Origin of the sequence: Serratia sp. 14-2641 (assembly GCF_001692375.1) — a bacterium.
Taxonomy (GTDB): Bacteria; Pseudomonadota; Gammaproteobacteria; order Enterobacterales; family Enterobacteriaceae; genus Chania; species Chania fonticola_C.
Genome location: NZ_LXKR01000055.1, coordinates 402,779 through 460,449 on the forward strand (window position 1 = coordinate 402,779; position 57,671 = coordinate 460,449).

The following is a 57,671-nucleotide window of genomic DNA, read 5'->3' on the forward strand; positions in this document are numbered from 1 at the left end:
ATGTTGTTCACTCCTTGCGTTTGATAAGGCGATTATTACATGAAAGAGCCGGATGTGATGGCGGATTTCGGACATGCTGATGGGGCGAGGCTATAGGAAAAAACGGGGTACACCCAAGTAGGTATACCCCGAAAGGTGAAACGCCGAAATGTTTATAAAATAACAAGGTCATTTTCGCTAGCTAATTGTATGACATAATTACGTCGATTAGGATTAATTGTAAATTAACGTAATTCGTTGTAGAGAAGGGTCATTAAACACCGATTCACGAATAGGTTTTCCCATTAATTCCGAACCCATATTATCCAATGGCATTTGGATAAATTCATTGGTGTTGAAGGCGGTTTCACGATAGCAACTGGATATATACTGACCATTGTTGCGCGAAATCTCGCAGGTTGGTGCGCTGATTTTGCCGGAAAACTGGATGCTCCCTGAGATGGCGTTGTGGCTAACATCTTGTTTTGAATGGGCCGAAAGTGGTAAGGCTGCCAGTATGGCCAAAGCAGTAATAATAGATTTCATAAGCTATTCCTATTAGCATAAAGTAAAACCATCCATTAACAAAAAAGTCGATTATTGTCTAAAAAATAAACTTACATTGCCTGGTGATTTAATTTCCAACGTTACTATAATGTATTGAGTAAATAATAATAACAGCAATCGTTCGTTAATTGAATTTAATAGTAGGGATGGGCAGGCAGTAAAACCATGATTTAGATCATAGTGGGGGGAATTTAGGGGCTAATGTGAGAATTATTACTTTTGATACTGCTTATAATAACGGGTGTGACTTTAAATAGCGATATTAATGTTAAGGCCGCATATTCATGGTTATTCTGCGGCCCTTGATCCTACTCTTTAGAGTTACAACATCCCTGCGCTGCCACAGATACGGATCTTTTCTGCTACCACTTCTTTCATCGCCAATTTACCCGGGACGATGTATTTACGCGGATCGTTGGCCTCCGGATGCTGCGAGAAATAGCTCTTCACCGCATCGGCAAAGGCGATTTTGAGTTCGGTCGCCACGTTCACCTTACACACCCCCAGCGAGATGGCTCGCTTGACCATCGCTTCCGGGATACCGGAGGCACCGTGCAGCACCAACGGGATCTCCAGCTGTTGGCGGATCAGCGCCAGACGGTCAAAATCCAGCTTGGGCTCCCCGTGGTACAGCCCATGAGCCGAGCCGATGGCGACGGCGAGGGAGTCGATCCCGGTCGCCGCGACAAACTCGCGGGCGGCTTTGGGGTCGGTATAAAAGCCGTCTGCGGCATCGACAATCAGATCGTCTTCCTGGCCACCCAGGCGGCCCAGCTCCGCCTCTACGCTGGCCCCATAGCGATGGCATAACGCGACGGCTTGCGCAACCAACGCGATGTTCTGCTCAAAAGGCAGGTGCGAGCCATCGATCATTACCGAACGGATCCCGGCTCTGACCTTGGTGGCGATATCCTCGAGTTCTTCGTGATGGTCCAGATGCAGTGCCAGCGGCAGGTCATGGCGCTGGGCTGCCGAACGGCAAATTCCCACCAGATAGTCGGTACCCGCATAGCTGAAGGTGCCTGGTGTCCCGGCCATGATCACCGGGGATTGCAGTTCGGCGGCGGTTTCTGCCACTACCTGCACCGTTTCAAGATTGTGGACGTTGAACGCCGGTACGGCATAGCCCTGCCTTTGTGCTTTCAACAGCATTTCACGGTTGGATATCAGATACATAACGGCTCCTTACAGCTCGGTAGCAGAGTAGGGATAAATGGTCACGCCTTTTACCACGCGGTTGACTTCTCCGGTTGGACAAGGGTTATCCGGAGTCAGGCCGCGCGCCAGCGAGGTTTCAAACGCCAGCATTTGGGCGAACAGCAGATAGGGGAATAACAGCCAGATATCGTCGTCGGCATGATGCAAATCGAACTGGCCCGTTTTCTCTGTTGGCGAGTTACCAAGGCCAACCATTTGTTTGGCCAAACCGTCGCGCTGGAGTTCGTCCCAAAGATCCTGCTCATAACGCTCGGTATAGCGGTTGCTGGAGAGCATCAGCAGCACCAACGTCTGTGGATCGACCATAAATTTAGGGCCGTGACGCAGGCCCAGTGGCGAGTCGTAGCGGGTGACGATCTGCCCGGCGGTCAGTTCCAGCATTTTCAGCGAGGCTTCCTCCGCCAGGCCGGTGAAACAGCTACTGCCGAGCACGATGTAACGGTTAAAGCCGCTGCTGGCCAGGTTTTTTACTTGGGATTGCAGCGTTTCACGCAGTTCTCTACAGCGCTCGATCATTTGCGCCAGTGGTTGCTTGGCGGCGTCCAGGGAATAGGGGCCTAACAGCAGCGCGGTGCTGAGCATCATGCAGCTGAAGCTGGAAGTCATGGCAAAGCTCTGGTCGTTTGAGCCCTGTGGCATCACCAGGGCACAGACGTTCTTACGGCCGTGCGCGTAGTTGGCCAACTGGCTGTCCGGGTTGCACACCAGCATCAGGTGATAGCACTGGGGGAGCAGTTGATCTGCCAGCGCCACCGAGGCGACGCTTTCCGGGCTGTTGCCGGAACGGGCGAAAGAGACCAGCAGCGTCGGGCGTGATGGATCGAGAAACTGCTGCGGATTGGCGACGATATCGGTGGTGCCATAGGCCGCAACATCTCGGCCGGTTTTTTCTCTCAGCCATGGGGCCAAGGCCCGACCAGCAAAGGCTGAACTGCCAGCACCGCACAGCACAATCTGCAGGCGCGGGTTTTGCAGCAGCGGCGTCAGGAAAGCGGAGCATTGCTCCTGTTGGGCGACCAACTGCTGGTGCAAGGCAGCCCAAAGATCCGGTTGCTGCCAAATCTCACGGGCGGTATGCAGCGCATGATGTTGCTCCAGCCAGTCCGCATCGTAAGAAAAATAACCTGTCATGATGGTAACTCCTTAAAAAATAAAACGGTTAATACGCTATAAATACCTGTGGATGCGGATGGTCCGGTGCTGTTGCTGCCCCTCACCCTAACCCTCTCCCACAGGGAGAGGGGATCGAACCGTGCCACCGGCCAACTCCTGCGCTCACCACACACTAGCTCCTGCATCTGACGGCTGCTCCGTATCAGCTCCCTCTCCCTTGAGGGAGAGGGTTGGGGTGAGGGGGCGAACACGGATGCCTAATACTCCTGAACCTGACCACCGTTCCGTTCATGCCGTATAACTGCCTGCTTTCGAAGTAGCCTCTGTACCTGACGGCTGCGCCGTACCAGCTCCCTCTCCCTGTGGGAGAGGGTTGGGGTGAGGGGCGATTCATTGGTCGGCGATAATCACCTGGACCCCCAGATTTTGCAGTGCATGCAGGTAGTTGGCCGGAATGCGGCTGTCGGTAACCAATCGGTGGATCTGGCCGATCTCGCGGATCATGCAGAAGCTGCTGCGGCCAAACTTGCTGGCGTCAACCACCGCAATCACTTCGCGAGCCACTTCACACATGGCGCGGTTGAGCTGCGCCTCACCGGGATCTGGCGTGGTGATGCCACCCACCAAATCAAAGCCGTCAACGCCGAGGAAGAACTTATCAAAGCGATATTGGCGAATATGCTGCTCGGCAGCGGGACCGTACAGCGACCAAGACTTGCGCCGTACGCTGCCGCCGACCACCATCAAATCCACCTGTTCGTTACTGGCCAATTCGAAGGCGATATTCAAGGCGTTGGTCATCACCACCAGGTCTTTCTTACCTGCCAACTGGATAGCCATCTGGCTAGTGGTGGAACCCGAGTCGAGAATGATCGCATCACCGTCGTTCACTAACGCGGCGGCGGCACAGGCAATGGCGAATTTCACATCGCGGTTGATGCGCCCCTTGTCCTGTAGCGGGCGATCGAAGGCGAACTGTTTATTGAGCATCGCGCCGCCGTAGGCCCGTACCGCACAGCCACTTTTTTCCAGATGGCGCAGATCGCTGCGAATGGTGACGGTAGAGACGGCAAACTGGCTGCTCAATTGCTCCACGCGCACCGTACCCTCACGGCAAAGCTGGTCGATAATTAATTCCCGCCGTTTTACGGTATTGATCATGAATAGCTGACTCCTGATTTACCCGTAGCAAACCCCGGCCGTGGCATAGGGGCCACAGCAACCGTTACAGGCGTATTTTCAGTCTTTCGTTGCAAATTACAGCAAACGAAACCGCGCAACGCAATGGAAAATTTAAATATAATCTTATATTTCAATTGGTTATTGTCATGATATCTTTCGGTTGGTCATCAACTGAAAGCAGCATGAAAATAAACTGAAAACCGGTAATGCCTTATTTATTCGGCTAATATCTCCGTGGAGGCGCCAATTAATTCCGTCGTGGATGAAAGCTACCCACGGTGAATAATGCGGGTGAGCTTTCCTTAAATTTTTTATTGCCAGCTTTGGCGCAACAGTGCCGCACCGCGTACGCCGCTGCTGTCGCCATACACTGGAGGATAAACTATCGCGGGTTCCGTCCCTGGCAGTAGCCAGCGGCACATCGCGGCGGGCAACTGTGCATAGAGTTCACTCACGTTAGAAAGCCCGCCCCCTAACACGAAAGCATCCACATCCAGCAGCAGTTGCAGGCTGGCCAACGCGCTGGCCAGGATATCGATGTAGATCCCCATCAGGTGTTGCGCTAATGGATCGCCCTGACGGTAACTGGCGATCAGTGCCGGGACGTTGGCCGCGCTATGGCCAAAGTGTTGGCTCAGGGCCAGCAGACCGCTGCCGGAGACGTAACGCTCAAAACAGCCGGTCAGACCGCAGTTGCAGACAAACAGCGGCAGATCGTAACGCTGCGCCAACTGGGCCGAGATAGGCGTATGCCCCCATTCGCCAGCCAGCCCATTGCGGCCCTTGTGTAGCCGTTTGTTCATCACCAGCCCACCGCCAGCACCGGTACCGATGATGGCACCAAATACCACTTCCAACCGTTCGGTCTGGGGCGTGCTGGCCTCCGAAAGTGCAAAACAGCGGCAATCGTTTTCAATCTCTACCGGTCGCGACAGCTCTTGGGTCAGATCGTCCGCCAGACAGTGGCCGGTCAGGCAGGGTACGTTTACCGCCAACTGCTTGCGGCTGCGTGGGTCGGTGATCCCCGGCAAGCCAATGCCTATGCTGCCTTGGGTGTGCAGGCTGCGATCGGCTTGGCTGACCAACTGCGCGATGCAGGCGAGAAACTCGCGGTAGTCACCGGTGGGCGTACTGACGCGCTGGCACAGCACCTGATTCAACTGGGCGTCATAGGCGGCCATTTCGATTTTGGTGCCGCCAATATCAAAACCGTAACGCATAGCATGAGTAGCCACGGCTTTACTCCTCGCCCAAGGTGATGACGGCGTTTTCCCGGCGGGCGCGTTCGGCGGCAAAGACCATCAGGTGGCTCTGCAAAGTTTCCTGCGGGCCAGACAACACTTGTGAAGGATCGTTGGCGCGCACGGCGGCGATAAAATGCTGCATCAGATAATAATCGCCGCCGCCGTGGCCAGACATGGTGTGCAAATCTTCGGCTTCATCCACGTCATAAAGCGTTTCGCGGTCGTCAAGGAAGGAGGTGATGCGGATGTTGCGGCCATCGCCCTCCAGGCATCCCTGGCTGCCAAAAATGCGCGTTTTGCGATCTTCCATTTTGGTGAAGGCGGTCATGGTGAAGGCGGCGGTGCGGCCACCGCTAAACTGCATATTCACCACCTGATGATCCACCACGTTGTTATCACAGCGGTAGACACAGCGGCCATACGGGCCGTTGCGCAGCGCGGCGACCAGATGCTCCTGATCGACTTCCGGCGTCAGCACCCGCAGGAAACCCGGTGTTGCCTTGTGATTATCGCCAAGGTAGATGCGTTTGGCGGAATAGGGGCATTCAGCCTCAACGTTGCAGTCCAGGCAGTTATCCGCTGCGTCTTGAGGCTGGTTTTCCTGGCGGAAGTGGCGTAACCCACCAAATGAGCTGACCTGTTCGCAAGGGGTATCCATCACGTAACGGATCCAGTCGATATCGTGACAGGATTTTTGCAACAGCATAAAGGCCGCTTGCTGGTCATTGCGCCAGTTACCGCGCACGAAAGAGTGGGCCTGATGCCAATAGCCCACCGGCTCCAGATGCTGCAGGCTAACGATGTCGCCGATGACCTTATCGCGCAGCAGTTGCTTGAGTTTCTGGGTATAGCGGGTATAGCGCAGCACGTGCCCAACGGAGAAGATGATCCCCTGGCGCTCGACTTCTTCAACGAGGGTGCGGCACTCACTCGCGTCCGGCGACAGCGGTTTTTCCAACAGCATGTGGTAACCCTGTTTGGCGAAGGCCAGGGCCGGAGCCAGATGCAGAGTGTCCTGGGTACAAATCATCACCGCATCGGCCAGTTTGCCCGCCGCTACGGCCTGCTGCCAGTCGGTAAACACGTTTTCGGGCGAGATACCATGCTGGGCTACAAACTGCTGGCGATAGGTATCGCGCGGCTCTGCGACCGCCACCACTTGCATCAATTCTGGATGGGCGAGCGCATAGCGGGAATAAATTTCCCCACGAGCACCGGCACCAATCACCAACACGCGTACCGGGCGTCCGGTATAGTCATTAGGTTGAGCTGACGACATTGCAAAGTACTCCCAAATTATCCCAGTGACTGGGTAGAGTTATTATTCAGGTTGTCACCGCTGGCCTGATCGAACAGGTGGGCGCGGGCCAAATCAAACGTCAAATGGATCTGTTCGCCGATGCTCGGTTCCCAGTCCGGCTGAGACGCAATCCGCAGCACGAAGCGTAATCCGGCCAGTTCACAGTGCAGCAACTCTTCGTTACCCATGCGTTCGATGGTGGCGATACGGGCCGGGAAACAGTTTTGGGTACCGGCAGCGCACAGGCGCAGGGCTTCAGGGCGAATACCCAGGCAAACGCGCTGGTGCGGATAGTTTTCCAACTGCTTTTCCAGCGCGGGCGGCAGGGTCAGCAGATAGCGATCGTCGATACGCAGCTGTGTTCCCTGAGCATTACGCAGCAAGTCCAGATCGTGCAGGTTCATCGACGGGCTGCCGATAAACTCGGCGACAAAGCGGTTGGCGGGGTGGTGATACAGGTTGATCGGCTTGTCTACCTGCATGATGGTGCCCCGGTTCATCACGCAGATGCGGTCGCCCATGGTCATCGCCTCGACCTGATCGTGCGTCACATACACCATGGTGGCGGCGGCGCCTTCTTGTTTCAGTCGGTTATGCAGTTCGATGAGCTGCACACGCATGGAGACGCGCAATTTGGCATCCAGGTTGGAGAGCGGCTCGTCGAACAAGAACACCTTGGGTTTACGCACGATGGCCCGCCCAACCGCCACACGCTGGCACTGGCCACCGGAGAGCTGGCCGGGTTTGCGGTGCAGCAGGTTGGTGATTTCCAGCTTCTCGGCGGCATCCTGCACCCGCCGGTCGATCTCAGCCTTGCTCTCTTTACCAATCAGACCAAAGGCCATGTTCTTGTAGACGGTCATATGCGGATAGAGCGCATAGTTCTGAAACACCATCGCGATGCCGCGATCTTTGGGCATGGTGTCGTTAACGCAGCGGTCGTGGATCATGATTTGGCCTTCACTGACGCTTTCCAGCCCGGCGATCATGCGCAACAGGGTGGATTTGGCGCAGCCGGAAGGCCCGACAAACACCATAAACTCACCGTCCTTGATATCCAGATCCACGCCATGCAACGCCCGGAAACCGTTGGGATAGACCTTTTTCACACTGTTTAATTGAATACCGGCCATGTCTGTTTACCTTATTGTTCGCGGTTAGCCTTTAACGCCAGCGCTGGCGATGCCCTGGATGAAATAACGTTGGAAAAGAATGAACAGCATCAGCATCGGGATCACCGCCATCAAGGCACCGGCCATCAGCAGCGGGTATTCCACTCCGGCACGGCTGGACAGCGAAGCCAGCCCCACCGGCAGCGTCAATTTCTCGGTGGTGGTGTTGACGATCAGCGGCCACATCAGGTTATTCCAGCTCCACAAACCGTTAATGATGATGCAGGCGATGATGCCGGGGCGGATCAGCGGCAGCATGATGCGCCAGAAGATGGCGAAGTAGCTGTAGCCGTCGATCAGCGCCGCTTCTTCCATCTCCTTAGGTACCGCCAGGAAGAACTGCCGCAGCAGGAAAGTGGCATAAATGCTGAAGATCCCCGGCAGCACCAGGCCGATAATGCTGTTAACCAGCCCCATTTTCTGCACTACCAGGAACTGCGGGATTAGAAATGCCTGGCCGGGCACCATCAGGATCGAGATGCACACCAGGAACACCGCGTCACGGCCACGAAAGTGCAGGCGGGAGAAGCCATACGCGGCCATGGTGGCAATCACCATTTGCAGCGTCACCGTGGAGAAGGTGGCCAGCAGCGAGTTGATATAAAAATCCGCAAAAGGGATCTCACGCATGATCTTGCCGTAGGCCTGCAAGCTGGGGTTTTCCGGCAGCAGAGTCAGCGGGATCTGAATGCTTTCGGCCTGGGTTTTCAGCGAGGTCACCAGCATCCAGATAAAGGGCACCACCGAGGCCAGCGCCGCTAGCGTCATAAACAGATAGACCAGGGCTTGTTTGCTTATCGTCATCAATGGCTCCTCAGCTCACTCTCAGGCGTTTGCCGATCGCCATCTGCACCAGCGTGATCACCAGCGTCACGGCGAACAGCACCACGGTAATGGCAGAGGCAAAACCTTTCTCTTGCAGATAGAAGGCGTATTTGTAGAACAGGTTGGTGATGGTCATCACGTCACCCTCCACCAGGGCGCGGTCGAACATCAGGAACACCACGTCAAAGATTTGCAGGATCTCGATAAAGCTCATCACCGACACAAAGAACAGCGTCGGTACCATCATCGGCAGCGTGATAAAGAAGAAGCGGCGCAGGGTGCTGATACCGTCGATATCGGCGGCTTCATACAGCTGGCGGGGGATGCTTTGCAAACCGGCCAGCAGGATGATGATTTTCAGCGCCAGCGACGACCAGATAATGATGATGGACACGCTGATGCGTACCACGTCCGGATCGGACAGCCAGGCGACCGGCGAAATGTGCAGCAGGTTTAGCCCTTGGTTAATCAGGCCAAAATCCTTGTTGAACAGCCACTGCCACACCATTGCCACGGCGGCGGGCATGGTCACCGCCGGTAAGAACAGCAGGGTGCGCAACAGCGCTTTGCCCCGAATGTTCTGGTTCAGCCCAATCGCCAGCAGCAACGACAGCAGCAAGATCACCGGCACGCACACCACCACATAAAACAGGGTGTTGAAGGCGGCGGTGTAGAAGTCATCGTCCTCAAACAGGTTGATGTAATTGTCAAAGCTGATGGTCGTCCAGCTCATAAACTGGTTGAGGTCGGTAAAGCTGTAAAAAATGTTCTGTAAAAACGGGATGAAGTAAAACACCGTCAGGCCGATCACCAGCGGCAGGATCATCACCCAGCCCCAGAAGCGTTCGGCTCGCTCCAGGCGGCTTAATGCGGCACGAGGTTTGCTCTTTGCCTGTTTTATATTGGCCGTAGCCGTTTCTGCCAGCGACATGTCGCCATTCCTCACCTTTGACTGCTCAGTGTTTCCGCTGCGACCTGTCTTCGGGCAGACAGGCCGCAACGGGGGGAATTACTGCTCCATGATGCGTTCGATCTTCTTGATCGATTTATCCATTTCCGTACGGGCATCCGCGCCCATAAAGATTTTCTTCAGGCTGCCGATCCACATGTTTTGCCACTTAGGCGTGTTGGTGCCTGCGGTTGGGTAGGCCTCGGTCACCTCCAGCGTTTGGATGTACGGAGTGACGTCAACCTTTTTGACTTCCTCCGCCCAGGCTTTAGCCGCGACCTTGTTGGCCGGGATCACCACCTTCGCCAGGGTGGCCTGCGAGGCTTCGCTGCTCATAAACTCGATGTACTTCCAGGCTTCCTGCTTGTGATCGCTCTTGGCTGACATGGCATAGGCCAGGCTGTGGGCCACGCCAGACTGGCGCTCGATTTTCGGCATCATCACCACGCCGATGTGCTCGTTGATCAGCGGATTGTTGGCGAACGGTGCGGCCAGCCAGGAACCGGCATACACCATGGCGGCGCGGTTGGACTGGAAGATGTTCTCGGTCTTCACTTCGCTCATCTGTTGGGCGGTCGGCATCAGGCCGTCTTTCATCATCCCTTGTAACTGCTGGTAGACCCAGATGGCGTTGTCGTTGGCGATATCGGTGGGTTGGCCATTTTTTGGCACGATATGATTGCCTTTCTGGAACAGCAGGTTCATATAGCTGTCCTGGCCGTCGATGCTGAGATCCATCACTAGCGGGAAGGCGCTGCCCTTCAGGCCGGTTTGCAATTCGGCGGCCTTTTTCTTCATGTCGTCCCAGGTCCAATCGCTGGTGGGATAGCTGACGCCAGCCTGATCGAACAGTTTTTTGTTGTACCACACGGCGATGGAGTCGACGTCGCGCGGGATGGCCATCTGCTGGCCGTCGTATTGATAAGCCTTAACGGAGCTGGCAACGATATTATCCAGATTGACCGTGCCGTCTTTTAAATAATCGCCCAGCGGCTGCATAATGCCGTTTTTGGCATATTGCACAAAATAGGGCATATTAATCCAGAATATATCTGGCGCGACACCACCGGCGGCGGCGGAGTCTAATTTAACAAAGTATTGTGCGGCGGGGGTTAATTCTATTTCCACTTTAATATTCGGGTTGGCCTGCTCAAATCGCTTGGCAATTTCCTGTTCGGCCGGTAATTGGTTTCGATCCCAAACCGCATAACGTAATGTTATCTGGTCGGCGGCATATAACATGGTCGGCAACAATAAAGCGGCTGCAACAGCGGAATGCAACAGAAAACGTCCGGCGTTTTTTCTAGGTGACATTGCTTTACCCTCGGTGTCGGCGAATACATTTTTTGGTGAACGTGATTTCTTTCTATCCCTTAACTTTCAATGTGTCAATGCAGCCATTTTGCCCAAAAATGGGGCGTGTATCTTTCACTGTTGTTAACAACGAAAGGTCAAAGCCAACAACCGAAAGCCTTTTTTGTTGATGAATTGTTAATGTCGAAGGGCGAAAATCCGTTGTCGGGCGGCAGTTATGGCTTGCTGGGGTCATAGGATTAACTGATAACCCTTGCACCATAATGGGGATTAAAAACGTTTTTATTGTGCAGGCCGCGGCATCTTTCATTTTTGTGATGCAAATAAACAAAAAAATTATTTTTTTGCCGGGCGAGAGGGCATTCGCTGGCTTTTTTTGTTGGCCTATATTGCGTGTGGCGAAAAAACGCGCTAGCCTGAAATTAATTCAATCTCACCATAAATAAAAACAGGGCAGCTATTATGCGTCTCACGCTACTATTTACCCATTGCCTGGAGAAGATATTCCATCGCCAAGCCGCACCGCAGGTAGAACAGCAAAAGCAATTCAGTTGCCTGAATAATGAAAGCCTCTCATGGCAAGGCGTGTATTGTCTGTACCGTGAGGATAATGAAACCCGTCGGGAATTACGTTATCAACTTGAGGGGGAATTGGCCGATGATATCAGCGTGCGCCATGTGCAGTCGGTGCCCAGCCATTTTCCCTGCTATGCCGAGGCTGATGAGAACTATCTGACGACCGAGCCTGGCCTATTTCCCGACCCGCTAATGCCCATTCAGGATCGGCGTTTTTTTGCCGCCTGCCGTTATTACGCCAGCCTGTGGCTGACCTTTACGCCGCCAGCGCAGGGTATTGCCGGTGGCGACTATCCGCTAACGCTGCGGCTGTTCGATCAAGAGACGGGGGAAGAGTTGGCCGCAGCCAGCATGACGCTGCATGTGGTACCTGCCGCGTTGCCAAAACAGAGGCTGCTCCATACCGAATGGTTACATACCGACTGTCTGGCGGACTATTATCAGATTGCGGTGTTCAGCCCGCAGTACTGGCAGGCGGTGCGCAACCTGGTGCGTAACGCGGTGACAAACGGCGTGAATATGCTGCTAACGCCGATCTTTACGCCGCCTTTGGATACCGCTATCGGCGGCGAACGCACCACCGTGCAGTTGGTTGGAGTAAAACGCACCGTTGCAGGTTACCAATTTGATTTTGAACGGTTGGCGCAGTGGGTAGCATTGGCGCAGGAGGAGGGGATCGAACACTTCGAAATTGCCCACCTGTTTACCCAATGGGGCGCAGCGCATGCGCCCAAAATTATGGTTGAGGTTGCGGGGGAAACCCAGCCGCTGTTTGGGTGGCATACCGATGCCCACGGCAGCGAATATCAGCAGTTTCTGCGGGCATTGATGCCAGCGTTAACCGGCTGGTTCCGGGCGCGGGATTTGCAACGACAGGTGTGGTTTCACATTTCGGATGAACCTAAACTGGAAAATATCGCCGCCTACCAACGTGCCAGCGATTCACTGCGGCCCTTGCTGGACGGGTTCCGCACTTTCGATGCGCTCTCCGACTTTGACTTCTATCAGCGTGGGTTGGTAGAAACTCCAGTAGTCGCCACCGATCATATCGAGCCGTTCCTCGAGCATCAAACCCCGCAGCTGTGGGCCTATTACTGCTGCGTGCAAAGAACCGAGGTGGCCAACCGCTTCTTTGCTCAGCCTTCGGCCCGCAACCGCATTCTGGGTATCCAGCTTTACCTCTATAACATCAGCGGTTTCCTCCACTGGGGCTACAACTTCTATAACAGCAGCCATTCCCGGGAGAAACTGAATCCCTATGCGGTAACCGACAGCGGCAACGCCTTCCCCTCTGGCGATCCTTTTGTGGTTTATCCAGGGCCGAATTTTATGCCGATAGAATCGCTGCGTTTGCGGGTGTTCCATCAGGGGCTACAGGATCTGCGGGCATTGCAGCTGCTGGAGAGCCTGACCAATCGTGCCACGGTGGAGCAGTTGATCGATCAGGAACTGGGGATGCGCATCACTTTCAAACGTTACCCTCACCAGGCTTCTGCCATACTGCGGCTGCGGGAACAGGTTAACGCCTGTATTGAAGCGGCTCTGTAAACTAGAGGGTAGAGGGGCGAGCATGTTCGCCCCTGGCTTTTGATTTCATCTTTTCGTCATCAAACGGTCATGTTCAGGTCATGGCGCTGGCTTAAGTTTGCAGCGACTAGGCCAGGAGATGACCCGATGTTTACTTTGGATAACCTGCTGCAAGATGTCTTCCCACAGCGTTCTCCCCCAGCCTGGCAGCGTAGTCTGCTAAGAACCTTACTGCGCGAAAAAGAATTCAAACAGTTTGCTGCCGACTATCCGCACCTGAAAGGATTGGATCTGATTGAGCAGGTGGTGGACTACTTTAATTTGAGCTGTGAACTGGTGGATGGGGATCTGGAAAACATCCCCAGCCAAGGCCCAGTGGTGTTGGTTGCCAACCATCCCATTGGTTCGCTGGACGGTTTGGTACTGCTGCGGACGGTGGCGGCGGTTCGGCCAGACGTCAAGGTAGTGGCTAACCAGTTGCTGAGCTGTATCGAACCCTTACGCAATCTGTTTGTGCCGGTTGATAACCTGGGTAACCGTACCAACCGCCAGCAGATTGCAGCCATGCAGGCTCAATTGGATAATCAGGGTGTGCTGATCCTGTTCCCAGCGGGGGAAGTATCCCGCATGAGTCCCAAAGGGATACGCGATGGTCACTGGCATACCGGATTCCTGCGGCTGGCCGCCAAGGCGCGTGTGCCGATCGTTCCCATCCATATCAGCGCCCGAAACAGCGGCCTGTTCTATTTGACCTCGCTGATTTATCGCCCGTTATCCACCTTGCTGTTAGTGCGTGAGATGTTCAAACAGCGGGGCGGACGGATCAAAATCCGCATCGGCGGACGCATTCCATTTGCCCATTGGCACGATGGCCATACTCAAGCACGCGATCTTGCCGAACGTTTCCGCCGCCATGTTTATCGGCTTGGTCAGGGGAAACCGGGGCTGTTTACCAGCGAATCGGCCATCGCTTTGGCGGAAGATCGCCTCGAGTTGAAAAAAGCGTTGGCTGCCTGCGAGCGTCTGGGGGTTACGCCGGATGGAAAAACCATTTTCCTTTATCGCCGCAAGGGGGAGGCCAGAGCACCGATCCTGCGGGAGCTTGGCCGTCTGCGTGAGATCGCTTTCCGTGCCGTGGGGGAAGGTTCGGGGCGGCGGCGTGATTTAGACAGCTATGATGACGATTATTATCACCTGGTACTGTGGGATGAGGAGGAACTGGAGATTATCGGAGCCTATCGCTTTATCCCCACTGCACCGCAGTTGGCCAGTAAAGGACTGGACGGCATCTATAGCAACAGCCTGTTCCATTACGATCGCGATATGACCCCAATCCTTGAACAAGGGATTGAGTTGGGCCGCAGCTTTATTCAACCGGCCTATTGGGGGAAGCGCGGTCTGGATTACCTGTGGCTCGGCATTGGTGCCTATCTGGCCAAATATCCGCAGTATCGTTACCTGTTTGGCCCGGTGTCGATTTCAGGTGGTATGCCGGTTGCCGCTCGCGATTTGCTGATTGCTTTCTATCGCCTCTATTTCTCTCCAGACCATGCTATGGCTCAGTCACGGCAGCCTTATCCGGCCTCTTTGCCGCAGGTATTGGCCCAGTTCGCCGGTGATGATTATCAGCAAGATTTGCTGCGCCTGAAAAGCCTGTTGAGTAACCTCGGCTGTTCGATCCCGACCTTGTACAAGCAATACACCGAGCTGTGTGAGCCCGGTGGTGTGCAGTTTATCGACTTCGGTACCGATCCGGCGTTTAACCACTGTATCGATGGTTTAGTGTTGGTCGATCTGACGCGGCTGAAGCCTGCCCGCTATCAGCGCTATATTGCCGTTCATCTTTAGATCGGCTCACAACGTGAGGGCGGCACATGTTGCGCCCATTCATAAAATCAATGGGTCATGACACACCGGCTCCATTTTGACCGAAAGTGCGGCTGCGCCAAATTCTCCCATGGGAAATTGGTAGCCGGCGAGAGGATCGCCTAGAATTAGCGCTTTCTCGCGCCGGAGTGCCCTATGTATCACCCCTATACCCCAACCTTATTGTCTACCGATGAGCCTGCGGCCGTGAGCGTTGAGCTGCCACAGGCGACTTCTCCTTTCTTACTGCTGTGCGATCACGCGGGGCAGGCCATCCCAAAACGTCTGGGCGATCTTGGTCTGGCCAGCGGCGATATCGATCGACATATCGGCTGGGATATTGGTGCGCTGGCAGTTTCCCGCCTGCTGGCCCAACAGTTGGATGCGACATTAATCCATCAGCATTACTCGCGTTTGGTGATCGACTGTAACCGAACGCCCGGTATTGCCAGTTCGATCCCAGCGCTATCGGAAGTCACGCCAATTCCCGGCAACCAAGGGATCAGCGCGGCCGACGCGGGCGCCCGTGAACAGGAAATTTTTCAGCCTTATCACCAGGCCATCAATCACACGTTGGCAGCTCGCCGCGCCAATAACCAACCCTGCGCGGTGATCGCTATGCACAGCTTTACGCCGGTGTTTAAAGGCGATGCGCGGCCGTGGCAGGTTGGGCTGCTGTTTAACCGCCAGCCACAATTTGCCCTGCTGTTGGCGGAGTTGCTGCGTGCAGAAGGGGATTTACAGGTCGGTATTAATGAGCCTTATGCGATGACCGATGCGACCGACTACACGCTGCCGGTGCATGCGGAACGCCATGAATTACCCTATGTTGGCATCGAGATCCGCCAGGATTTAATCGGGGATAGTGCAGGCCAGGCCGCATGGGCTGCTCGTTTTGCCCGGCTATTGCCATTATTATGGCAACGCTGGGAAATTTGACTTTAGTATTGATGGCGGTGATGATTGCGTAAGGAAAGCGTTAGCGTCGATGGACAATGCTGGGAGTGACGGGTGGAACATATTGATAACGGACGGTTTATCAAGCAGGAGCGTTTTGAAGTTCTGGCAATCTTACGCGACATCTATAAGCAAAGAACGCCGCTGCGTGTCGTTAATCAACAACATGAATTCACCGGCCAATTATTGAGCGTTGGCGCTGATAACATCGTCTTTGATTGTAATGCTCCAGAGCAGATCTCCGGTGGGAAATTCAGCATTGTGATTGAAAACCACGATGCAAAAATCGAATTCTCCGTTGACCAGGCGCAGCTGACCGAGCATAACGCTATGCCGGTTTACGAGGCGTGTCTGCCGAAACAGCTGGTTTATATCCAGCGTCGCCGCCAGTTACGTATCACCACGCCTTATTGGCGTGAATTCTTCTGTAACGGCGAACACAGCGATGGCACCCCTTATCAACTGCGTATCCACGATCTTTCGCCGGGTGGCGTTGGTTTGCGTATTGATGGCGCGGTACCCGACTATATGCAGCCGGGGCTAGTGTTTAATAAGGCTCAGCTGGATTTGGGGGATTACGGCAAGTTCAAGGTGAATATGGAACTGATTGCTGTGAATCAAGATCATGATATTGATGAAGACCAAACGCATCATTTCATGCGCCTGTCCTGCCGTTTTCTCAAGATGGGTATGCTGACCGAACGCAAAATTCAAAGTGCGGTGTTTGCTTTTGAATTGGATTTCAATAAAAAGAAAAAACGTTGAAGCCCTCACCCCAAACCTCTCCCACAGGGAGAGGGAGCTGATAGCCCCTGCTAATTTGGAAGTACAGAGGTAATTTAGCAACCTCACTCGCCCCTGCAACCAAGTTGAGTCAGTCGGTGTTCAAGGTGAATAACTCTACTTTCAGCCTTACTCGATCGGTCCCCTCTCCCTGTGGGAGAGGGTTAGGGTGAGGGGCATCACATCACTTCAGCGCCCGCAGATGGCCGATCTCCTGCCAACCGTGACGCGCCGCATCTTCCAATACCGCACACACCTCATGGATCGCCGTCGGCACTGCCTTGCAGAAAGGTTCCCCCTGCAGCAAATGGGCAATTAACAGCGCGGTGAACATGTCACCCGTCCCCTTCACCGGCGAATCGATTTTGGCATGGGTGAAGCTTTGCGCCTCGTCGGCGGTGACCAGCAACAGGCCAACTTCTTGCTCGCTGTTTGCAACGCCGGGCGCGCTGGTGACCAGTACCCACTGCGTATTGCCTTTGAGCAGCGCCCGTGCAGCCTGTTCGGTTTGCTCACGCGTGCTTAGCGCCATGCCGCACAGCTGTTCCAGCTCGAAACCGTTCGGCGTAAGGCCATGGGCCAGATTGAGGTAAGGGGAACGATAACGCTCAACCAGACGTTTATCGACGTAAACCCCTTCGCCGTAGTCTCCCATCACCGGATCGATATAGATCTTGATGCCCGGATTGAGGGTAATCACCCGCGGCAGCCAGTCGGCCAGAATATGGCACTGCGCCACGTCACCCAGGTAACCGATAATGATGGCCCGCGCGCGGCACACGACTTCACGGGCGATCAAATCTTCCAGAAAACCGCTGAACCATTCGCTGGAGATCGCTCCCCCGTGCGGCGCGCCGTAATAGGGCGGGCAACCAAACAACACGCTCGGTACCTGCAACACCTCCAGGTTCTTCTTCAACAACGTGCGGTAGGCAATGCCATTCCCCACGCTACCGTAGACCACCTGCGACTGAATGGTGATCACATCAATGGGTGGTGGCCGCAGTTTAGAGCCTTGTTGCATGTGGACTTCCTTGGTTCATTGTTATTCAAGCGCAACGGTCGGCAGAGGTAACTCGCCGAGGTAGAGAAGTTTAACCTATTGAAGGGCATGGCTACAGTAGGTCGCGGGAGAGTTTGATGATTTTTCGTTGGATCGCTTGCGATTTTTCCTGCGGCTAATCGTGATACGAATCACAAAGCTTACCGTCGCCGGTTGCCTGGAGATCGCGTCCGCGGTATTACTTGCGTCGTAGCCTAATCAGCTACTCAATCATTTTTATGATGGCGTGTTACTGCGCAAGCAGGCAAGACCAAAATAGAAATGCACTTCTTCTGCCGAAGGGGAGCATTTTCATTTTGGTCTTTTTTTTTGTTTTTTTGCCGGGGAAAACCTATGGATTATAACAAGTTGGGCTTGGACATATTGGCACTGGTCGGGGGGAAGGCTAACGTCAGCAAGCTGACGCACTGCGCCACCCGCCTGCGGATGGAGTTTAACGACGATAGTCGGGTCGATGCCAAAGCGATCGAAGCTTTGCCCGGCGTGATCAGCGTGGTCGAGCGTGGTGGCCAGTTCCAGATTGTGGTGGGCAACAACGTGCAGCAGACTTTCCGCGCGTTGCAAAAAGCGATCGGCCAACCGCTGGGCAAACCGGGCGGACAGCCGAAGAACAAGGCCAAGGGCGGCGTCTTTACGCAGATTATCAGCGTGATTTCGACCACCTTTACGCCGGTGATCCCGGCTATTACCGGCGCGGGGATGATCAAGGCGCTGCTGGCGATCCTCAAGTTAACTGGGGCGATCAGCGCGGCCAGCCCAACTTACCATCTGCTGGATACCATCGCCGATGCAGCCTTCTTCTTCCTGCCGGTACTGCTGGCCTACGGTGCCTCGATCAAGTTTGAGTGTAACCCTATTCTGGCCATGACCATCGCGGGAGCCTTGCTACATCCCAATCTTGCCCAGATGCTGGCCGCCGGTTCGCCAATCGATTTTATTGGCATCCCGGTGCGGTTGGCCGATTATGCCGGTTCGGTGCTGCCGATCATTTTCACGGTGTGGTTGATGTCCTATATCGAGCGCTTTGCAGAGAAAGTCTCGCCGACCATGATTAAATTCTTCACCAAACCGATGATCATCCTGCTGGTTACCACGCCGCTAGCCTTGGTGGCGGTAGGGCCGTTCGGTATTTTCCTCAACGATCTGGTGGCCAGCGGCGCGGCGATTATCGATGGCAAGGCCAGTTGGCTGATCCCGATGCTAATGGGCGGGCTGCAACCGTTCCTGGTGATCACCGGCACCGCGTGGGCGATGACGCCTATCGCCACCGGGCAGTTAAGTAAAAACGGCTTTGAGATGATTAATGGCCCCGGCATGTTGGCTTCCAACATTGCTCAGGGCGCGGCAACCCTGTGCGTCGCGTTTCGCACCAAGAACAAAAATCTGCGTCAGTTGGCCTCATCCGCCGGTTTCACCGCGCTGTTGGGGATCACCGAACCTTCACTGTACGGCGTCACGCTGAAACTGCGTAAACCGCTGATCGCGGCCATGATTGGCGGCGGCTGTGCCGGTGTCTATGCGGGAGTCAGCGGTTTGGTGCGCTATGCCTTTGTTTCGCCGGGGTTGGCGGCATTACCGGCCTTTATCGGCGAAAACCCGATGAATATCGTGCACGCTCTTATCACCTGCGTCATCGCCATCGTCGTGACCTTTGCCTTGACCTGGATACTGGGCTTTGAGGACCCGGTTGATGAAGAAGAGGTAACAATCACAGACAGCGTATCGTCTGATGACGACGCGGTGCTACACAGCCCGTTGGCTGGTCAACTGGTGGCGTTGGAACAGGTGAATGACGACGTATTTTCGCAAGGGCTGCTGGGCAAAGGCGTGGCGATAGTGCCTGAGCAAGGCGTGCTGTGTGCACCCTTGGACGGGGAAATCGTGACCTTCCTGCCTTCGAAGCATGCCGTGGGCATTAAGGCCGATAACGGCATGGAAGTGCTGATGCATATCGGCATCGATACCGTCAATCTCAACGGTGAGCATTTCAGCTCTCAACGGCAGGTGGGCGATCGGGTGAAAGCCGGTGATGAGCTGGTGCGCTTTGATATTGCCGCCATTACCGCGCTGGGTTACGACATTATCACCCCGGTGCTGGTGGTCAACAGCGAGCAGTATCCGCACCTAAGCTGCCGACGGCCAGGCCCTGTGAACTTTGGTGAGCAAATTGTCGCGCTGAATACCAAGGAGCAAAATGTATGATTTACCAACAGCTGAACGATTTTCCACCAGGCTTCCTGTGGGGGGCCTCAACCTCGGCTTATCAGGTTGAGGGGGCATGGGACGAAGACGGCAAAAGTCCTTCCATTGTTGATATGCTCGATCATCCCGTCGAGACGGCAGATTTTAAGGTGGCCAGCGATCATTACCACCGCTTCCGTGAAGACGTTAAGCTGTTCGCCGAATTAGGGCTGAAGGCGTACCGTTTCTCCGTTGCCTGGACGCGCATTTTGCCCAACGGTACGGGCGAGGTGAATCAGCCTGGCCTGGCGTTCTACCGTGACCTGATCGATGAACTGCTCAAGCACGGCATTGAACCGGTGGTCACGCTCTACCATTTCGATCTGCCCTATGTGCTGGAACAACAGGGCGGTTGGAGCAATCGGCAGACCATCGATGCCTTTGTCGAGTATGCGGACGTGCTGTTTACTGCCTTTGGCGATAAGGTCAAATATTGGCTGACCATCAACGAACAGAACACCATGATCCTGCACCCTGGTGCTATCGGGGTACCAAAGGGCGGCGAACTGCCTACCAAGCCGGTACTTTATCAACAGAGCCACCATATGCTGGTGGCGCAGGCGCGGGTCATGGCTTTGTGCCATCAGCGCTGCCCCAAGGGGAAAATCGGCCCGGCGATCAATACCACTTCCATGTATCAGGAAACCTGCCATCCGTTGGATGCCATCGCGGCCCACAACTGGGAAACGCTGCGCTGCTGGAGCTTTCTGGATGTTGCAGTTCATGGCCGATACAATGCGTTGGCCTGGCGATATTTGCAGGATCGTGGCCTTGCCCCAGTGATTGAAGCCGGAGATACGGAACTACTGCTGCAAGGGCGGCCGGATTATGTGGCGATTAACTACTATTCCACCGCCACCATCGCCGCCAGCCGTGGGGATGCCTCGGATATTACGGCTCGTGCGGGGGATCAGCAAATCATGCTGGGTGAGCCGGGCGTATATCGGGCAGCGGAAAACCCCTATGTCGACAAAACGCCCTATGGTTGGGTGATCGACCCCGTGGGCCTGCGGCTGACGCTGCGCAAGGTTTATGAACGTTATCATCTGCCGATTTTAATTACTGAGAATGGCATCGGCGCGCCGGACCAGCTATTGTCTGGGGATATCATCAATGATGATTACCGCATCGATTTTATGCGTGCGCATATCGAACAAATGCAGTTGGCGATTAACGATGGTGTCGATCTGCTGGGTTACTGCCCGTGGGCGGCGATCGACCTGGTCAGCACGCATCAGGGCTACGCCAAGCGCTACGGTTTTATCTATGTTAACCGTGGTGAACAGGATCTGCGGCGTATCAAGAAGAACAGTTTCGCCTGGTATCAGCGCCTGATTGCCTCGAACGGCCAACAACGTGGGTAACACAGTTTAATGATGAAAGTCATCAAGGTGCTCAATAACAGCCTGGTGCTGTCCACCGACAGCGATAACCGCGAAGTTATCGTGATGGGCAAGGGCATCGGGTTTAACAGCAAAGTGGGAGATGTGCTGGCTGCGGCCAACATAGAAAAAGTCTATGTGGTGCAGAACGGTCAAACCGGCCACGACCATCTGCGCCTGATAGAAGCCACGCCGGAGCAGCATATTGAACTGGTGCAGATGATCCTCAGGCTGGCTAACAGCCAACTGGGAGGCCGGGTCAACGAACAGATCTTTTTCACCCTGGTGGATCATCTCAGCTTTGCGATTGAGCGCTGCCGTAAAGGCATCATCATTCAGAACCGGCTGTTGCATGAGGTAAAACGCTTTTATCCGCAGGAGTTTGCCGTGGCATTGCAGGCGCTGGCGCAGATCAACGAGCGTTTGGATATCCTGTTGCCGGAGGCAGAGGCGGGGAACATTGCCTTTCACCTGGTCAATGGCCAAACCGACGTGCAGAGCATGGAGCACACGTTGCTGGCGGTGAAGATGCTGAAGGATATCTTCAACATCATCAAATACCATTTCCGTATCGATATCGCCACAGACTCGCTCAATTACTCGCGTTTCTTGCTGCATATGCAGTTTTTCATTCAACGGATGATCGATAACAAACAGGTAAAGTCGAAAGACGATTTCCTGTTCTCGCAGGCGACGAAAGAGTATCCCGATGCCTATCGTTGCGCACTGGTGATCCGTGACTATGTGAAAAATCTGCTGGAAATGGAGATGTCCAACGATGAGCTGCTGTACTTGGTCATCCACCTGACGCGGATTGTCGATCGGGACGATTAAGCTCGATCTTCAGTACGTTCACCGTAGCGATAATGGCTCTGAAATGCATTAGACATCATGGCTTAGCCGCGTGCATTATGCCAGATAACAACTGAGATAATGTGGGAAACGCAATGTCAGAACCTAATGCGCTACAGGGCCATGAAATGGCAAAGCCACCAAGCAATACTCAACTGTTTACCGGTTTTCTGATGCTTGGCCTGATCGGCTTTGGCGGGGTGCTGCCGCTGGCGCGCAGCATGTTGGTGGAACAACGCCGCTGGTTAACTGCTGAGCAGTTCACTGAGCTGCTGGGATTGTGCCAGTTCTTGCCGGGTGGCAACGTCATTAACCTTTCCGTAGCGGTGGGTATGGAGTTTCGCGGACTGCGTGGCGCGCTATGTGCTTTGCTCGGGCTGATCTGCGCCCCAACGGCGATTGTGGTCGGCCTGGGCGTGATTTATGCCCGCTACCAAAACGATGCCCATGTGCAACACGTGTTTGCCGGTTTAGCCGCAGCGGCGGCGGGTTTACTGCTCTCTACCGCGTTGAAAATGTTGTTGCCGCTGTGGGGGAAATGGTTGCCGTTAGCGATTGTCGCCATTGCTTTGGTGGCGATTGCCTGGTTACGCTTGCCCTTGCTGCCTACCATGCTGGTGCTGGCTCCGCTAAGTATTCTACTGGCCTGGAGGAAACCTTCATGATGGCGGTGCTAATCTCGTTGGCGATCATTTTTACCGAGCTTTCACTGATGGCGTTTGGCGGTGGCTTTACCATCCTGCCGGAAATGCAGCGCCAGGTGGTGGAGGTGCATCAATGGATGAGCGCCCAGGAATTTAGCGCGCTGTTCGCCATGGCGCAGGCGGCTCCGGGGCCGAATATGATGATCGTGCCGCTGATTGGTTGGCACGTCGCGGGCTGGGCCGGGCTGTTAGTTTCCTCTGTGGCCAAGTTTGGGCCGTCGTCCATCGTTACCATTTTGGTGATGGGCGCATGGCGGCGTTTTAAAGATAAGCCCTGGCGGCGTATCGTGCAGGTTGGGCTGGTGCCGGTCACGGTCGGGTTGGTTGCCGCCAGCGGCGTGCTGATTGCCCAGGCTTCAGCGACCAATGGGCGGTTAGCAATATTAATTGTGTTAGCGACGCTGCTGAGTATGAATAAACGTATTCATCCATTATGGATCCTGGCGGGCGGGGCAGTGCTGGGATTAGTGATTGGGTGACGCCTTAACGTTCTAAAGGGAGCCGCATGCTGCGCTCCTACGTAGCGATATATGTCATTATATTTATCTTAATTAATCTGTGACGTAATTAAATTAACTAAATTATTTAAGTAAATCACAAGGCTAATAATTCACAACGTTTTTGTGATTAAACTCTAAAATTAAAAAGCCCGCTTTTGTTTTATATTGATAATTTTATGATGATGAGGTGATAATCAACTCGCTGTACTCTGTTATATTGTCAATAACAAGGGGTTTTCTATGGGACTCTTAGGGCTTGAATTGTTGGGGCAGATATCTGACGGTCGAGGAAATAACTGCGGTTCTAACGCTGGCAGTTCATGCTCATGGTAGTCAACTAACATAAACCTTTTAAATGAATGTATACCGGTTATGTCTGACTGGACAAATTTCATGAAAGCAATTGTACGTATACTTGCCTCTTTGGTTAGCTTTTATCTGGCTGCAGCTTTATTAAAAGGGGCCTGCGTGTGGTCGTTGGGTTGGTATGCTGCACCAGCCAATATTTCTCACTTACTGGTTTCTCTCTCGTGCTGTTATGTAGTGGCGAAATTGGTTTTTTGTGTAGTGAACTATTTCTACCCGAAGTAGTAAGCTGTAACCGGTTCAGCACGTTGGGGCGTTGCAGGCTGCGCCTGAGGTTATTAATCTCAAGCCACCCGTTTTGGCAGGTGGCTTTTTTATCACGGCAGTTGACGGTAATCCTCGTCGGATACCGGTTCCAACCACTCATTGGAGGAACCCTCGGCCGGGACCGCCACGGCAATATGCGCAAACCAGCTATCCTGGGCTGCACCGTGCCAGTGTTTGGCTCCTGCCGGGATATTGATTACGTCCCCGGCGGTAAGTTGGCGAGCCGGTTTATTCCACTCCTGATACCAGCCGCGCCCCCCGGTCACCAGTAGGATCTGGCCGCCCTGATGGTGGATATGCCAGTTATTCCGACAGCCTGGTTCAAACACCACATTGCCAATGGCTACTCCTTCGGTGGTCAACATGTTCAGGTAGCTGGTGCCGGTGAAATATTGCGCATAGGCGTCATTTTTTGGCCCTTTGGGGAAAATACCGTTACCGTCAAATTTCTCGCTCATTTCGTCTCCGCCGTCAAATTACGCCTGCTTTCAGGAAGCAATCAAAAAGGGTGGCCGATGTGCTTATGGCCGACAGGAGGAAGTGTATTACAGGGCCGATTCAATGATAAGGTAGCTAAATATGCATACACCTATGCAAATAATTCATTAGTCATGACAATGACCTGCAAGTATGCGGCCTTAGCTGGCAGTGCTCTTGAGGGTAAATATGGGTGGAAAGAGAACCATGAAGCAAGCGTTTAAAAACGGCATATTGGCATTACTGTTGTCCAGCGTGGCAGGGGCCGCCTGGAGTGAGCAAACCCTGGTTTTCGTTCGCCACGGTGAGAAGCCAGACAACAACAGTGGTCAGCTGACCTGCAAAGGCTTTAACCGCGCCTTGGCACTGCCGGAGGTCTTAATCTCCCGCTTCGGTAAACCCGAAGCCATTTATGCCGCAGGCCCCAAGAAAAATAAGCTGGGCAGCTCCATGCGGGCATTGACCACGATTACCCCAACGGCCATTCGGCTCTCACTGCCGGTGAATATCCAGTATCACGCCGATGACATTGCTGATTTGCAGACGGCTCTGCTGGACGATCGTTTCCGCAATGCCGTGGTGTATGTCTCTTGGGAACATCACAACTTGGTGCAGGTGGTAAAAAACATTATCACCGCAGAAGGGGGCGATCCCCAACAGGCGGCCAAATGGCCGGGCAGTGATTTTGACAGTATCTATGTTCTGACGATTGACCATGACGCGCCCGCCAACAAGATCCGCTTCGAACATCAAACCGAAGGGCTTAAGAATGTCGCGGATACTTGTCCAACCGGAATGAAGTGACAATATCAGTGCAGAAATGCAGTCGTCGGAGTCACTAGGGGCGCGGTACGGCGCCCCTATCCATTTAGAAACATTACCCCTTTGATTTTTCCCTATTTCTCAAGGTATAGGCTGGGTGGCACGCCAAGTACACGGCGGAATAGTGCAGTGAAGGCACTTGAACTCCCATAGCCAAGGTCCAGCGCAACGCGAGTAACCGATTCCCCATTGTTAAGGCGGGTGATAGCCGCCAGCAAACAGGCTTGTTGGCGCCACTCAGTAAAGCTCACGCCAGTTTGCGTTCGGAACACTCTGGTGAAAGTGCGCCGACTCATGCCTGCCTCCGCAGCCATTTTGTTGATATCGATAGAAAGAGATGGGTTTTCAATCAGTTGACGGCACAGTCTGGCTAAACGAGGCTCGTCGGGCAACGGAGTATTTAGCAACAGCGACGGCATAGTGGCAATTTCATCAAGCAACAGAGACATGATCTTGCCTTCTCTATTATTCAGGTCATAGAGCGCTGGCAAATCCACTGCCTGTACTAACAGGTTCTGTAGCAGGGGGGATACTCCAACCACCCGACAGCCATCGGGTAGTCCCGCGGCGCGGGCAGCGTCCGGGGTAAAAAATGCGTTCAACATGGTGACAGGGCCACGCATATGCATCTCATGGTCGATGCCAGCGGGTATCCAGCATGCCCGCTGTGGTGGAACAACCAGGTTTTCGCGCGCCGTGAACACGCTGATCGTCCCGGAGGCGGCATAGGCAAACTGGCTGCGACGATGTGTATGGGAGGGAAAAGTCGAAGACGCCGGGTAGTCATTTGCAGTGACTACGGCAATTCGTGGAATGTCTTCGTAGGGGTCGAGTAACGTATTACGCATGGCCCAAACTCTATAATAATTGACTCAATATTGAAAGCGAGCTGGTACTGCGGATCCTACAATGGCCACGGTAAGGAAATCATCTGGCACATTCAGTTTATTAGGAGTCGATATGTCCAACACGTTTCACCGAGTAGGTAGTGGTCCACATCCTGTCATCGTTCTTCACGGGTGGTTTGGTGATTGCCATGCTTTCACGCCAATGGAGGGCGCTCTTAGCCGCGACGAGTTTACTTATATCTTTATGAACTACCGTGGATACGGGAGCATGAGCTCCTCCGCTGGCACTTATAGCATGGATGAAATTGCGATGGATACCTTATCCCTTGCTGATGAGCTTGGATTCGACACGTTTAGCTTGGTAGGCCACTCGATGGGAGGAATGGCAATTGAACGTGTAGCGACTTTGGCTCCTGAGCGCGTGCGTATGTTAGTGCCTGTCGCACCGGTTCCTTCCTGCGGTGTTGCTTTCGACACTGTCGGGCAAGCATTGTTTAATGGTGCGGCTGATAGCATCGAGAATAGGAGGAACATCATCAATCGTAGTACTGGACAGCGCCTTTCACGAGCGTGGATCGACTGGAAAGCTGAGTATTCAATGGCGCATTCGTCCAGAGCCGCTTTTGCCGCTTACTTGAATGCATGGAGCAACACCGATTTCAGCGCGGAGGTACAGGGTTTACCACACAGGGTTAAGGTGCTGATCGGGGAGCATGATCCGACATTCAACACAGATCTGATGCGTTCCACCTACCTTGCATGGTATCCAAAGGCTGAACTGGAAATACTTGAGAATGCCGGTCATTACCCAATGAATGAAGTACCGCTCGCCTTGGCAACGAGCATAGAGAACTTCCTACGGCAGGCCTAATTTTTGAGCGCAGCTAAAAAGCCTTCGGGGGTGACAAGGTTTTAGACCATGGCTATCGATTTATTTTCCGCTGCTTACTTTGATTGTTGCTAATAAAATTACCATATCGCTTTAACGGTTTTCATTATAGGAATGATTAATAGGCATTTACTGTCGAATAAAAAATAACTTGACCTTGATAAAATAATTTAGAATGATAGTCATTATCAACTTCTGGATGGTTATTCTGTGATGACATCATTTGAGAAATGAGTAGATAGGTTATATCACAAACCTTAGCACCTTCAGGCATTTTTATAATGCCTGAACAATCTCTCTTATTTTTATGATTTATTGAAATCAATATTGTAATTTTAAAAACAAGTTCATTACTTACATTTCAGGGGGGTTAATGAAAAATATTCTATTTATCTTTTTTTGTGTTTTTCTTGGCGTTGCCATAGGTTCTATTGCGAGAAGTTTTAACGCGCCTCCGTTATTTCAGTCCTTGGCTATTTCTACTGGCATAGCAATCGTGATGTTTATTTATTATCAAGTAACAGGAGTTTTTAAATGAAAGTCTTAAGCTTTCATGAAATTAATATGGTTTCAGGTGCAGGAAATGTAAACTGGGAACAAGCAGGTAGAGAGGTTGCCGTTGGCGGAGCCACAATCGCTGGCACGGCATTCGGAACGGGTTTGGCTGGCCCATTAGGGCCGGCAATTGGACTAGCCGCAGGGGTTGCGGTGGGAGCATTATATGATGCTGCAGGAAACCAAAACGCCAGTGGGCCAGCCTGGAATGGAATTTGTCGACCTAATAAGCCATTAATATGCATGAGTAAACAAGGTCAATACGAATCCTACTGCAATGGGCTGTAATCTTTCGTGATAGGGGGCAATCATTGAGGTGGTTTACATCACACCTCAATGATTTTTGTGTTAATTCATGGATTATCTTAAGTGGGCAACGGTATCTCGACGCTTATCTTTAATACCGTCACTGAACCCCACGTTTCCATCGATATAGATTGAACATCCCCGGCTTGGAAAACATCACCAGGTTGCCCAGCAGGATCAGGCACAGGCCAATCACCGCATTCAGATGCCACTGGTAACCCTCATACAGAGTGGAGATCGTTAGCGCCACCAACGGGAACAGCAAGGTGCTATAGGCGGCGGCCCCTGAGCCGATGCGGCCTAGCAGGGTGAAATAGGCGGCAAAGGCGATCACCGTGCCAAAAATCGCCAGATAGAACAGCGATCCCAGATAGCGAGTGGTGAATTCGAGCTGCAATGAAGCGCCCTGTGCCAGTGCGATGGCAAACATCAGCAGTGTGCCGTAGCTCATGGCGTAGGTATTGGTGGAAAGCATATCCAGCCCACGGCGTTGGTGGCGCGTGCTGAGCATGTTCCCCAGCGAAAAACCGTAGGTGCCCAGCGCGCTCAACCCGATCCCTTTAAGCAATTCTGGCGCCATCTGGGTCGCCATCAGATCCTGCCAAAATAGCGCCACGATGCCGGTCATGCCTAACAGTGCCGCAGGCAGCAGATTCGGGCTGGGGCGTTGGCGGAAGAAAATCATGCTGTTAACCGCGTTGAACAACACCGCCATCGAGAAAATCACCGATTCCAGCCCGCTGCTGATATAGGCCGCCGCCAGGTAGAAACAGTAAAAGTTAAAGCCAAACACACAGCAACCCTGCAACATGCAGAACAGGTGGTCCCGCAGGCTAATGGCCCGCAGACGGCGTAGCGCCAGCATGGCTAGCCACATCACGGCGGCAGCAAGCAAGAAACGGTAACCGATCGACACGGGGATCGCCACCGTGCCTTGTTGCAGGGTAATCGCAATCCAGGTGGTGCCCCAAATCAGCACAACGGCAAGGTACAACAGCGTATTCATGAGTTCTCCTGTTAATGATGACAGGAGTATTCATCTTTTAGCGCCGTAACGCTTTCAGCCTTTTGCGGCCAATTGCATATTCTTGCGCTTTTTTTGTTAAAAGCGCCCGGTGACAACTGGCATCCCGCGCCGCCACTCTTTAAACTGGAACGGCTTGGATCACAGGAATAGGGCAGCTATGGCATACCTGGCATTTGAAACATTGCACCAACATAAAGCCCGGTTGCACAACAGCGTGCAGCTGGGATCTGGCGTGCAATTGGCAGCCTGGTCAAACTGCAATGACCGTATTACCCAGGAAAGTGCCGATCACCACACCCTCAGCCTGTACGTGGCGGATGGTTATGAGTGCTATCAGAAAGTGCCAGGGGGGTGGCAGAACGGCGGCGGCCCGGATCGCTTTTGCATCATGCCGCGTCATTACGAATCCACCTGGGATGTACGCAGCAATCTCTCCTTTGTTCATCTGTATTGTACCGACCAGCATTTGCGCCATTTGGTGGAGCAGACCTGGGATCGCAGCCCGGCGTCCATCAACGTAGAGCCGCTGTCGTTTGCGGAAGATCCGCAAATCACGCTGCTGTATCGCCAGTTTTTACTTAATCACAATTGGCAAGACAGCGCCAACCAACTAGCACTGAGCAGCGCCTCCACGTTGTTGATGTCGCATATGCTTCAGCGCTACACCCAGTTGCAATGGCGGCTGCCCAGCGTGCGTGGTGGGCTGGCACCGGCCGTGCTGAAGCGGGTGCAAGAGTTTATCTATCACCATCTCGATCAACCATTGGTACTGGCAGACTTGGCTGCTCAGGCGGAATTGAGTGAGTTTCATTTTGCCCGCATGTTTAAACACAGCACCGGGCAGGCACCACATCAGTACGTGATGCAAGTGCGTTTGCAACAGGCGGAGAAATTACTGCGCAACACGCTGATGCCGCTAACCCAGATTGCGCTGGACTGCGGCTTTAGCTCGGCCAGCCATTTTAGCCACCGTTTCAAGGCATTCTATGGCTATACGCCGATACGGCTGCGGCAGCAAAGCCGTTAATCCCTGAGGAGAAAGGATATGGAACAACCCTTTTGTGGTGTTGAGGTACTTTTTGTCGCGGGTTTTGGCCCGATCACCCAAAACACCAGCCAAAGTGCCGCGTTTTATCAGCAAGCGCTGGGGTTGCCGCTCAAGCCAATGGAAGGGAATGAGGACTATCTGCTGACCGAGCACGATGCCTTGGCCGGGGTGAAGCACTTTGCGTTGTGGCCTTTGGCGCAGGCTGCCAAATCCTGTTTTGGTCAGGATCAGTGGCCACAAGATTTACCGGTGCCGCAGGCGTGGATGGAGTTTGACGTGGCGGATATGGCGAAGGCCACCCAAACGCTGCTGGATCAAGGCTATCAACTGCTGGTAGCCAACCGTTTGGAACCGTGGGGCCAGAGCGTCACCCGTCTGTTAAGCCCGGAAGGCTTGCTGGTTGGCGTGACTTTAACACCCTGGATGCGGGCTAACCCATAACCCACTGGCTACCTATGGCACAGCACCATCGGCGGATGGTGCCAAGAACGGTGGTTATGGCAAGGGGAAGGCGGTCGGATTTTGGCTCATGACATCGATGAAGACGTCCTTGAAAGAGGCCCAGAAATGCATAATGCCAGCCAGGTTGAAGGACATACCCATCAGCCCCATCACAAACCAGCAGCTAGTGAACAGCCCCAGGCTGCTGAACACAAACGCCATGCCGTTACGGCTGGCTTTGCGGCACACCACATTCAGTTGGCTGGCCAGAAACATCATCACTGCGCTCAGCAATTCCCAGCGCATCATAATAAAGCCAGTGGCTATGGTACTCATCGGTGGTGATCCTTTGCTACAAACGCCGCATCCATCTCCTGGTATCAGACTCTGGGGAAGAATGCGCATTGATAGACGGTGGTTTAGGTTGTTGGTGTGATCTGCGTCACATTGTAGCATCGGAATAATTGGTGTCTCAATAGTCGTCATGGCCTGTCTGACAAATCACAGCAACATTCCAATATGTTGAAACATTTATGCCAAATCATTAGCAACCTTTTAATGTGGCTCCAGGGTTATTAACGCTATGCTGGCCGGCTTTTCGCACCCTTTTTAGCTATCAGTCAGGCAGGTAAGACTCCGCGCATGGCCCAATTAAAAGATCCTTTCCGTGACCATCCCGCCGAAGAAACGTTGTTCATTCGCCGTGCCTGCGTGGCGATGGTGTTGGTCGTCGCCTGTTTTGCCTTGCTGGTTTACAACCTTTATCAGTTGCAGATCAAACAGCATGCGTTTTACCAGACTCGCTCTAATCAGAACGATATCAAGATGCTGCCGATTGCTCCTCATCGTGGCCTGATCTTCGATCGCAACGGCATCCCGCTGGTGCGCAACATACAGCTGTATCAGATTGAAGTGACCCCCAGCAAGATTGCCAATATGGCAACGCTGTTGCAAAACCTGACGCCTATCGTCGATCTGACGCCGGATGACATCGCCTCATTCCGTGACGATATGCACCACAATAGCCGCTACAAGCCCGTCACGCTGAAGACCGGACTTAGTGAAACCGAGGTGGCTCGTTTTGCGGTAAACCAGTATCGCTTTGACGGTGTAACCATCGAGACCTACCAGCAGCGGCAATATCCTTACGGGGCACAGTTGGCGCACGTGGTGGGGTATGTCTCGCGCATTAATGATAACGATGTTAAAAAGCTGGAGCAGCAGGGATTAGCGCAAAACTATGCGGCCGACCACAATATTGGCAAACAGGGGCTGGAAGCCTATTACGAGAAAGAGCTACACGGCACCACTGGTTATCAGGAAGTGGAGGTGGATAACCACGGGCGTATCGTTCGCCTGCTGAAGGAACAGCCGCCCCAGGCGGGCAAAGATATTTATCTGACGCTGGATCTGCACCTGCAACAGTACATCGAAGGCTTGCTCAAAGGACAACGGGCGGCGGTAGTGGTCGCCGATCCGCGCGACGGAGGCATTCTGGCGATGGTTTCCAGCCCTAGTTACGACCCCAACCCGTTCGTCAAAGGTATTGGCTATCAGGCCTACAAGTCGCTGCTCAGCAACCCGGACTTACCACTGATTAACCGCGTGACGCAGGGGCTATACCCGCCAGCCTCAACGGTAAAACCTTATATGGCGGTATCGGCACTGTTTGCCGGGGTCATCACCCCAACCACCACTTTCTTTGGTGCACCCACCTGGACCTTGCCGGGAACGCAGCGGCACTATCGCGACTGGTTGAAAACCGGGCACGGCATGCTGAACGTCACCAAGGCGATCGAGGAGTCGGCCGATACCTTCTTCTATCAGGTTGCCTATGAGATGGGGATCGACCGGATCCATCAGTGGCTAAGCCAGTTTGGCTATGGCAAGGCGACGGGAATCGATCTAAACGAGGAATATCGCGGCGTTCTGCCGAGCAGGGAATGGAAGCAGCGGGTACACAAAAAAGGGTGGTACCAAGGTGATACCATCTCGGTGGGTATTGGCCAGGGGTATTGGGTCGCTACGCCGCTCCAGATGGTGAAAGCACTGACCACGCTGATCAACAGCGGCAGGGTGAAAACGCCGCATCTGCTGTATTCGATGAAGCAGGGCCGGGAAGTCGAACGCTATCAGCCATCAGAGCAGGCCGTACAGATTGGAGAGGCCAAATCGCCGTATTGGGGGATTGTGCGCAACGGTATGTATGGCATGGCGAACCTGCCTAACGGGACCGGGTATAAACTGTTCCATACCGCGCCCTACCAGATAGCGGCCAAATCGGGGACGTCACAGGTTTTCAGCCTGAAAGAAAACCAGACTTACAATGCCAAAATGATCCCGGTACGCCTGCGTGACCATATCTTCTATACCCTGTTTGCGCCGTATAAAAACCCGCGGGTGGCGATGGCGTTAATTCTGGAGAACGGGGGTGGGGATGGCGTAGTTGCAGGGCCAACGGCCAGGGCAATCCTGGACCATATTTTCGACCCGACCAATGCGCCTACGCCGGGGGATAACGACGGTAGCCTAACGCATCTGGGAGACAGTGACGATGTGCAACATTAAACGCGTATTCCTCACTACAATAATAAAATCAATAAGCCTGCGAAAGCAGGTTTTTTTGTGGCCGCAAAACGTGTGCCGCCACCTTATCGCCATTCAGTCAAATGACGATCCCTAAGTGACTGTTTTAAACAGCTGTAAAATTAAAGCAACAAAAAAGCGTTTGTTTTTACTTTCTTACAAACTGCAACCTTCAGGCAATCTGACTCAGGTTAGACTTAGCTGATAAATAATCAGTTTAAAAACGTAGGCTTAACAGTGGCTCCTCCAACCAAGAAAAACGGTAAAAACTACTCGACGGCGCGTTTTGGCTGGATTTGCGCGGGCATCTTGGTCTGCTTTTTTCTCTTGATGTTCCGGGTCGGCTATTTACAGTTGCTGGAACACCAACAGTTGGCCGATCAGGCTGACCAGCGTTCCATTCGTACCCAGGTGGTGCCCACCAACCGAGCGATGATCACCGACCGTAATGATGCGGCGCTGGCGGTCAGCGTTTCTTCCAAAGATATCGTGTTGGACCCCAAACATATCCTCGACACCCAGACCGATACCAGCACCGAGCGCTGGCAGAGTTTGGCCAACGTGTTGAAAATGCCGCTTGCTGATGTTCAGCATCTGATCCAGGCCAACGCTCGTAAGCGCTTTGTCTATCTGGCTCGCAAGGTGGAGGATGACAATGCGGCCTATATCAGCAAGCTGCACCTGACCGGCGTTAGCACCGAGCAGGACTTCAGCCGTTTCTATCCCATGGGGCAAGACGCCGCCGGGCTGATTGGCATTGTGGGGCAGGATAATCAGGGGCTGGAAGGGATTGAGTTGGGTTTCAATCCGTTGTTGCAGGGTAAAAACGGCCTGCGCGTTTATCAGAAAGACGGCAGCGGTGCGGTCATCGGCGTGATTAAAAGCGTTGACCCAGTGCCGCCACCGAACGTGACGTTAAGCATCGACAAATTTATTCAGTACGTGCTGTTTTCCCAGATCCGCGATGGGGTGATCGCCAACCAGGCCGATTCCGGCTGTGCTGTGCTGGTGAAGGTGAATACCGGTGAGATCCTAGGTATGGCCAGCTATCCCTCTTTCAACCCTAACAACTACGCCAATACGCCGGTGAAAGACATACATAATGTCTGCAGCAGCGACAGCTTTGAACCCGGCTCGACGGTTAAACCGGTGGTGGTGATGGTGGGGTTGGATCACAAGCTGATCCGGCCAGATACCGTGCTGGATACTACGCCTTATACGGTGAACGGCCATCTGATCAAAGACGTGGGCCATTGGTCGAAACTGACCATTACCGGCGTGCTGCAAAAATCCAGCGATATTGCGGTTTCGCATATTGCGTTGGCGCTGCCTGCCACGGTGTTGCCTGCCGTTTATCGCAGTTTTGGCCTTGGGCGGCCAACCGATCTGGGGATTGGTAACGAAAGTAGTGGCTATTTGCCCGCTCACCGCGCGCGCTGGGCCGATATTGAACGAGCTACCTTCTCCTTTGGCTACGGTTTGCGCGTCACGCCGCTGCAGATGGTGCGTGAATATGCCACCATCGGTTCATTCGGTGTTTATCGCCCACTTTCCATCACTAAAGTCACGCCGCCGGTGATGGGGCAGCAAGTCATGTCCGCCGAGGTGGTAAAAACCGTGGTGCACATGATGGAGAGCGATGCGTTGCCTGGGGGAAGCGGCCTCAGTGCCGCAGTGCCTGGCTATCGCTTGGCAATCAAGACGGGTACTGCTGAGAAGATGGGGCCAAACGGCAAGTACGATGGGGGTTATATCAACTACACCGCAGGCGTGGCACCGGCCAGCGATCCGCAGGTGGCCCTGGTGGTTATGGTTAATAACCCCAAGGCAGGCAAACACTTTGGTGGCTCGGTGGCGGGGCCGGTATTTGGCAAGATTATGGCCCAGGTGTTGGAGCATATGAATATCCTGCCGGATGCTCAGCCGTTGAAGGTGGTGGCGGTAGCCAAGGGCTGAGAGGTATTACTTCTCAACCACCCGCAGATCGATTCTGCGGTTTTTGGCACGATTGGCTTCGCTATCGTTAGGCACCAAGGGGTAAGCCGAGCCGTAACCTTCTGCGCTGATACGGCTTTCCCCAATCCCCATTTTTACCAATGCCATGCGTACGGCATCGGCACGATCCTGCGATAAACGCCGGTCCATCTGTTCATTGGCCGACTTGTCGGTATATCCCCCCAGTTGGATCTCCACATCCGGGTAAGCACGCAGAATATCGACGATATTCCTCAGCTGTTCCTGTGATGCAGGGGTTAACTTGGTGCGGTTGGTATCGAACTGCAGACGATCCAGCGTAAACCAACGCTTTTCGCTCGTGGGAGCATTGCTCTCAATATAGGTGATCAGCAGATTCTCGACGCTACGCTGCGACAGCAGGAGCTGCTTGCCATCGGCCAACCGGCGGTAGGTCACATCGCTCTGGCCGCTGGCCTGCATGGGTTGTAACACGCTAAAACCGCGTAGTGAGAACAGCAGCGATACCAATAGCAGCGACAGCATTAGCCACGGCCAGATACGGCGTTTGGGGGGCACCAGCGATCCGGTGCGGGAAACGGCCGGATCGGCTGGGATAAGCGCAGGTAGCTGGTTGAGCACCGCCGTTGGTTGGGCTGCGGCAATCTGCGGCAACTGCCACTCGAGCCAGCCTTTTAACGACGGTGATTGTAGGGAACGTTGGCGCAGATATTGGCCCAACAGGCCAAACACCACCGCGGAGGCCACGGAAAACAGCCGCTCAGCGACCTGTTTTTCCAGCACATAAAAGCTGACAAACAGCTGGGTGAGGTGCTTCACTTTGTGGCCAAGCACCATCGTCAGCAATGCTGGGCTGAATTTGCCCAGTGCTTCATCCAGAAAAGGCAATTCGAAGGGGGGAGTACGCCCGACCAACTGGCGGAAACGGAGAGAGTTGCTATTGCGATGCAGGTAGTCGCGGGTCTTTTGCAGGATCAAGGCCCCCATACCGTTAAGGCACAGCGCGATCTTTTCCTTAGCCGTTACCAGCTTTTGTTCCAACACTGTCAGCACCTGGGGCGAGATCGCCGCCATTTGCTGGTTAATGACATTTCCCATCTGGTACATCCGAACCTCCATTTCATCTGCGCGTATTCTGCACCGCAGAGTATGGTCAGTTCAACTTGTTAAACTACGAAACTAACATGGATAAGTCTGATATTTCAGCCTGACTAGGGTGTTTTCATAGCCTGACCGATTCTGCTGGTGAATCCGGGCCCGAGCTCTGTCGAGCAGAGTAACAGACTGGCCTGCTAAGCCGAAGAGATTAATGATTAAAAAATGAGTAGCGAAGCGGAAAGGAAGGTTGTGTCTCCCGAAGCCCTGGCTTGCCAAAGGTGATGTTCGCTTGACACTGGTTCTTTTGGGGCTGAATTTGAATTTTAGCGGTGCATTATTGTTTGAAAACGCTTCCTGTTTAAACATCATGCGTCAACTCAATGCAAGACATGATGAGAAACCCTCCGACATTTTTCGGTCACCAAGATAAATTAGAGAGGGTGGAAGTTTAATGATCGCTATTTTTTAAATAGGATGAAAGGTAAAAATACTTTAAATCAGGTTATTTCTTGAATTAACCTCAATCAAATCTTTTGTTATTTTGAATGCTCCTGTCCTGCAGGATTATTCTTGCAAAAATAAATTCCCTTTAATTAATAAAAAAATAACACATCCGACCAAGTAAAGTGGTGTTATGGATTTTTATTCTTCATTATGGCTTTGCAATTAGAATAATATTCTATTTTATTTATTGGCGGTGTTTTTTACTGGGGTTTTATTGATTGTTTTAAACATTTCGCGATAACATTCTCGTTAAGCAATGCAGACAACACCCTATTGCAATATTATTGCCTTATAGGGGCTACCATCATTGCCATATTGTATCTGCATATTATGTCGCTTTCACACGAAGCTGTTTCAATGGATTTGACGATGGGAGTCAGAAAGGATGAATCTTGGTGTGGATATTATTGAGATCGCACGGGTAAATACCGCATTAATGCGAAGTGGCAATAGGCTGGTACAGCGTTTGTTAACCCCGTCAGAGCAGCAGGCTCTGGGGGATTTGGCCGAGAACGTCGAACGGTTGGCCGGTTTCTGGGCTGCCAAGGAAGCGGCGGTGAAGGCGCTTGGTACCGGGTTCCGCCTGGGGATCTTATTCCACAACATCGAAATTAGACACGATGAGTTGGGCGGCCCTTATTATTTTTTCAGCGGTGAATTTGCCAGGCTGATGCAGGAGAAAAAATTGACTCGTGCCACGCTGAGTATTTCTCATTGTCAATCGCATGCCATTGCCGCAGCGGCATTGGGCTAATTATAGAATAAGGGAATATCTATGTCTCACTATCCCGACATCGGGGGTAAAAATGTGGTTGTCACCGGCGCCAGTGGTGATATTGGCCTAGCCATTTGTGAGAAATATCTCGAGCAGCAGGCTAAGGTTTTTGCTATTTACCATCATGATAATAGCGGTTTGGGAAAATTAAAAACCTCCCATCCGCAAGGTGACAACCTGCATATCATGCAGTGTAATGTTGCCGATGTCAGCGAGGTCTCCAGCCTGGCCAATGAGCTTGGGAAACAGGCTCATGAGGTGCATGTGCTGATTAATAATGCCGGGATATACAAAGACAACGTATTTTCCGCGCTGACATATGAGGAGTTTGATCAGGTTATCAAAGTCAATCTGTATGGCACCTTTACCATGACCAAACGGCTGTTGCCATTATTGCGTCACGCCCGCAATTCAACAGTGGTAAATATATCTTCGATATCCGGCATCACCTCCAGCTTTGGCCAGAGCAATTACAGCGCCGCCAAGGCTGGCATTATTGGCCTTACCCGCACCCTGGCCAGCGAAATGGCCTCAAAGGGGATCCGCGTCAATGCCGTGGCACCGGGGATGATTGAATCCAGAATGGTAAAAAAAGTGCCGCGCCAGATAGTGCGCAACGTAATGTCTGCTATCCCGTTGAAACGTCTTGGTCGTGTCGACGAGATCGCCAACGTGGTGGCTTTCTTAAGTTCAGACGCATCCAGCTATATCGTTGGTCAGACCTTGGTGGCTGATGGCGGCCTGGTGATGCGTTAACCGACAGGAATGTTGTATGGCTAATTATAACAAGAGCTTAGTCCAGCCCAATCTGCTGCTAAAAATGGGGTCCTGGCGTGCACCGATATTTATGGTTGACCGCATCGTGGACTTTTCACCGGGGGAAAGGGGCTCGATTACCGTGATCAAGCACGTCACCTTTAATGAATCCTATATTCCGGGGCATTTTCCAGACAACCCGGTAATGCCTGGCGTGATGATCGCCGAGATCTTCGGCCAGTCTAGTGAATACCTGAGTCTGCTGAACGATTTCTGCCAGTTGCATGAGCGTGAAACCCAGCAACCGTTGAAGAAATTTGATGAGGTATCACGTGCGCTGCAGACGCCAGAAGGCACGGCACGAGTGATAGCCGAACGGGCGCGCGTGTTAGGCGTGCTGGCCTCTCAGGACGTCAAATACAAAAGCATGGTTGCGCCTGGCGACACCATTGAAGTCAACAGCCGCTTGGCGTTCGCCGATATGAACGGGTTTCACCACTACGAAGTGGAGGCGCGGGTTGGCCGGAATGTGGCGTGCGTCGGGCGGATTGTCAATTTTCGTACCGATCGCATTCTGGCTGAAGGCAAAGGTATGTACGTTTAACTAACAGGGAGTAATACCGCTATGAGCAACATCGCGCTTATTGAAAGGATTGAACAGCGCAAATCTGTGCTGGAGAAAATCAAAACGGGGCTAATAGAACGCCTGAACCTCTATCAGAAAGTCAATCAGATTGACGATGACACACCGCTGTTTGGTAGCGGGTTGAAGCTGGATTCGGTGGATGCCACCGAGGTCGTCGTGTTGCTGGATGAAATCTTCGGCATCCGTGTGACAGAAGGTGACGATCCTTCCTACATGCGTAGCGTCAACACCCTCACTTCGTTTGTTATTGGCAAGCAGGGGGAAACCACCAACGGAACAGCAACAGGAGCGGACAAGGAATGACCAAACTCACTGACATTCATCGGCAGCACGGGGCGGTAATGGGGGAGCGTAACGGCGTTGCCATTCCCCTGAGTTATTTTGCAGCGGATGAGGAGCACAAGGCGGTACGTCAACACATTCTGCTGTCCGACTACTCCCATTTTGGCATCGCGGCTATCAACGGTGACAGCGCTTGGTCGTTGCTCAACCAGTTGGTTTCCGGCGATGTTTCATCGATCCGGGATGAGCAAGCCATGTACAGCCTGATCCTCGATGATGCAGGCAATATCATTACCGACCTGTATATCGCCTGTGATGACGAACGTTTTCTGTTGCTGTCGGAGTGGGTCAGCGGTGAAACGCTGTGCGACATGCTGCGAGCCAAGCTGGCAGGCAATGAAGAAGAGTTTGAGGATATCGACTCGATCGAATCGCTAACGCCAGAGTGGGGCATGTTGCACTTTGAAGGGCCATACGCCTGGGAACTGTTGGCTGAAGTCTATGGGATGGACGTGATTGGCTTGCCATACCAGGAACACATGCACGTTGAGGACGATCTGATCCTGCTGCGCAGCGGAAAACATGGCGAGTACTCTTACAAACTGATGGGGCCACAGGATCTGCTGGCCAACGTTTGGACCCAGATGCTGGAGGCTGGCGAAAGGTATGACATGCGTACCGGCGGGCTGAACTACCAGCGGAAAGTGCGCCTGGAAAATCCTTGCTGGGAACCAGGTATGTTCAACGCCTACACCGGCTGCCCGATCGCATTGCAAATGCAATGGGCAGTGCGCTACGACAAAGAAGCTTTCACCGGCCTGGCAAGTTTGAGTGACCGCGTAGAGCAGGGCATCAGCCACCGTATCGTGGGGATGAGCATTGCCGGGAAACCGGACGCCATCCCGCAACGCGGCGACAAAGTGATGTTTGACGGTAACTGCATCGGTGAAGTGATCGTCTGCGACTATTCGGCAGATCTGCAAGCCTGTCTGGGCCGTTTGTTCGTGACCGACGCCTGGGCTTGGGCAGACATTGATGGCTATCACGTGGTGACGGCTAATGGCCCGGTGGCGGTAACAACGTCGGCGGTGCCTTTCGCCCGTAACTACAGCTTCCTGATTAATCCTTCTGAACACAGTTATGTCGACAGCTCGCGCCCACGCGATCTGCTGCAACAGCTTGAATGGCAAAAACTCAGAGAAGAGAACGAGTAAGCCGAACACCCCCTTAAGCATCACGCTATTTTGCGCCATGGCAACATGGCGCACCCACATTCGATTTCTGGTTTGCTGACACGGAAGGCACTATGACAGTCACGCGTAAACGAGTGGTGATCACCGGTATGGGTCACCTCTCTTCCATTGCCACTAACGTTGCCGAGTTCAAACAGGCACTGCTGAATAAAACCTGCGGGATCAAGCCCAGTAAAAAGTATCTCGAATGGTTCGAGGATGCCAACGCCTCCGAGGTAATGCAGCCTTTGAGTTGGCCCGATCTCCCTCCTGAAACCGTTGCCTCAATGGATAATGCTTCGCTGTGGGCCTATAAGGTTGGCGATGAAGCTTTGCAGCAAGGCCAGTTACCACGCGGAGAACTAAGGGATAAAACCGGGCTGATCATCGGCGTTTCCTCTGCCGGTACCGAGCCCTTTATGCCGCTGATTGAACGTCAGACGGAGCGCTTCTCGTTGCAGAAGGCCATGGTCTCCGGCAGCTTTTCTTCCTGTAGCGCCATTGTCTCTTCACTGCTGGGGCTGAAAGGGGGCTTTGAACTGGTCGCTACCGCCTGTACGGCCAGTACCAACGCGATGGGGATTGGCTATGACCTGATCCAGAACGGCAAGAATGCCACGGTGCTGGTGGTTGGCACCGAGCCTGTCTATCTGCCGACCTTTGCCGGATTTTACGCGCTCCATGCCATGAAACGTACGCCGTCCAGCCCGTTCTCCGGCACCCCAGGGATGTCGGTTGGCGAAGGTGCAGGCGCTTTGTTGCTGGAAGAATACGAGCATGCTGTCGCTCGTGGTGCGACGATCTATGGTGAGATGGTCTCTTACGCCACCTCTTGCGATGCCTATCACGAAACGGCCCCCGACCCACGGGCCGAAGGAGCAGTACAGGTGATGCGCCATGCGATGCAGAACGCAGAGATCGGGCCGCAGGATATTACTTATATCAATGCCCACGGTACCGGCACGGACGCTAACGATCGCTGCGAAACGCTGGCCATGAAAAAGGTCTTCCCGAATATCATGGATATTCCGGTGAGTTCAACCAAGGCTTATGTGGGGCACAATATCGGTGCCGCCGGGATCATCGAGCTGACCGCCTGCTTCCTGACCTTGCCGGAAAACAAGATCCTGCCAACGCTCAACTTCACTACGCCGCGCGCAAACTGCGATCTCAACTATGTGCCCAACGAGTTCCAGGAAGCCGAAGTCAAGGTGTTCATGAAGAACAACTATGCCTTTGGCGGTAACAACTGCTGTGTGATTGCCAGCGTCAAGCCTGAGCAAAGTCCGGTAACGCATTATCAACCCAAACGCGTCGCGATCACCGGCATGGGGGCGGTCAGCTCCGTGGGCCACACCTTGCAAAGCATGCTGGAAAAAATGTGGGCGCAGGAGCTACTACCACAACTGTTCTCACCGGCACTTGATGACGATACCCGCCAGGGATTTCGTGAATTACTCAATGTCATGTTGAGAAACCAGGGAGTGGCGGACTACATGGGTAACCGCTTCGGTGAACAGGATGTGGAATGTGAGCTGAACAAACCGGGCGGGGTGCATCAGGTACAAGGATTGGACGCCCGTAAGACACTACGCCGCTTTGATCCTCGTAAAGCCAATACCATCAGTACCTTTGCCTTACTGGCCCTTACCCAAGCCATGAATGACGCTGGGCGTAAGATCAAACGGGACGGTCAGACGATCGGCATGATCCTTGGCATGTCCAAAGGGCCACATTCGACGGTAGATCGCTACCTGCAAAGCCTGTTCCCAGACCCAACCAAAGTGCGGACCTCCGAATTTCCAGGTGCGCTGATGAATGCCATTTCGACCTTCTGTTCCATTTCTGAAGGGATCAAGGGCTATAACACCTCGCTGGCAACGGGTATCAATGCCGGATTGGGCGCATTGACTTATGGCTATGAGTTGATCCGCCAGGATCTGCAACCGCAGATGATTGTAGGGGGGGCGGATGAAAATATGAACACCTTCGTCATCTGCCTGCAGGCGCTGAACAGCGATCTGTTACTGACACGCGACCCGGCTGATTTCCAGATCTACAGCAAGGATGCCAAAGGCTATATCCCAGGTGAAGGCGCAGGCATGTTGCTGATTGAAGATTTACAGCATGCACAGGATCGTGGCGCCCACATTCACGCCGAGATTGTCGGCTATGGCAAATCCAGCGATGGCAGTTACTTTGCCAAGGATGATATGCCAGCCCGGATCGAGTCCATGGCGGTGGCCATTCGTCAGGCATTGCATGAAGCAGGCATGGAGCCGGAAGAGGTGGATCTGATCTGTGGCACCAGTGATGGCACTGCCGCCCGTGATGCCGTTGAGATTGGGGCGATCCGTAGTACCTTCGGCGAAGCTCGCCGTAACCTGCCGTTTGTTAACTACAACGCCTGGTTTGGTCTGGTGGAGTCTTGCGTCGGTATCCTCAATATCGCGGTGGTCACGGAGATTATGAAGCGGGGTGAAATCCTGCCGATCCCTTACACCGAAAACTTCTGTGCGGAGGATATCGCCTTTGTCACCCAACCGCTGAAGAAAACCGTCCGTAACGCTCTGGTGCTCGGCGCAACGGAAGGCGGCAATCACTATGCCGTGGTGCTGAGGAGTATGGCGTGATTCAGAATGTCGTCCTGAGTGGTTGGGGCGTCACCAGTGCTTATGCGCCGGATTTTCCGGCGCTGATCAAGGGCCTGAGCGAAAACAGATTGGCCAGCACACAGCCCTGGTTCACCACCGAAAGCGAATGGCAGGATCTGCGTTTGAGTTGCAATCCGCACCATGTTGCTGACCATCAGCCATCAGGCGTGATGTTGACCCGCCTGCAGCCGGTTATCAATCAGGCGCTTGCTGGCGCTGGTATTACAAGGGATCAATTGCAGGGAAAGCGGGTTCGGGTTTATCTGGTAGGCCATGGTGAGCGCCCCGACATCGCTGATTTTATGGGGTATCAAGAGCGTAACGATCAGGAAGAGCTACGGTTATTTCCAAAAATCAAACGGCTGCATGCCAAGAGTTACGGTCAGGATCGGCTGGCGCGACAACTCACTCAGAGCTATCAGCTAAGTTGGCCACCGGTTTCGCTTTATTGCGCCAGCAACTCTTCTTTAGCGGCGGTCCATTTGGCCCACTCGGCCATTGCTGCCAATGAGGTTGATTTGGTGCTGGTCGTTGGCTGGTTTGAAACGCTGACGCAGGACATTATCTTCCTGGGTGGCCAGGACATGCTGGGGGAAGAGGGTTCACAACCGTTTAGCAGCCATAACAGCTGCATTCTACCCACCAACGGTATCGTGGCGCTGATCGTTGAAAGCGAGCAGCACGCTCGTCAGCGCAACGTTACTTCGCCTGTCAAATTGCGCAGCTCAGTGTTTTGCCAGAGCAGCGGAGCCAGGGGCAGCAGTTCCTTCACGGCGGATTTCCGCACCATTGCCCAGACGTTTGAGCGGGCGCTGCTGGAAGCCGGGCTCACTGCGCAGGATATCGCCTGCGTTTTCCCTCATGCCAATGGGGTGATCGCCAGCGACAAGGCAGAAGCCATGGCGCTGCAAAAAGTTTGGGGGAAATGCGGGGTTCCGGTGGTCAGTTACAAGGGACAGGTCGGTTACATGGAGAGCTGCTGTGGTTTGCTGGACCTGATGCTGGCGGCGGATGCGTTACAACAACGTCGTCTGCTGGCGCTGGCCACGCGTTACCCGATTAACGACAGCCTGCAAATTCATGTTCATGCCGATAGCCCACCGTTGGCACTGAAACGGCAGCACATCCTCAAGTCTGGCATCGGGCTCGATGGTTCGGCCATCGCCATGGTGATCTCCGCTAACAGTGAGGGTGCAGATGAACACGGTTAAACAAGTGATACCGGCGGCGGCCATCAATCTGGTGGGGTTCTCCCTGCTGGAACCCTGCACGCCGATGCAACGGTTTTTCCCTAGCTGGTACAACGTGTGGGAAGCCTGGTTGCATAAAAAGGCCAAAGCCAAAGCGGGCAGCGACCAGTGGTTGTTCCGTCGTTTCGGCATTGACAGTGAAATGCTGCCTGAAGAGGCGCTGCGTAAAGCCAATTATCGTGGCTGGCTGAACGACATGAGTGCGGCCTGTGCTGAGGCGGTGGCACAGTTGGGGAGCAAGGGGGAGTTTCGCCTGCGCCATGAGCGTAATGCGTTTATTTATTGTGATTCCTGGGGGGAAGCATCGGTATTTGAAGGGGTCAACAGCTGGCGAGACTCGTTGAGCGTCGATATTCTGCCCAAAGGTATCGTGCGGGATTACGGCATCAAGGATTTCACCTGCAAATTGCGCGGTGAGCGTAACGGCTTGGTGAGCGCTTTGCGGATGGCGCAGGACTGCCTGAACAGTCATATGGCCGATAACGTCATCATCTGTGGCCAATTCCGCAGCTTCCCGGTGTTGGTTTTCTCTGAGGCCGAACACTTCCCCTCATCCAGCAAACGGGGGCCGATCCCCGCCAACAGTCAGTTCAGCGTTGAGCGAGTCGGTTGCCTGATCCTCAAGAAGCAACCAGGCCAGGGCGTCGCTCTACATTTGAGTGATTATCAAGCCTTGTCGGGTTCTACCCAACGACGCTCTCTGCAATTGGCTGACCACTGTAAGCGGTATCTGGCTACGGAAACCCAGGCCGTGTTGGGCGTTACACCGCCGGCACTGTCTTTTCGTGCCGTGCAGCGGCAAGCGTTTGAACAGTTGCCTCCCGGTCTGGCTTGCGTCTCGCTCAGTGAACTCTACGGCGACAGCGGCTGCATGAACCCGGCATTGGCCTGGCAATATCTACTGCAAAGCAATATCACCGGGCACAGCTTGTTGAGTGTGCTCGACGGTGAGGGTGGAGCCTGGTTGCTGGAGAACTGGGTACCGCAAGCCGGTCACTTACCGTCAAATTATCGGGGAACATCATGACCACCCTACATATTGCACAACCTTTGCCTGTGGTGTCGATGCAACAGGCAGGCAAACGCTTTGGTAAAGGACCGGGTGCCATTGTGGCGCTGGGATCGATCACCAGCGAAATCCATGACGGCGAGTTTATCGCGTTATGTGGGCCATCCGGCAGTGGTAAAAGCACGTTGCTCAATCTGATGGGCGGAATCGATTATCCCACCAGTGGCCATGTCTATTTGCTGGGTAACGACCTTTCCACGCTCAATGACCAACAAGCCGCTTGCCTGCGTACTGATGCCATCGGCTTCGTATTCCAGTTCTTTAACCTGCTGCCGGTACTGAGCGTGTTCGATAACGTTTATTACCCACTGATGCTTAACGGCTTCAGCCGCCGCGTGGCGCAGGATCAGGTGATGGACATGATCGAAAAAGTGGGGTTGGCGGCGCACTACAAACGCACGCCCGGCGAGCTTTCCGGCGGGCAGCAGCAGCGCGTGGCGATCGCCCGTGCGCTGGTTAAACGCCCACGCTTGATCGTTGCCGATGAACCCACGGGCAATCTGGATACTCGTACCGGGCAGGAGATCGTCGATCTGCTGCTTACCATGAATCAGGAATTGAAAACCACGTTTGTTATTTCCACCCATTCCTTGACGCTGCGCGATAGGGCCAAACGGGTGTTGGAAATCAGGGATGGGGAACTGGAAAATGATTTTGTTATCGCTTAAACGTTACGCTGTCACTTTATTGGTGTTGGTCAGTGGGCTTTCGCAAGCCACTGGTTTGCAGGAAACGCAGGACAACCCCAACTTACAGACGATCCTGGCGGTTAATTCCCAAGCACCAATGAGCACGTTGAACACTGCGGCCAGCCAGTTGCAAGCCTTGTATCAACAGCACCCGGATCGCCGCATCGCCAAAATGTTTTATGGCTACGCACAACTGTTTATGGCCACGGGTTTTCTGGCCAAGAAGAATTACATGCGTGCGGCAGAAACCTCAAAGCTGGGTTTTTTCTACATAGATGAAGCGGCGGAAAGCGAAGAGAGCGACTGGCAGATGCGCTTTCTTCGTGTGCGGATGGATGCATTTGTTCCCGCCACCCATGGCCGTTGCGTTGTGGCCTTGAAAGACCTGGACTATTTGCAGCAGACCCCGGCGGTACCCGCTGATTTGCAACCGATGATCACGCTGATGTCCGCGCATGCCCTGGCCAGCTGCCAGCGTGTGGCCGATGCCAAGGCGGCCTGGGCGGCGTTGGCACAGCAGGGCGCAGAGGGAAAACGTCTGTCCGAGCACAGCACGGCCCCTGAATGGACGCCTGCAGAACTCAAAGCCATCATCCAGCCGCTGACGGAGGTACCGCTATGATGAATATCCTGTTCTGGGTTGCCAACATGATTATCATTTACGCCTTGTTGGTGGTGATCGTGACGGCGATCCGTAAACCTACCGATATCCGTTACACCTTCCTGAATCTGTTTCGCCAGCGCCGTCGTTCCGGGGTGACGCTATTGGCGATCACCCTGGGAGGGGTGGCGGTGTTTATCTTTGGCGGTTTTGTCGATTACTCGTTCTGGGCGCTGCGTGAACAAACCATCCGCACCAACCTGGGGCATATTCAACTTTATCAACAAAGCTACCTCAGCAGCGGGGCCAACAATTCGCTGCAATACACCATCGATAACTACGATGAGGTGAAACAACTCCTGCAGGCCGATCCGGTGATTGCACCGAAGATCGCCACCATTACCGGGCAACTGGCGTTTACCGGCATCATTTCCCAGTATGACAAGGGGGCTTCCACCTTCTTTACCGGCGTGGGGATCGAACCTCTAACCTCGTTGGTGCTGGGCTCGCTGGATAAAATCATTTCTGGTAGCGACCTGTCGCGGGTTGCGCAGCAGGACATCACCCTGGGTTCTGGTATTGCGAACGCCTTGTCCGCGGGCTATGGCGACTGGGTCGACATGTTGGTGGTCAACCCGCAAGGCGGGCAAAACGCCATGTCTTCTCAGGTACGCGGCGTCTTCCAGTCCGGCATCAAAGAATACGACGATACGGCGATCAAAATGCCGCTGCAAACGGCCCAGCGTCTGTTGCAGACCCAGGACGTCAGTAAAATCATCATCATGCTGCAGGACACCGACCAAACAGAGGACGTGTTGGCGCGGGTCAACCAGCTAATTGAACAGCATCAGTTCAAGCTGGAAGCGCGCTCCTGGGATGAGTTGGCCATTTTCTATCATCAGGTGGTGAATCTATTTGAAGGGATCTTCCTGTTTATCAAATCCATTGTCAGCGTCATCGTGGTGTTCATGATCGGCAACACGTTGATGATGAACGTCATCGAACGTACCCGCGAAATCGCTACGCTGCGCGCACTAGGCCTTAACCAAGCCTATATTGGCCGTTTGTTTGTGCTGGAAGGGATCATCATTGGCATTATTGGCTCGGCGCTGAGCGTCAGCTTCGGCATTCTTATCGCTGCACTTATCAATATCAATGGCATACCGATGCCGCCTTCACCGGGTTATACCCAGGGCTATCTGGCTTTTGTGCTGTGGGATCAGGACTTCAATCTGTTCTGGTTCTCCTGCGCGTTGCCGCTGGTGACGGCATTGATAGCGTCCATTATCCCGGCACGCCGGGCATCGAAACTGGTTATAGCGCAAGCGTTCCGTTTTGTTTAAACCCTCAGGGAGAGAAGAGACATGTCAAAGGGACAAACCGTACTCATTACCGGCGCAGGCCGTGGCATTGGTATGGCGATTGCCGAAAAACTGGCGCAAGAGGGCTATGACCTGATCCTCAACTACCGCAAGGATCAGGGGAAAAGTGCGGCCAACCTGCAACGCTTTGTGGCAGCAGAAACCCGGGTGAAGGTGACCTTGGCCAAAGCGGATATCGCCGAGCCGCGCGATATCAGTGACATGGTGAAAAAGCTCAGGCAGCAGGGGATCGAACGTATCGATCATCTGGTGCTGAATGCCGCCGCCGCACCGTTCAAAGCCTTTATGGACATGACGCGCAGCGACTGGAAGCTGTTGCTCAACACCAACCTGATTGGTAACACCGCCTGCGTACAGGAAGTGGTACCGATGATGCCTCAGGGCGGTACGATTTGCGTGATTTCCAGTTTAGGCAGCCAGCGCGTATTGGAGAAATACCCGCTCGGCATCGCTAAATCGGCACTGGAAAATCTGGTGAGCTACCTGGAGGTGGAACTGTATGACCGCAATATCCGGGTCAACGGCATCTGCGCCGGGGTGGTGAATACCGATATGCTGCCATACCTGGACGAACTGTGGTCAGCAATGTTCGAACGTTGGAATAACGCGCCGCGCCGTTGGAAGGTGGAGCCGGAAGAGGTGGCCAACATTACCGCGTTTCTGGTCTCTGAGCAGTCGAGCGCGATACGAGGCAGCACCCTTATTGCCGATCTTGGCATGATGCTGGATATATAGCCCCATAAACAAGGACCGTTCCCATGCAATACCAATTAGCTGGATGCCTGGTTTTACTGGGCCTGTCGTGTGTGGCTCAGGCGGCAGATCCGTTGGATCGTCATCAACTGAATAGCCTGACCCAGGAAGATCTGCGGGCCCGTGAGATTATCCGTCGTGCCGATCGCGTGAGAGCACCCGAGCGGCCTTTCCGCTATACGCTAACGCTGCTGGAACATAAGGAAGGGCGTGATGTTACGGAGAACCGGCAGGTGCTGGATATTTCCATGCGCTTCTATAAACCCTCGGAGCAGGTAGAGAAAGGGGATGCGCGTGCACTGGTGCGTTTTATCTCCCCGGTACGCGACAAAGGTAAAGCCTTGCTCTCCGATCTGGACAAGATGTGGTATTACGCTCCAGACCTGCGGCGCCCGATCCCGATTTCCCGCCAGCAACGCCTGGTGGGGCAGATTTCCAACGGTGACGTGGTTGCCGCAGACTTTGATTACTCCTATATCTCCCGGCTGGTTGGTGAAGAGGCCTGCGGCCAGACGATCTGCTACAAACTTTCGTTACAGCGCCGTTGGCCCTATGTCACCTATCCAGCGATCAGTTACTGGGTGGAAAAAGACACCGGTTTCCCTAGCCGGGCCGACTTCCTTTCCGCCGACGGCGTACCGATCAAGCGTTCGTATTACCGCGATTATCAACAGGTGTTGGGCCAGATGCGGCCAACCACTATCGTGGTGGAAGACGCGCTGCGCAAGGATAACTACACCACCATGCGTTACAGCGACATCCGGTTGGAAACGTTGCCGGAAAGCAACTTCCAGAAAGAGTATCTGCTGAGGTTGAACGGTTGATGGCGAGCAGGCGATCCCCGATTAGCGGGGTTCTGCTGCTGGTGGGTGCCTATAGTAGCAGCAGTTGGGCGGTTGACTGTCTTATCCAACGCGGTTACGCGGGCATAGAGGGGATATCGTCCCATTCCTCGGACTCATTATGGCAGTTTGACGACCCGGCATTTCGTAACAACGCTATGGCCAATCTGTACCTTTCAGGTGTGTCCCACTGCACGTTGACCGAGACCCTCAGCCTCAAAGCGCAGGCCAGTGGTGAGTACGCTATCCAGGCACGTCAGCCGGGAACTCTGGAGGATCAACGCCGCCAGGGGCTGGCCATACTCAACGAGGCCACTGCCAGTTGGGCGGTCAGCGACAGTGGGTATATCGATGCCGGTAAGGTACGTAAAACCAGTGGTTATCTGTTCTCGGTCGCGCCGCTCGACCTGCTGCGTAACATCAGCGGCAGCATGCGTAGCGTGCGGGTGTTTGGCCTGGGGGAGCGCGGGCGCAATTTCTACGATGAAGGGGCGTATGGCATCAGCAGCTCATGGTACCGCAACGAAGGAACCTTCACGTTAGCGGCCTTTCCGCGCCTCAAGCGCAACAACCAGCGCCAGGAAGCCGCCTCGGAGTGGGACGCGATCCTGCGCACCAACAGTACCGACCGATACTATGCCAGTTACACCGCGACCGGTCTGAAGGCGTTCAACCCGACTTTTTCGCTACTGGCTGGCGATCGGAAAACCGTGGCGTTAGGCACTAGTGGCAACCTGACGGATATGCTGATCCTCAGCGTTGAGGGGGCGATTTCCCATGGGCAGACATGGCGTCATCTGGATATGGCTTCCGCGCGTGCCATGCGCCAACTTGCCAATGTGCAGGAGCCGTACAAGGTGCGCGCCCATGGTGCGCAAGCGGATATCGGCGTTGGCCTGCGTTACACCACTGGCGATCAAAGCGAATACGGCGCGGAATATTATGGTCAGAGTCAGGGCTACAGTCGCAGTGAGTGGCAGGATAACTTCAACACCATTCTCTTCGTCAATGGGGGTTACGGTCAGTCATTGCCACCGCTACCGCCATCGTTCATGGCGGATATCCGTAACGGCTATCAGCAGTACTCCCGCCTGATGGCGGCAGAAACCGATAACGTCGGGCGGGGCGGCGACCTGCTCGGCAAACACTACCTCACCCTCTATACACGCACCAATAAAGAGCAGGTCGGCAGTATCGACTGGTCGGTCTCCGGTATGGTCAATCTGGTGGATGGCAGCAACGTGCTGAATCTGCATCTGAGCACGCCGCTCAAAAACAACATTGAGGCTTACACCGGCGCTGCCGCCAGCTTCGGCAGTAAAGAGAGTGAGTTTGGCACCTTCGGAGAAAAAGGAAATATCTATGCAGGTATGCGAATCAATTGGTAATACATCGGCCGCAACTAACGTCGCGGACGGTTGGATGATGATTTTCCCAGGACAAGGATCCCCGGCGATCGGCATGGGCAGCGATGTCTGTAATGTTTCACCGGGCACCAAGGCGGTGTGGGATTGTGCCAGCGATGTTTCCGGGCTGGATGTACGCAAGCTCTGCCAGAAAGGGCCGATGACACGCCTGACCAAAACCCTTTATCAGCAGTTGGCCGTCACCACCGTTAACGCCGCCATGCTGACGTTGTTACGCGAACGGACCCCGGTGTTGGAAACCGGTTACGCCGGGCATAGCGCAGGTGAATATACCGCGCTGTATGCCGCCGGGGTGATGGATCTGGAAACGCTGTTCCGCGCGATCACGCTGCGCGCGACGATCATGCAAAACCTGGCAGAAAAGCGTAAAGGGGCGATGTATGTGGTCAAGCCCTACGGTCATGATGCGCTGCGCGAGCAGATCGATAATCTTGGGCTGGGAACCGTACTCAACGTGTGCTGTGACAACGGGCACCAGCAGCAAGTGGTAGGGGGGGAACTGACCGCCGTTAAAACCCTGGTTAATCACCTGGCGCGCGATGGGGTAAATACCATCAAGTTGGGCGTCAATGGCGCCTGGCATACGCCGTTGATGCATGATGGGGTGGCACTGATGCGCCAGGCATTGGCCGACCTGCCATTCTCTTCGCCGGTTTGCCCACTGATCATGAACAGCAGTGGCAAAGCGGAATATAGCGTGGCGCAGATCAAGGAAAATCTGGCGTTGCACCTTATCCATACCGTGCGCTGGCGTGAGAGTATGGATCGGTGGGCACAGATGGGACATCGCCGCTACCTGGAGATCAGCAACAAAAAAATCCTCAGCCACCTGTTGGCGGAGCACTACGGGGCTGACGAGGATTACCATATCCAACACTATTACCATCTCGTTGGCAGCAGTGTTAAGCATGCGGGATAAGGGAGGTATTGTGCCAACATTGACTACTTTCAGCCAAAGATACATGCGAGGAGCCGTGATCCCCGTGGTGTTGGTCTCCGCTATTCTGACTTCGTCGCTGATCCGCAACGTCATTGACATTACTCTGCCGGAGATGATTGCCGGGTTGGGGGCAATCTGTCTGTCGATTGTCTGGAGTATGATGCGCGATGGTCAAGGTTACTGGGCGTACAGCGTATTCACCTTGCGGGTGTTTAAAAACCCGCAAGCGGTCGCGGGCCAGTATAAAGAGCGTAAAACAGCAGGGATGGCGAAATTGCTGTACCAGCCTGGCTGGGCTTCCTTGGTCATACTGTGCCTGGCGGCGGCGCTGAGCGGCCTGATATGGCTATGCGGCCCAGACTGGCATTATCCGTTGATTGCGCTGCTTGGTGTCTTGGTGCTGCCAGCCTTGATGGTGGTTCAGCTAGGCAAATCAACCCCGTTCAATATCCTGCTGGCCTTGAAGTCCTATAGTGAGCCCGAAGCCTATCACCCTCGGCAGCGTCGCTTGCCAAGGTTGGTGGCCGAAGATTTGCTATTGAATCTGCTAACCAATTTCGCCCTGGTTTTGCCGATTGCCCGTAAGCCCGCATTCAGCCTGGCTCCCGGCTATGCCGATCCTGCCTTTATCGTCGCGTTTATGATCCTGATGGGGGCGGTGACGCTGTTTATGCTGGTGTTTGCTGGCCGGACGCGGCGCTATGTGTTGTTTGGGGAATTACTCAATGGCACGCTGGACGCCAACTCTGCGCCTGTTGCTCCCTGGGCGTTCACCGGCAAGCTGGCGCGTTGGCAGCGTGGTCTGCTCTGGTTACTGGCTTCACAGCTGTGGGCTATTGCGATCTGCCTGATTTTTGCAGCATTGCAGATCACTCCGCAATTTATCCCGCTATACCTTTGTGCCTTGTTGCCGTTATTGGTCGTTTACTGTGCGGAACGCTATCAGACCTTATATGACAACTACCATGACGCGCTGGAAATGCACAAACGCCATCAGGTGTATGTTAATAACGATGTCAAAACGATGAGGTAATTCATAGGGGGCGCTAGGCGCCCCCTATGTGATTAGAGAAGTCTGTGGTTATTGGATATTGAACAAGCCAACGCGCAACAGCACTTCAGCGACCACAATCAACCCGCTGCCCAAGGCAAGCAACCGCTTGTTGATACGTTGGGAACGCCAGCAGAGTGCCAGTGCGCACACACCGGCGATCAATATGATCCACGAGGCTAAACGCAGGCTGGCCAACTGAGCAAACGCTGCCAGCGGTTGATGTGGGAAGGTGACAACGTCACTATCCCACACCGAGGTCAGGTACTCCATATACACGGGTTGTACCAGCAGGCGGCACAGCGTGATGGCAATCAGCAAGGCCACTGCCGTCACCGCCAGCTTTCCCATAAGCTGCGAGGGCAGATCGCGGCGGATCGCCAGCGACCACAGACTGGCGACCGCGCCTAGGCTGAGTACCGAACCAAAGAACATCAGGTAGGTGTTGAAATGCATCCATGTCACTACAGAGCTGTGCACATAGATGGCACTCATACAGAAGATGTCGACGATCCCCAGTAGCGAGGCAATCAGCAGTAAAACGATCGGCAGCCGTTTTGAGATCAGGGCAATCAGTGTCCCCAGCCCTAAAAACGCCAGATAAAGGCTGGCAAAGATGATTTCACGGCTCAGCCAGGAGCTTTCCACATGCCGTAAGGCGTGGAACGCATTCAGCGGATACCCAAGGTGGGCAGTTGAAACCATCAGGCCCAGTGCCCCGAAGATAAACGCGAGCAGCATGAAAGGCAGCGCCAAACGACGCTTTTCCTGGCTGCCCAGCCCTTGCTTGGCCAGCACCAGGCTAAAGGTGGTGAACAAGGTGATACCGACGGAAGCCTGCACCAGCAGGGTGAAAATGATAAGAGGCCATTCATGCATGATTATTTACTCCCCTGTTCTGCACCTTGATGCGGTTTAACGACCAGATTAGGGTGAGTAATGGCGGAGTCAGGCAGACCCTGCACGTCACAAAGGTCACCATATTTCGCCCGCAGTTCATCAATAGGGCCAAACTTGATGGCTCCCAACGGACAGGTTGCCACGCAGATGGGTTGTTCCCCAGCGGCTTGTAAATCGATGCAAAAATCGCACTTGGACATCTGGCCGGTAGTCTCATTGAGCTGTGGTGCGCCGTACGGGCACGACCAGGCACAATAGCCGCAACCGATGCACTTATCGGTGTCGACGCGCACGATGCCATCACCGGGGCGCTTATGCATCGCGGTGGTTGGGCAGTTCACCGTACAGATCGGATCCTTGCAGTGGTTACAGGATATCGACAGGGTATAGGCGTACACGTTGTTATGGAAACCGCCCTGGCCGGTGGAGACAAAACCGCCGCCTTTGACCTCATAAATGCGACGAAAGCGTCGCCCGACCTCCAGATTATTCTTGTCTTTACAGGCGACTTGGCAGGCTTTGCAGCCGGAACAGCGAGAGGAGTCAATATAGAACCCAAGCTGGCGATCGCTAACAGGGGCATACTCGATAAATTTACTCATGCTTTGGCAACCTCCACAAGCATCGTTTGGTGAGAGTTACCTTTCGCCAACGCGGTGATCCGCGCAGAGCTAAGCACGTTGGCACAGCCGCCATGATCGACACCGTTGGCGTCAGGCTGCCACCAAGATCCCGCTTGCAATGCCACCACGCCGGGCATAATACGCTGGGTAACCTCTGCAGGAACCAGCGTCACGCCGCGATCGTTGTGGATACGAACGTAATCTCCTTGCGCAATGTGCCGGTGGCTGGCATCTGCGGGGTTGATCCACAGCTTCTGCGTCTGCACCTCCTGTAACCACGGGTTGGCATATTGGGTGGAGTTAGCCCGATTTTTGCCCTTCCAGGTGATCAACTGCAGCGGGTATTTAGCCGCCAGTGGGTCTTCCGGTCCCTCATGCGCGGGAACGTAATGGGACAACGCCGGAATTTCCGGGTGGTGCATGTCATACAGACGTTTGGAGAAAATCTCGATTTTTCCTGACGGCGTCGGGAACGGATGGTTTTGTGGGTCACGAATGTTATCGGCAAAGGCAATATGCGGCTTGCCTTTGAACAGGTGGCGGCGCTGCACCAACAGCTCATCAAACGTCGGCAAATGTTCATCTGGCATGGCCTTGCGGGAGTTTTCCCAGATCTGCACGATCCACTCCTTCTCGCTACGCCCAAGGCTGAATTCCTGCTCCACGCCCAGTTTCTGGGCCACTTCACGGATCCAGTCGTAATCGGAACGGCGTTCAAATTCAGGTTCGATCAGTTTTTCAGACAAGATCAAATAGTTCGCCGTTCCCCAGGTTTCGCCGATATTCCAACGTTCCATAAAGCTGGTTTCGGGCAATAACACATCGGCATATTTTGCGCTGGGCGTCAGATAGAGATCGCTTTGCACAATAAATTCGATCTTGGACTCATCGGCCAACACCTTGACGGCCTGGTTGATATCCGGGTTTTGGTTGGCCAGATAGTTACCCGCCAAGGAAAATAGCAGGCGGATATTGCTATTGAGCTGGTCGCCACCGGTCAAGCCATCTGCGGGCGTGACCTTGCTGGCATCATCCGCCGCCTGCACCCAGTTCATTATGGAGATTTTTTCTTTTACCGGGTTGTCTGGCATTTCTGGGCCTGTGGTAAATTTACGGTTACCAATGCCGCCATAGCCGCCAGCCCAACCGCCTTTGATACCAACGTTACCGGTGATGGTTGCCAACAGCGTCGAACCTCTGGCGGTGCGCTCGCCACAGTTATGCCGCTGCGGTCCCCAGCCCTGGATCAGCGCTGCCGGTTTGGCCGTGGCGTAATCACGCGCCAACTGACGAATGGTTTGCGCCGGGACATGGGTGATAGCTTCAGCCCACTCTGGGGTTTTCTTGATGCCGTCTTTAGCCCCCATCAGATAAGCGACCAGCGATTCGTTGGCTGGCACGCCTTCCGGCATCGAACCCTCATCAAAGCCCAAGGTGTAGCGGGTGATAAACGCCTGATCATGCAGGTTTTCACTGATGATGACGTACATCATCGCATCCATCAGCGCGTTGTCCGTGGCGGGGCGCAACGGGATCCACTGATCCGCCAACGAAGACGAGGTGTCTGAATAACGTGGATCCACCACGATAAAGCGGGTGCCGTTCTGCTTCATCTGCTGAAAATAGTGATTGGTATGGCCAAAGATAGTTTCAGTAGGGTTATGTCCCCACAGGATCACCAGTGGCGTCTCGCTCAGGGTATCCAAGGTGTTGCCACTGGCCGCGGCCCCGTAGGTATAGGGGGTTGCCGCACCGGTGTTACCCATACTGACCGAGTGATAATACTCAAGGTAGCCGCCGGTCAGGCTTAGCAGACGGCGAGCCATTTTATCGCCTGAGAACGCGCCGCCGGTAACTGCGGTATTGTTATGGACGAAGCGCGAGGCGGGGCCGTATTTCTCGGTGATCCGTTTCAGGTTATCGGCAATTAACGTGGTCGCTTCATCCCAGGTGATACGGACAAACTTACCTTCGCCGCGTTTACCGACGCGCTTCATCGGGTATTTAAGCCGATCGGGGTGATAGACGAATTTACGGTAGCCGCGGCCACGCACGCAGGCGCGCATGATCGGCATTTCCGGATCAAACTCGGCATCGGGCAGGGTGGTGATGCGGGTAACCATACCGTCTTGCACATGGGCACGGATATCGCATTTACCGCCGCAGTCAAAGCTGCTACAGGTCGGAATGATGCGTTCTGCTGGCACAGTTCCAGCAGATGTGTCGTTTTTGATGCCCCCATTGGCATAGGCAAATCGAACGCCAACCAACGGGGCTGCGGCTAGTGCGCTGCTCACTTTAACGAAGTGACGGCGGCTAATCCCTGGTGGGGAATCGTTATTATATTTATCGGTCATGATATTTACTCAAAAGAAAAAATATTATCGACGGTTAGCCACTCTCGCTTCATTGCGAAATATCAAACGGATCTACTTATTTAGGGGTAATTTAATGATTTCATGACCGCAATGATAAAGTTACTCATTTGCGTTTAGCGTTTTGTTGTATTACATGGCAGGTAGTAGCAGTGAAATAAGAATATTCTTGGGTTGTTAACTTAAAAGTAAAAAGCGCCCATCATAAGTGATAGTTGCAGAAAAACGGTGCCATTCATTCTCTTTGTGAATGTAATGAACGGTATGAATTTACTGAAAAACCTTATTTCCCGTTATGTGTTCCGCTAACATTCAAGTATAAGGCATGGTTTCTACCATGCTGAGAAAATATGACGACTCTCGCATTGGTGAGAAAAACTTATGGGATTGTGACAAGCAAACTCATATACTGTATTGATTTAGGCTAAATTGAGGGACTGAAGGCTTATGAGGTACGATCCAGTTTCGCAAACTTTTGTTGATGATGACTACCGCCTGCAAGATCACCTTGATTTTAAGCGGCAGCATGCGGATATCAACTATGAAAAGCTGCATGCTCAGCTCAACGAAATGAAAGATGAGAACATGTATGCCTTACTCACGGTAGAGGAGGCGCAGTATTTCTTAAAAACCCTATGCGATCCCAATGCAAACCAGTCGTGGAAGGATGCGATGTTTTCCTGCATCGACCCGATGTCGTCTTTTGCTGGCAATATCGCCGAGGCACTGTCCGTAGGCAGGATCGCGATGGAGCTGAGAGGGTTTGGCGTCACGGCAACCGAATACGTGGGGAGAAATGGCAATCGCTACATCCGGTTGTCGGGATACCCTGGCATCAGAAGGTATTTAAATGCTACCCGCTACCTGATTGATAACCAGAGAATATTAGATATAGGCATCGG

At 53.7% G+C, this 57,671-nt stretch carries 54 protein-coding genes (2 of these 54 running past the window's edge); 34 read left to right on the plus strand and 20 right to left on the minus strand.

Going from position 1 to position 57,671, the window contains the following annotated elements:
* From ogt to A6U95_RS20555, 11 genes are all read right to left on the minus strand, one after another.
* Window positions 1-2, minus strand: partial view of a methylated-DNA--[protein]-cysteine S-methyltransferase gene (ogt, locus tag A6U95_RS20505; protein WP_065685780.1) — a 2-nt sliver only. The gene continues 523 nt to the left of window position 1, outside the view; a 2-nt sliver of its 525-nt coding sequence is all that appears in the window; only part of the start codon is in view: it crosses the left edge, with 2 bases visible at window positions 1-2; the stop codon falls past the left edge of the window.
* A gap of 211 nt (window positions 3-213) precedes the next feature.
* Window positions 214-525 (minus strand): hypothetical protein, encoded by a 312-nt coding sequence (locus tag A6U95_RS20510; RefSeq protein WP_024530139.1) that lies wholly within the window; start codon window positions 523-525, stop codon window positions 214-216.
* Window positions 526-867: 342 nt separating this feature from the next.
* Window positions 868-1,722 carry a tagatose bisphosphate family class II aldolase gene (locus A6U95_RS20515; RefSeq protein WP_065685781.1) on the minus strand — a complete coding sequence of 285 codons (855 nt, stop codon included), beginning with the start codon at window positions 1,720-1,722 and terminating at the stop codon, window positions 868-870.
* A gap of 9 nt (window positions 1,723-1,731) precedes the next feature.
* Complete coding sequence (locus A6U95_RS20520; protein ID WP_065685782.1) at window positions 1,732-2,895, minus strand: SIS domain-containing protein; 1,164 nt, start codon at window positions 2,893-2,895, stop codon at window positions 1,732-1,734.
* 372 nt (window positions 2,896-3,267) lie between these two features.
* Window positions 3,268-4,038, minus strand: coding sequence for a transcriptional repressor AgaR (gene agaR / locus A6U95_RS20525; protein ID WP_065685783.1), 771 nt, complete (start codon window positions 4,036-4,038; stop codon window positions 3,268-3,270).
* 332 nt (window positions 4,039-4,370) lie between these two features.
* On the minus strand, window positions 4,371-5,279 hold the full coding sequence (locus A6U95_RS20530; protein ID WP_065685784.1) for an ROK family protein: 909 nt from the start codon (window positions 5,277-5,279) through the stop codon (window positions 4,371-4,373).
* A 19-nt stretch (window positions 5,280-5,298) separates the two neighbouring features.
* Window positions 5,299-6,582 (minus strand): Gfo/Idh/MocA family oxidoreductase, encoded by a 1,284-nt coding sequence (locus tag A6U95_RS20535; RefSeq protein ID WP_065685785.1) that lies wholly within the window; start codon window positions 6,580-6,582, stop codon window positions 5,299-5,301.
* 17 nt (window positions 6,583-6,599) lie between these two features.
* Complete coding sequence (ugpC, locus tag A6U95_RS20540) at window positions 6,600-7,736, minus strand: sn-glycerol-3-phosphate ABC transporter ATP-binding protein UgpC (RefSeq protein WP_024486605.1); 1,137 nt, start codon at window positions 7,734-7,736, stop codon at window positions 6,600-6,602.
* 24 nt (window positions 7,737-7,760) lie between these two features.
* Window positions 7,761-8,579: a carbohydrate ABC transporter permease gene (locus A6U95_RS20545; RefSeq protein WP_065685786.1), complete on the minus strand. Its 819-nt coding sequence runs from the start codon at window positions 8,577-8,579 to the stop codon at window positions 7,761-7,763.
* Between the two features lie 10 nt (window positions 8,580-8,589).
* Window positions 8,590-9,531: a sugar ABC transporter permease gene (locus tag A6U95_RS20550; protein WP_065685787.1), complete on the minus strand. Its 942-nt coding sequence runs from the start codon at window positions 9,529-9,531 to the stop codon at window positions 8,590-8,592.
* Window positions 9,532-9,609: 78 nt separating this feature from the next.
* Window positions 9,610-10,863 (minus strand): sugar ABC transporter substrate-binding protein, encoded by a 1,254-nt coding sequence (locus A6U95_RS20555; protein WP_065685788.1) that lies wholly within the window; start codon window positions 10,861-10,863, stop codon window positions 9,610-9,612.
* A gap of 462 nt (window positions 10,864-11,325) precedes the next feature.
* On the opposite strand from A6U95_RS20555, the gene A6U95_RS20565 reads away from it, so the two are divergent.
* The 4 genes from A6U95_RS20565 (at window position 11,326) to A6U95_RS20580 (ending at window position 16,554) form a co-directional block, all read left to right on the plus strand.
* Window positions 11,326-12,987: a DUF4091 domain-containing protein gene (locus A6U95_RS20565; protein ID WP_065685790.1), complete on the plus strand. Its 1,662-nt coding sequence runs from the start codon at window positions 11,326-11,328 to the stop codon at window positions 12,985-12,987.
* 126 nt (window positions 12,988-13,113) lie between these two features.
* Window positions 13,114-14,814, plus strand: coding sequence for a GNAT family N-acyltransferase (locus A6U95_RS20570; protein WP_065685791.1), 1,701 nt, complete (start codon window positions 13,114-13,116; stop codon window positions 14,812-14,814).
* A 174-nt stretch (window positions 14,815-14,988) separates the two neighbouring features.
* Window positions 14,989-15,771, plus strand: a complete 783-nt coding sequence (locus A6U95_RS20575; RefSeq protein WP_065685792.1) for an N-formylglutamate amidohydrolase — start codon at window positions 14,989-14,991, stop codon at window positions 15,769-15,771.
* A gap of 72 nt (window positions 15,772-15,843) precedes the next feature.
* Window positions 15,844-16,554, plus strand: coding sequence for a flagellar brake protein (locus tag A6U95_RS20580; protein WP_065685793.1), 711 nt, complete (start codon window positions 15,844-15,846; stop codon window positions 16,552-16,554).
* A gap of 202 nt (window positions 16,555-16,756) precedes the next feature.
* Here the strand turns inward: A6U95_RS20580 and A6U95_RS20585 are convergent, their stop codons facing one another.
* Entirely contained in the window at window positions 16,757-17,596 is an 840-nt protein-coding gene (locus A6U95_RS20585) for a PfkB family carbohydrate kinase (RefSeq protein ID WP_065685794.1), read from the minus strand.
* Window positions 17,597-17,968: 372 nt separating this feature from the next.
* On the opposite strand from A6U95_RS20585, the gene A6U95_RS20590 reads away from it, so the two are divergent.
* From A6U95_RS20590 to A6U95_RS20610, 5 genes are all read left to right on the plus strand, one after another.
* Window positions 17,969-19,837: a beta-glucoside-specific PTS transporter subunit IIABC gene (locus A6U95_RS20590; RefSeq protein WP_065685795.1), complete on the plus strand. Its 1,869-nt coding sequence runs from the start codon at window positions 17,969-17,971 to the stop codon at window positions 19,835-19,837.
* Entirely contained in the window at window positions 19,834-21,240 is a 1,407-nt protein-coding gene (locus A6U95_RS20595) for a glycoside hydrolase family 1 protein (protein ID WP_065685796.1), read from the plus strand. Before A6U95_RS20590 ends, A6U95_RS20595 begins: the two co-directional genes overlap by 4 nt.
* Before the next feature lie 12 nt (window positions 21,241-21,252).
* Window positions 21,253-22,092: a PRD domain-containing protein gene (locus A6U95_RS20600; RefSeq protein ID WP_065685853.1), complete on the plus strand. Its 840-nt coding sequence runs from the start codon at window positions 21,253-21,255 to the stop codon at window positions 22,090-22,092.
* A 113-nt stretch (window positions 22,093-22,205) separates the two neighbouring features.
* Entirely contained in the window at window positions 22,206-22,775 is a 570-nt protein-coding gene (locus tag A6U95_RS20605) for a chromate transporter (RefSeq protein ID WP_065685797.1), read from the plus strand.
* Window positions 22,772-23,293, plus strand: a complete 522-nt coding sequence (locus A6U95_RS20610) for a chromate transporter (RefSeq protein WP_065685798.1) — start codon at window positions 22,772-22,774, stop codon at window positions 23,291-23,293. The genes A6U95_RS20605 and A6U95_RS20610 overlap by 4 nt, the downstream gene beginning before the upstream one ends.
* 704 nt (window positions 23,294-23,997) lie before the next feature.
* Here the strand turns inward: A6U95_RS20610 and A6U95_RS20615 are convergent.
* Window positions 23,998-24,405, minus strand: coding sequence for a cupin domain-containing protein (locus A6U95_RS20615; protein ID WP_065685799.1), 408 nt, complete (start codon window positions 24,403-24,405; stop codon window positions 23,998-24,000).
* A 226-nt stretch (window positions 24,406-24,631) separates the two neighbouring features.
* On the opposite strand from A6U95_RS20615, the gene A6U95_RS20620 reads away from it, so the two are divergent.
* Window positions 24,632-25,228 carry a histidine phosphatase family protein gene (locus A6U95_RS20620; protein WP_065685800.1) on the plus strand — a complete coding sequence of 199 codons (597 nt, stop codon included), beginning with the start codon at window positions 24,632-24,634 and terminating at the stop codon, window positions 25,226-25,228.
* A gap of 92 nt (window positions 25,229-25,320) precedes the next feature.
* Here the strand turns inward: A6U95_RS20620 and A6U95_RS20625 are convergent, their stop codons facing one another.
* Window positions 25,321-26,094: a helix-turn-helix transcriptional regulator gene (locus A6U95_RS20625; RefSeq protein WP_065685801.1), complete on the minus strand. Its 774-nt coding sequence runs from the start codon at window positions 26,092-26,094 to the stop codon at window positions 25,321-25,323.
* Window positions 26,095-26,206: 112 nt separating this feature from the next.
* On the opposite strand from A6U95_RS20625, the gene A6U95_RS20630 reads away from it, so the two are divergent.
* The 3 genes from A6U95_RS20630 to A6U95_RS20635 all read left to right on the plus strand — a co-directional run bounded on the left by A6U95_RS20630 (window position 26,207) and on the right by A6U95_RS20635 (window position 27,826).
* The gene (locus A6U95_RS20630; RefSeq protein ID WP_065685802.1) at window positions 26,207-26,965 is read left to right on the plus strand and encodes an alpha/beta hydrolase; all 759 of its coding nucleotides are present in this window, start codon (window positions 26,207-26,209) and stop codon (window positions 26,963-26,965) included.
* A 391-nt stretch (window positions 26,966-27,356) separates the two neighbouring features.
* Window positions 27,357-27,521: a hypothetical protein gene (locus A6U95_RS31125; protein WP_158006230.1), complete on the plus strand. Its 165-nt coding sequence runs from the start codon at window positions 27,357-27,359 to the stop codon at window positions 27,519-27,521.
* On the plus strand, window positions 27,518-27,826 hold the full coding sequence (locus tag A6U95_RS20635; RefSeq protein WP_065685803.1) for a colicin V family bacteriocin: 309 nt from the start codon (window positions 27,518-27,520) through the stop codon (window positions 27,824-27,826). Before A6U95_RS31125 ends, A6U95_RS20635 begins: the two co-directional genes overlap by 4 nt.
* A 118-nt stretch (window positions 27,827-27,944) precedes the next feature.
* Here the strand turns inward: A6U95_RS20635 and A6U95_RS20640 are convergent, their stop codons facing one another.
* On the minus strand, window positions 27,945-28,850 hold the full coding sequence (locus tag A6U95_RS20640) for an EamA family transporter (protein WP_024530956.1): 906 nt from the start codon (window positions 28,848-28,850) through the stop codon (window positions 27,945-27,947).
* 178 nt (window positions 28,851-29,028) lie between these two features.
* On the opposite strand from A6U95_RS20640, the gene A6U95_RS20645 reads away from it, so the two are divergent.
* On the plus strand, window positions 29,029-29,898 hold the full coding sequence (locus A6U95_RS20645; RefSeq protein ID WP_065685804.1) for an AraC family transcriptional regulator: 870 nt from the start codon (window positions 29,029-29,031) through the stop codon (window positions 29,896-29,898).
* Between the two features lie 18 nt (window positions 29,899-29,916).
* Window positions 29,917-30,360 (plus strand): glyoxalase/bleomycin resistance/dioxygenase family protein, encoded by a 444-nt coding sequence (locus A6U95_RS20650; protein WP_065685805.1) that lies wholly within the window; start codon window positions 29,917-29,919, stop codon window positions 30,358-30,360.
* Between the two features lie 54 nt (window positions 30,361-30,414).
* On the opposite strand, the gene A6U95_RS20655 is transcribed toward A6U95_RS20650, so the two are convergent.
* Complete coding sequence (locus A6U95_RS20655; RefSeq protein ID WP_024530953.1) at window positions 30,415-30,696, minus strand: YjcB family protein; 282 nt, start codon at window positions 30,694-30,696, stop codon at window positions 30,415-30,417.
* A 306-nt stretch (window positions 30,697-31,002) separates the two neighbouring features.
* Between A6U95_RS20655 and mrdA the strand changes: the two genes are divergently transcribed.
* Both mrdA and A6U95_RS20665 read left to right on the plus strand, forming a co-directional pair.
* Window positions 31,003-32,928 carry a penicillin-binding protein 2 gene (mrdA, locus tag A6U95_RS20660; RefSeq protein ID WP_065685806.1) on the plus strand — a complete coding sequence of 642 codons (1,926 nt, stop codon included), beginning with the start codon at window positions 31,003-31,005 and terminating at the stop codon, window positions 32,926-32,928.
* A gap of 255 nt (window positions 32,929-33,183) precedes the next feature.
* Window positions 33,184-34,902: a penicillin-binding transpeptidase domain-containing protein gene (locus tag A6U95_RS20665; protein ID WP_046808264.1), complete on the plus strand. Its 1,719-nt coding sequence runs from the start codon at window positions 33,184-33,186 to the stop codon at window positions 34,900-34,902.
* Between the two features lie 6 nt (window positions 34,903-34,908).
* Here the strand turns inward: A6U95_RS20665 and A6U95_RS20670 are convergent, their stop codons facing one another.
* The gene (locus A6U95_RS20670; RefSeq protein ID WP_065685807.1) at window positions 34,909-36,027 is read right to left on the minus strand and encodes an OmpA family protein; all 1,119 of its coding nucleotides are present in this window, start codon (window positions 36,025-36,027) and stop codon (window positions 34,909-34,911) included.
* 880 nt (window positions 36,028-36,907) lie between these two features.
* On the opposite strand from A6U95_RS20670, the gene acpS reads away from it, so the two are divergent.
* The 16 genes from acpS (at window position 36,908) to A6U95_RS20750 (ending at window position 52,853) form a co-directional block, all read left to right on the plus strand.
* The gene (acpS, locus tag A6U95_RS20675; RefSeq protein ID WP_065685808.1) at window positions 36,908-37,276 is read left to right on the plus strand and encodes a holo-ACP synthase; all 369 of its coding nucleotides are present in this window, start codon (window positions 36,908-36,910) and stop codon (window positions 37,274-37,276) included.
* Between the two features lie 21 nt (window positions 37,277-37,297).
* Window positions 37,298-38,053 carry an SDR family NAD(P)-dependent oxidoreductase gene (locus A6U95_RS20680; RefSeq protein WP_065685809.1) on the plus strand — a complete coding sequence of 252 codons (756 nt, stop codon included), beginning with the start codon at window positions 37,298-37,300 and terminating at the stop codon, window positions 38,051-38,053.
* Between the two features lie 16 nt (window positions 38,054-38,069).
* Window positions 38,070-38,657: a 3-hydroxyacyl-ACP dehydratase FabZ family protein gene (locus A6U95_RS20685; protein ID WP_021806448.1), complete on the plus strand. Its 588-nt coding sequence runs from the start codon at window positions 38,070-38,072 to the stop codon at window positions 38,655-38,657.
* A 21-nt stretch (window positions 38,658-38,678) separates the two neighbouring features.
* Window positions 38,679-39,002: a phosphopantetheine-binding protein gene (locus A6U95_RS20690; protein WP_065685810.1), complete on the plus strand. Its 324-nt coding sequence runs from the start codon at window positions 38,679-38,681 to the stop codon at window positions 39,000-39,002.
* Window positions 38,999-40,195 carry an aminomethyltransferase family protein gene (locus tag A6U95_RS20695; protein WP_065685811.1) on the plus strand — a complete coding sequence of 399 codons (1,197 nt, stop codon included), beginning with the start codon at window positions 38,999-39,001 and terminating at the stop codon, window positions 40,193-40,195. The genes A6U95_RS20690 and A6U95_RS20695 overlap by 4 nt, the downstream gene beginning before the upstream one ends.
* Before the next feature lie 92 nt (window positions 40,196-40,287).
* The gene (locus tag A6U95_RS20700) at window positions 40,288-42,846 is read left to right on the plus strand and encodes a beta-ketoacyl-[acyl-carrier-protein] synthase family protein (RefSeq protein WP_065685812.1); all 2,559 of its coding nucleotides are present in this window, start codon (window positions 40,288-40,290) and stop codon (window positions 42,844-42,846) included.
* Window positions 42,843-44,078: a beta-ketoacyl synthase N-terminal-like domain-containing protein gene (locus tag A6U95_RS20705; protein ID WP_065685813.1), complete on the plus strand. Its 1,236-nt coding sequence runs from the start codon at window positions 42,843-42,845 to the stop codon at window positions 44,076-44,078. The genes A6U95_RS20700 and A6U95_RS20705 overlap by 4 nt, the downstream gene beginning before the upstream one ends.
* Window positions 44,065-45,144, plus strand: a complete 1,080-nt coding sequence (locus A6U95_RS20710; protein WP_065685814.1) for a hypothetical protein — start codon at window positions 44,065-44,067, stop codon at window positions 45,142-45,144. Before A6U95_RS20705 ends, A6U95_RS20710 begins: the two co-directional genes overlap by 14 nt.
* Window positions 45,138-45,854 (plus strand): ABC transporter ATP-binding protein, encoded by a 717-nt coding sequence (locus A6U95_RS20715; protein ID WP_241810698.1) that lies wholly within the window; start codon window positions 45,138-45,140, stop codon window positions 45,852-45,854. Before A6U95_RS20710 ends, A6U95_RS20715 begins: the two co-directional genes overlap by 7 nt.
* A complete protein-coding gene (locus A6U95_RS20720) occupies window positions 45,835-46,497 on the plus strand; it encodes a hypothetical protein (RefSeq protein ID WP_065685816.1) in 663 nt (220 codons plus the stop codon). The genes A6U95_RS20715 and A6U95_RS20720 overlap by 20 nt, the downstream gene beginning before the upstream one ends.
* Window positions 46,494-47,819: an FtsX-like permease family protein gene (locus tag A6U95_RS20725; protein WP_074423381.1), complete on the plus strand. Its 1,326-nt coding sequence runs from the start codon at window positions 46,494-46,496 to the stop codon at window positions 47,817-47,819. The genes A6U95_RS20720 and A6U95_RS20725 overlap by 4 nt, the downstream gene beginning before the upstream one ends.
* A gap of 21 nt (window positions 47,820-47,840) precedes the next feature.
* The gene (locus tag A6U95_RS20730; protein ID WP_065685817.1) at window positions 47,841-48,593 is read left to right on the plus strand and encodes an SDR family oxidoreductase; all 753 of its coding nucleotides are present in this window, start codon (window positions 47,841-47,843) and stop codon (window positions 48,591-48,593) included.
* A 23-nt stretch (window positions 48,594-48,616) separates the two neighbouring features.
* The gene (locus tag A6U95_RS20735) at window positions 48,617-49,435 is read left to right on the plus strand and encodes an outer membrane lipoprotein-sorting protein (protein WP_065685818.1); all 819 of its coding nucleotides are present in this window, start codon (window positions 48,617-48,619) and stop codon (window positions 49,433-49,435) included.
* The gene (locus A6U95_RS20740; RefSeq protein WP_065685819.1) at window positions 49,435-50,841 is read left to right on the plus strand and encodes a hypothetical protein; all 1,407 of its coding nucleotides are present in this window, start codon (window positions 49,435-49,437) and stop codon (window positions 50,839-50,841) included. The genes A6U95_RS20735 and A6U95_RS20740 overlap by 1 nt, the downstream gene beginning before the upstream one ends.
* Window positions 50,816-51,799 carry an ACP S-malonyltransferase gene (locus tag A6U95_RS20745; RefSeq protein WP_083196424.1) on the plus strand — a complete coding sequence of 328 codons (984 nt, stop codon included), beginning with the start codon at window positions 50,816-50,818 and terminating at the stop codon, window positions 51,797-51,799. The genes A6U95_RS20740 and A6U95_RS20745 overlap by 26 nt, the downstream gene beginning before the upstream one ends.
* A 10-nt stretch (window positions 51,800-51,809) precedes the next feature.
* A complete protein-coding gene (locus A6U95_RS20750; RefSeq protein ID WP_139102417.1) occupies window positions 51,810-52,853 on the plus strand; it encodes a hypothetical protein in 1,044 nt (347 codons plus the stop codon).
* A gap of 48 nt (window positions 52,854-52,901) precedes the next feature.
* Here the strand turns inward: A6U95_RS20750 and A6U95_RS20755 are convergent, their stop codons facing one another.
* The 3 genes from A6U95_RS20755 to A6U95_RS20765 are packed head-to-tail and all read right to left on the minus strand — an operon-like array spanning window position 52,902 to window position 56,751.
* The gene (locus tag A6U95_RS20755; protein WP_065685821.1) at window positions 52,902-53,750 is read right to left on the minus strand and encodes a DmsC/YnfH family molybdoenzyme membrane anchor subunit; all 849 of its coding nucleotides are present in this window, start codon (window positions 53,748-53,750) and stop codon (window positions 52,902-52,904) included.
* 2 nt (window positions 53,751-53,752) lie between these two features.
* Complete coding sequence (locus tag A6U95_RS20760) at window positions 53,753-54,373, minus strand: DMSO/selenate family reductase complex B subunit (protein WP_065685822.1); 621 nt, start codon at window positions 54,371-54,373, stop codon at window positions 53,753-53,755.
* Window positions 54,370-56,751: a DMSO/selenate family reductase complex A subunit gene (locus A6U95_RS20765; RefSeq protein ID WP_065685823.1), complete on the minus strand. Its 2,382-nt coding sequence runs from the start codon at window positions 56,749-56,751 to the stop codon at window positions 54,370-54,372. Before A6U95_RS20765 ends, A6U95_RS20760 begins: the two co-directional genes overlap by 4 nt.
* Before the next feature lie 465 nt (window positions 56,752-57,216).
* On the opposite strand from A6U95_RS20765, the gene A6U95_RS20770 reads away from it, so the two are divergent.
* On the plus strand, window positions 57,217-57,671 hold the 5' portion of the coding sequence (locus tag A6U95_RS20770) for a hypothetical protein (protein ID WP_074423382.1). It continues 403 nt past the right edge of the window; the window shows 455 of its 858 coding nt (coding positions 1-455); the start codon lies at window positions 57,217-57,219; its stop codon lies beyond the right edge, outside the window.

Coding starts and splice junctions, on each gene's coding strand:
- A6U95_RS20510 (WP_024530139.1), bottom strand. CDS start 525: ATGAAATCTATTATTACTGCTTTGGCCATACTGGCAGCCTTACCACTT.
- A6U95_RS20515 (WP_065685781.1), bottom strand. CDS start 1,722: ATGTATCTGATATCCAACCGTGAAATGCTGTTGAAAGCACAAAGGCAG.
- A6U95_RS20520 (WP_065685782.1), bottom strand. CDS start 2,895: ATGACAGGTTATTTTTCTTACGATGCGGACTGGCTGGAGCAACATCAT.
- agaR (WP_065685783.1), bottom strand. CDS start 4,038: ATGATCAATACCGTAAAACGGCGGGAATTAATTATCGACCAGCTTTGC.
- A6U95_RS20530 (WP_065685784.1), bottom strand. CDS start 5,279: ATGCGTTACGGTTTTGATATTGGCGGCACCAAAATCGAAATGGCCGCC.
- A6U95_RS20535 (WP_065685785.1), bottom strand. CDS start 6,582: ATGTCGTCAGCTCAACCTAATGACTATACCGGACGCCCGGTACGCGTG.
- ugpC (WP_024486605.1), bottom strand. CDS start 7,736: ATGGCCGGTATTCAATTAAACAGTGTGAAAAAGGTCTATCCCAACGGT.
- A6U95_RS20545 (WP_065685786.1), bottom strand. CDS start 8,579: ATGACGATAAGCAAACAAGCCCTGGTCTATCTGTTTATGACGCTAGCG.
- A6U95_RS20550 (WP_065685787.1), bottom strand. CDS start 9,531: ATGTCGCTGGCAGAAACGGCTACGGCCAATATAAAACAGGCAAAGAGC.
- A6U95_RS20555 (WP_065685788.1), bottom strand. CDS start 10,863: ATGTCACCTAGAAAAAACGCCGGACGTTTTCTGTTGCATTCCGCTGTT.
- A6U95_RS20565 (WP_065685790.1), top strand. CDS start 11,326: ATGCGTCTCACGCTACTATTTACCCATTGCCTGGAGAAGATATTCCAT.
- A6U95_RS20570 (WP_065685791.1), top strand. CDS start 13,114: ATGTTTACTTTGGATAACCTGCTGCAAGATGTCTTCCCACAGCGTTCT.
- A6U95_RS20575 (WP_065685792.1), top strand. CDS start 14,989: ATGTATCACCCCTATACCCCAACCTTATTGTCTACCGATGAGCCTGCG.
- A6U95_RS20585 (WP_065685794.1), bottom strand. CDS start 17,596: ATGCAACAAGGCTCTAAACTGCGGCCACCACCCATTGATGTGATCACC.
- A6U95_RS20590 (WP_065685795.1), top strand. CDS start 17,969: ATGGATTATAACAAGTTGGGCTTGGACATATTGGCACTGGTCGGGGGG.
- A6U95_RS20595 (WP_065685796.1), top strand. CDS start 19,834: ATGATTTACCAACAGCTGAACGATTTTCCACCAGGCTTCCTGTGGGGG.
- A6U95_RS20600 (WP_065685853.1), top strand. CDS start 21,253: ATGAAAGTCATCAAGGTGCTCAATAACAGCCTGGTGCTGTCCACCGAC.
- A6U95_RS20605 (WP_065685797.1), top strand. CDS start 22,206: ATGTCAGAACCTAATGCGCTACAGGGCCATGAAATGGCAAAGCCACCA.
- A6U95_RS20610 (WP_065685798.1), top strand. CDS start 22,772: ATGATGGCGGTGCTAATCTCGTTGGCGATCATTTTTACCGAGCTTTCA.
- A6U95_RS20615 (WP_065685799.1), bottom strand. CDS start 24,405: ATGAGCGAGAAATTTGACGGTAACGGTATTTTCCCCAAAGGGCCAAAA.
- A6U95_RS20620 (WP_065685800.1), top strand. CDS start 24,632: ATGAAGCAAGCGTTTAAAAACGGCATATTGGCATTACTGTTGTCCAGC.
- A6U95_RS20625 (WP_065685801.1), bottom strand. CDS start 26,094: ATGCGTAATACGTTACTCGACCCCTACGAAGACATTCCACGAATTGCC.
- A6U95_RS20630 (WP_065685802.1), top strand. CDS start 26,207: ATGTCCAACACGTTTCACCGAGTAGGTAGTGGTCCACATCCTGTCATC.
- A6U95_RS31125 (WP_158006230.1), top strand. CDS start 27,357: ATGAAAAATATTCTATTTATCTTTTTTTGTGTTTTTCTTGGCGTTGCC.
- A6U95_RS20635 (WP_065685803.1), top strand. CDS start 27,518: ATGAAAGTCTTAAGCTTTCATGAAATTAATATGGTTTCAGGTGCAGGA.
- A6U95_RS20640 (WP_024530956.1), bottom strand. CDS start 28,850: ATGAATACGCTGTTGTACCTTGCCGTTGTGCTGATTTGGGGCACCACC.
- A6U95_RS20645 (WP_065685804.1), top strand. CDS start 29,029: ATGGCATACCTGGCATTTGAAACATTGCACCAACATAAAGCCCGGTTG.
- A6U95_RS20650 (WP_065685805.1), top strand. CDS start 29,917: ATGGAACAACCCTTTTGTGGTGTTGAGGTACTTTTTGTCGCGGGTTTT.
- A6U95_RS20655 (WP_024530953.1), bottom strand. CDS start 30,696: ATGAGTACCATAGCCACTGGCTTTATTATGATGCGCTGGGAATTGCTG.
- mrdA (WP_065685806.1), top strand. CDS start 31,003: ATGGCCCAATTAAAAGATCCTTTCCGTGACCATCCCGCCGAAGAAACG.
- A6U95_RS20670 (WP_065685807.1), bottom strand. CDS start 36,027: ATGTACCAGATGGGAAATGTCATTAACCAGCAAATGGCGGCGATCTCG.
- acpS (WP_065685808.1), top strand. CDS start 36,908: ATGAATCTTGGTGTGGATATTATTGAGATCGCACGGGTAAATACCGCA.
- A6U95_RS20680 (WP_065685809.1), top strand. CDS start 37,298: ATGTCTCACTATCCCGACATCGGGGGTAAAAATGTGGTTGTCACCGGC.
- A6U95_RS20685 (WP_021806448.1), top strand. CDS start 38,070: ATGGCTAATTATAACAAGAGCTTAGTCCAGCCCAATCTGCTGCTAAAA.
- A6U95_RS20690 (WP_065685810.1), top strand. CDS start 38,679: ATGAGCAACATCGCGCTTATTGAAAGGATTGAACAGCGCAAATCTGTG.
- A6U95_RS20695 (WP_065685811.1), top strand. CDS start 38,999: ATGACCAAACTCACTGACATTCATCGGCAGCACGGGGCGGTAATGGGG.
- A6U95_RS20700 (WP_065685812.1), top strand. CDS start 40,288: ATGACAGTCACGCGTAAACGAGTGGTGATCACCGGTATGGGTCACCTC.
- A6U95_RS20710 (WP_065685814.1), top strand. CDS start 44,065: ATGAACACGGTTAAACAAGTGATACCGGCGGCGGCCATCAATCTGGTG.
- A6U95_RS20720 (WP_065685816.1), top strand. CDS start 45,835: ATGATTTTGTTATCGCTTAAACGTTACGCTGTCACTTTATTGGTGTTG.
- A6U95_RS20725 (WP_074423381.1), top strand. CDS start 46,494: ATGATGAATATCCTGTTCTGGGTTGCCAACATGATTATCATTTACGCC.
- A6U95_RS20730 (WP_065685817.1), top strand. CDS start 47,841: ATGTCAAAGGGACAAACCGTACTCATTACCGGCGCAGGCCGTGGCATT.
- A6U95_RS20735 (WP_065685818.1), top strand. CDS start 48,617: ATGCAATACCAATTAGCTGGATGCCTGGTTTTACTGGGCCTGTCGTGT.
- A6U95_RS20740 (WP_065685819.1), top strand. CDS start 49,435: ATGGCGAGCAGGCGATCCCCGATTAGCGGGGTTCTGCTGCTGGTGGGT.
- A6U95_RS20745 (WP_083196424.1), top strand. CDS start 50,816: ATGCAGGTATGCGAATCAATTGGTAATACATCGGCCGCAACTAACGTC.
- A6U95_RS20755 (WP_065685821.1), bottom strand. CDS start 53,750: ATGCATGAATGGCCTCTTATCATTTTCACCCTGCTGGTGCAGGCTTCC.
- A6U95_RS20760 (WP_065685822.1), bottom strand. CDS start 54,373: ATGAGTAAATTTATCGAGTATGCCCCTGTTAGCGATCGCCAGCTTGGG.
- A6U95_RS20765 (WP_065685823.1), bottom strand. CDS start 56,751: ATGACCGATAAATATAATAACGATTCCCCACCAGGGATTAGCCGCCGT.